47 protein-coding genes, 1 tRNA gene, 3 rRNA genes, 1 other RNA gene and 2 riboswitches are annotated in these 51865 nt (G+C 50.1%); of the genes, 16 read left to right on the top strand and 36 right to left on the bottom strand.

Annotation, left to right across the window (positions count from 1 at the left end; genetic code table 11):
• The 15 genes from K7397_RS17675 to rpoE form a co-directional block, all read right to left on the bottom strand.
• Nucleotides 1-348, bottom strand: a 16S ribosomal RNA gene (locus K7397_RS17675); the annotation flags it as partial.
• Nucleotides 349-702: 354 nt separating this feature from the next.
• A complete protein-coding gene (locus tag K7397_RS17670; RefSeq protein WP_223069381.1) occupies nucleotides 703-966 on the bottom strand; it encodes a pro-sigmaK processing inhibitor BofA family protein in 264 nt (87 codons plus the stop codon).
• Nucleotides 963-1250: a DUF2508 family protein gene (locus tag K7397_RS17665; RefSeq protein ID WP_223069379.1), complete on the bottom strand. Its 288-nt coding sequence runs from the start codon at nucleotides 1248-1250 to the stop codon at nucleotides 963-965. Before K7397_RS17665 ends, K7397_RS17670 begins: the two co-directional genes overlap by 4 nt.
• 234 nt (nucleotides 1251-1484) lie before the next feature.
• Entirely contained in the window at nucleotides 1485-2084 is a 600-nt protein-coding gene (gene recR / locus K7397_RS17660; protein WP_223069377.1) for a recombination mediator RecR, read from the bottom strand.
• Between the two features lie 127 nt (nucleotides 2085-2211).
• Nucleotides 2212-2523 (bottom strand): YbaB/EbfC family nucleoid-associated protein, encoded by a 312-nt coding sequence (locus tag K7397_RS17655; protein WP_223069375.1) that lies wholly within the window; start codon nucleotides 2521-2523, stop codon nucleotides 2212-2214.
• A 67-nt stretch (nucleotides 2524-2590) separates the two neighbouring features.
• Nucleotides 2591-4360 carry a DNA polymerase III subunit gamma/tau gene (dnaX, locus tag K7397_RS17650; RefSeq protein ID WP_223069372.1) on the bottom strand — a complete coding sequence of 590 codons (1770 nt, stop codon included), beginning with the start codon at nucleotides 4358-4360 and terminating at the stop codon, nucleotides 2591-2593.
• A gap of 224 nt (nucleotides 4361-4584) precedes the next feature.
• Nucleotides 4585-4854: signal recognition particle sRNA large type (gene ffs, locus K7397_RS17645), an RNA gene on the bottom strand.
• A gap of 195 nt (nucleotides 4855-5049) precedes the next feature.
• Nucleotides 5050-5247 carry a 50S ribosomal protein L31 gene (gene rpmE, locus K7397_RS17640; RefSeq protein ID WP_223069370.1) on the bottom strand — a complete coding sequence of 66 codons (198 nt, stop codon included), beginning with the start codon at nucleotides 5245-5247 and terminating at the stop codon, nucleotides 5050-5052.
• Nucleotides 5248-5350: 103 nt separating this feature from the next.
• Nucleotides 5351-6631, bottom strand: coding sequence for a radical SAM family protein (locus K7397_RS17635; RefSeq protein WP_223069368.1), 1281 nt, complete (start codon nucleotides 6629-6631; stop codon nucleotides 5351-5353).
• A 58-nt stretch (nucleotides 6632-6689) separates the two neighbouring features.
• The gene (gene rho, locus K7397_RS17630) at nucleotides 6690-8012 is read right to left on the bottom strand and encodes a transcription termination factor Rho (RefSeq protein ID WP_223069366.1); all 1323 of its coding nucleotides are present in this window, start codon (nucleotides 8010-8012) and stop codon (nucleotides 6690-6692) included.
• Nucleotides 8013-8282: 270 nt separating this feature from the next.
• Nucleotides 8283-9536 (bottom strand): UDP-N-acetylglucosamine 1-carboxyvinyltransferase, encoded by a 1254-nt coding sequence (locus K7397_RS17625; RefSeq protein ID WP_223069364.1) that lies wholly within the window; start codon nucleotides 9534-9536, stop codon nucleotides 8283-8285.
• A 189-nt stretch (nucleotides 9537-9725) separates the two neighbouring features.
• Nucleotides 9726-10580, bottom strand: a complete 855-nt coding sequence (fba, locus tag K7397_RS17620; protein ID WP_223069362.1) for a class II fructose-1,6-bisphosphate aldolase — start codon at nucleotides 10578-10580, stop codon at nucleotides 9726-9728.
• 169 nt (nucleotides 10581-10749) lie between these two features.
• Nucleotides 10750-11127 carry a response regulator gene (locus tag K7397_RS17615; RefSeq protein ID WP_223069360.1) on the bottom strand — a complete coding sequence of 126 codons (378 nt, stop codon included), beginning with the start codon at nucleotides 11125-11127 and terminating at the stop codon, nucleotides 10750-10752.
• 249 nt (nucleotides 11128-11376) lie between these two features.
• Entirely contained in the window at nucleotides 11377-12990 is a 1614-nt protein-coding gene (locus tag K7397_RS17610; RefSeq protein ID WP_223069358.1) for a CTP synthase, read from the bottom strand.
• 347 nt (nucleotides 12991-13337) lie between these two features.
• Complete coding sequence (gene rpoE, locus K7397_RS17605) at nucleotides 13338-13907, bottom strand: DNA-directed RNA polymerase subunit delta (protein ID WP_223069354.1); 570 nt, start codon at nucleotides 13905-13907, stop codon at nucleotides 13338-13340.
• Nucleotides 13908-14460: 553 nt separating this feature from the next.
• Between rpoE and K7397_RS17600 the strand changes: the two genes are divergently transcribed.
• Nucleotides 14461-15600 (top strand): S8 family peptidase, encoded by a 1140-nt coding sequence (locus K7397_RS17600; protein ID WP_223069351.1) that lies wholly within the window; start codon nucleotides 14461-14463, stop codon nucleotides 15598-15600.
• A gap of 101 nt (nucleotides 15601-15701) precedes the next feature.
• Here K7397_RS17600 and argS read toward each other — a convergent pair whose 3' ends face one another.
• Entirely contained in the window at nucleotides 15702-17390 is a 1689-nt protein-coding gene (gene argS, locus K7397_RS17595) for an arginine--tRNA ligase (RefSeq protein ID WP_223069348.1), read from the bottom strand.
• Nucleotides 17384-17818, bottom strand: coding sequence for a YwiB family protein (locus tag K7397_RS17590; RefSeq protein ID WP_223069346.1), 435 nt, complete (start codon nucleotides 17816-17818; stop codon nucleotides 17384-17386). Before K7397_RS17590 ends, argS begins: the two co-directional genes overlap by 7 nt.
• Before the next feature lie 253 nt (nucleotides 17819-18071).
• Here K7397_RS17590 and K7397_RS17585 point away from each other — a divergent pair, with 253 nt between their 5' ends.
• Both K7397_RS17585 and K7397_RS17580 read left to right on the top strand, forming a co-directional pair.
• Nucleotides 18072-18443 carry a hypothetical protein gene (locus K7397_RS17585; RefSeq protein ID WP_223069344.1) on the top strand — a complete coding sequence of 124 codons (372 nt, stop codon included), beginning with the start codon at nucleotides 18072-18074 and terminating at the stop codon, nucleotides 18441-18443.
• Between the two features lie 9 nt (nucleotides 18444-18452).
• Complete coding sequence (locus tag K7397_RS17580) at nucleotides 18453-19454, top strand: ketoacyl-ACP synthase III (RefSeq protein ID WP_223069341.1); 1002 nt, start codon at nucleotides 18453-18455, stop codon at nucleotides 19452-19454.
• 88 nt (nucleotides 19455-19542) lie between these two features.
• Here the strand turns inward: K7397_RS17580 and speE are convergent, their stop codons facing one another.
• Nucleotides 19543-20370, bottom strand: a complete 828-nt coding sequence (speE, locus tag K7397_RS17575) for a polyamine aminopropyltransferase (RefSeq protein WP_223069339.1) — start codon at nucleotides 20368-20370, stop codon at nucleotides 19543-19545.
• Nucleotides 20371-20567: 197 nt separating this feature from the next.
• On the opposite strand from speE, the gene K7397_RS17570 reads away from it, so the two are divergent.
• From K7397_RS17570 to K7397_RS17550, 5 genes are all read left to right on the top strand, one after another.
• Nucleotides 20568-22628: a transglycosylase domain-containing protein gene (locus K7397_RS17570; protein ID WP_223069337.1), complete on the top strand. Its 2061-nt coding sequence runs from the start codon at nucleotides 20568-20570 to the stop codon at nucleotides 22626-22628.
• A gap of 116 nt (nucleotides 22629-22744) precedes the next feature.
• The gene (locus K7397_RS17565; RefSeq protein WP_223069335.1) at nucleotides 22745-23431 is read left to right on the top strand and encodes a DNA-3-methyladenine glycosylase; all 687 of its coding nucleotides are present in this window, start codon (nucleotides 22745-22747) and stop codon (nucleotides 23429-23431) included.
• A 236-nt stretch (nucleotides 23432-23667) separates the two neighbouring features.
• Nucleotides 23668-24054 carry an ArsR/SmtB family transcription factor gene (locus tag K7397_RS17560; RefSeq protein ID WP_223069333.1) on the top strand — a complete coding sequence of 129 codons (387 nt, stop codon included), beginning with the start codon at nucleotides 23668-23670 and terminating at the stop codon, nucleotides 24052-24054.
• Entirely contained in the window at nucleotides 24044-26395 is a 2352-nt protein-coding gene (locus tag K7397_RS17555) for a heavy metal translocating P-type ATPase (protein WP_223069331.1), read from the top strand. The genes K7397_RS17560 and K7397_RS17555 overlap by 11 nt, the downstream gene beginning before the upstream one ends.
• A 58-nt stretch (nucleotides 26396-26453) precedes the next feature.
• A complete protein-coding gene (locus tag K7397_RS17550) occupies nucleotides 26454-27623 on the top strand; it encodes a copper amine oxidase N-terminal domain-containing protein (protein WP_223069328.1) in 1170 nt (389 codons plus the stop codon).
• Nucleotides 27624-27763: 140 nt separating this feature from the next.
• Here K7397_RS17550 and K7397_RS17545 read toward each other — a convergent pair whose 3' ends face one another.
• Nucleotides 27764-28273: a YwhD family protein gene (locus K7397_RS17545; RefSeq protein ID WP_223069325.1), complete on the bottom strand. Its 510-nt coding sequence runs from the start codon at nucleotides 28271-28273 to the stop codon at nucleotides 27764-27766.
• 126 nt (nucleotides 28274-28399) lie between these two features.
• Between K7397_RS17545 and K7397_RS17540 the strand changes: the two genes are divergently transcribed.
• From K7397_RS17540 to K7397_RS17520, 5 genes are all read left to right on the top strand, one after another.
• Complete coding sequence (locus K7397_RS17540) at nucleotides 28400-30382, top strand: M1 family metallopeptidase (RefSeq protein ID WP_223069323.1); 1983 nt, start codon at nucleotides 28400-28402, stop codon at nucleotides 30380-30382.
• Nucleotides 30363-31220, top strand: coding sequence for a hypothetical protein (locus tag K7397_RS17535; protein WP_237691017.1), 858 nt, complete (start codon nucleotides 30363-30365; stop codon nucleotides 31218-31220). Before K7397_RS17540 ends, K7397_RS17535 begins: the two co-directional genes overlap by 20 nt.
• Nucleotides 31221-31448: 228 nt before the next feature.
• Nucleotides 31449-31587: riboswitch (cyclic di-AMP (ydaO/yuaA leader) on the top strand.
• Nucleotides 31588-31591: 4 nt separating this feature from the next.
• Nucleotides 31592-32086: a C40 family peptidase gene (locus K7397_RS17530; RefSeq protein WP_223069321.1), complete on the top strand. Its 495-nt coding sequence runs from the start codon at nucleotides 31592-31594 to the stop codon at nucleotides 32084-32086.
• A 390-nt stretch (nucleotides 32087-32476) separates the two neighbouring features.
• Nucleotides 32477-32615: riboswitch (cyclic di-AMP (ydaO/yuaA leader) on the top strand.
• A 4-nt stretch (nucleotides 32616-32619) separates the two neighbouring features.
• Nucleotides 32620-33090, top strand: a complete 471-nt coding sequence (locus tag K7397_RS17525) for a C40 family peptidase (RefSeq protein ID WP_223069318.1) — start codon at nucleotides 32620-32622, stop codon at nucleotides 33088-33090.
• Nucleotides 33091-33435: 345 nt separating this feature from the next.
• The gene (locus K7397_RS17520) at nucleotides 33436-33945 is read left to right on the top strand and encodes a GNAT family N-acetyltransferase (RefSeq protein ID WP_223069317.1); all 510 of its coding nucleotides are present in this window, start codon (nucleotides 33436-33438) and stop codon (nucleotides 33943-33945) included.
• 298 nt (nucleotides 33946-34243) lie between these two features.
• On the opposite strand, the gene K7397_RS17515 is transcribed toward K7397_RS17520, so the two are convergent.
• Nucleotides 34244-34543, bottom strand: a complete 300-nt coding sequence (locus K7397_RS17515; RefSeq protein ID WP_223069316.1) for a 4a-hydroxytetrahydrobiopterin dehydratase — start codon at nucleotides 34541-34543, stop codon at nucleotides 34244-34246.
• Between the two features lie 152 nt (nucleotides 34544-34695).
• Nucleotides 34696-34989, bottom strand: a complete 294-nt coding sequence (locus K7397_RS17510) for a hypothetical protein (protein WP_223069315.1) — start codon at nucleotides 34987-34989, stop codon at nucleotides 34696-34698.
• A 195-nt stretch (nucleotides 34990-35184) separates the two neighbouring features.
• Between K7397_RS17510 and motA the strand changes: the two genes are divergently transcribed.
• Both motA and motB read left to right on the top strand, forming a co-directional pair.
• Nucleotides 35185-35988, top strand: coding sequence for a flagellar motor stator protein MotA (motA, locus tag K7397_RS17505; RefSeq protein WP_223069314.1), 804 nt, complete (start codon nucleotides 35185-35187; stop codon nucleotides 35986-35988).
• Nucleotides 35972-36778, top strand: a complete 807-nt coding sequence (gene motB / locus K7397_RS17500) for a flagellar motor protein MotB (protein ID WP_223069313.1) — start codon at nucleotides 35972-35974, stop codon at nucleotides 36776-36778. Before motA ends, motB begins: the two co-directional genes overlap by 17 nt.
• 115 nt (nucleotides 36779-36893) lie before the next feature.
• On the opposite strand, the gene K7397_RS17495 is transcribed toward motB, so the two are convergent.
• Complete coding sequence (locus K7397_RS17495; protein ID WP_223069312.1) at nucleotides 36894-37595, bottom strand: pseudouridine synthase; 702 nt, start codon at nucleotides 37593-37595, stop codon at nucleotides 36894-36896.
• Nucleotides 37596-37598: 3 nt separating this feature from the next.
• Nucleotides 37599-39881, bottom strand: coding sequence for a PAS domain S-box protein (locus K7397_RS17490; RefSeq protein WP_223069310.1), 2283 nt, complete (start codon nucleotides 39879-39881; stop codon nucleotides 37599-37601).
• A gap of 332 nt (nucleotides 39882-40213) precedes the next feature.
• On the opposite strand from K7397_RS17490, the gene tadA reads away from it, so the two are divergent.
• Nucleotides 40214-40702, top strand: coding sequence for a tRNA adenosine(34) deaminase TadA (tadA, locus tag K7397_RS17485; RefSeq protein ID WP_223069309.1), 489 nt, complete (start codon nucleotides 40214-40216; stop codon nucleotides 40700-40702).
• A gap of 78 nt (nucleotides 40703-40780) precedes the next feature.
• Here the strand turns inward: tadA and K7397_RS17480 are convergent, their stop codons facing one another.
• The 13 genes from K7397_RS17480 to K7397_RS17420 all read right to left on the bottom strand — a co-directional run.
• Entirely contained in the window at nucleotides 40781-41854 is a 1074-nt protein-coding gene (locus K7397_RS17480) for a DUF6612 family protein (protein ID WP_223069308.1), read from the bottom strand.
• Nucleotides 41855-41943: 89 nt separating this feature from the next.
• On the bottom strand, nucleotides 41944-42858 hold the full coding sequence (locus K7397_RS17475) for a YitT family protein (protein ID WP_223069307.1): 915 nt from the start codon (nucleotides 42856-42858) through the stop codon (nucleotides 41944-41946).
• A gap of 210 nt (nucleotides 42859-43068) precedes the next feature.
• Entirely contained in the window at nucleotides 43069-43212 is a 144-nt protein-coding gene (locus K7397_RS17470; protein WP_223069306.1) for a small acid-soluble spore protein P, read from the bottom strand.
• Between the two features lie 211 nt (nucleotides 43213-43423).
• A tRNA-Ser gene (locus K7397_RS17465) sits at nucleotides 43424-43512 on the bottom strand.
• Between the two features lie 81 nt (nucleotides 43513-43593).
• Nucleotides 43594-44877: a serine--tRNA ligase gene (gene serS / locus K7397_RS17460; RefSeq protein WP_223069304.1), complete on the bottom strand. Its 1284-nt coding sequence runs from the start codon at nucleotides 44875-44877 to the stop codon at nucleotides 43594-43596.
• Between the two features lie 122 nt (nucleotides 44878-44999).
• Entirely contained in the window at nucleotides 45000-45569 is a 570-nt protein-coding gene (gene pdxT, locus K7397_RS17455) for a pyridoxal 5'-phosphate synthase glutaminase subunit PdxT (protein WP_223069302.1), read from the bottom strand.
• A 49-nt stretch (nucleotides 45570-45618) separates the two neighbouring features.
• Complete coding sequence (pdxS, locus tag K7397_RS17450; RefSeq protein ID WP_223069383.1) at nucleotides 45619-46503, bottom strand: pyridoxal 5'-phosphate synthase lyase subunit PdxS; 885 nt, start codon at nucleotides 46501-46503, stop codon at nucleotides 45619-45621.
• A 153-nt stretch (nucleotides 46504-46656) separates the two neighbouring features.
• Nucleotides 46657-48054 (bottom strand): D-alanyl-D-alanine carboxypeptidase family protein, encoded by a 1398-nt coding sequence (locus K7397_RS17445; protein WP_223069382.1) that lies wholly within the window; start codon nucleotides 48052-48054, stop codon nucleotides 46657-46659.
• Between the two features lie 144 nt (nucleotides 48055-48198).
• Nucleotides 48199-49656, bottom strand: coding sequence for an IMP dehydrogenase (gene guaB, locus K7397_RS17440; protein ID WP_223069300.1), 1458 nt, complete (start codon nucleotides 49654-49656; stop codon nucleotides 48199-48201).
• A 297-nt stretch (nucleotides 49657-49953) separates the two neighbouring features.
• Nucleotides 49954-50541, bottom strand: a complete 588-nt coding sequence (gene clpP / locus K7397_RS17435; protein WP_223069298.1) for an ATP-dependent Clp endopeptidase proteolytic subunit ClpP — start codon at nucleotides 50539-50541, stop codon at nucleotides 49954-49956.
• Nucleotides 50542-50591: 50 nt separating this feature from the next.
• Nucleotides 50592-51365 carry an RNA polymerase sigma factor gene (locus K7397_RS17430; protein WP_223069295.1) on the bottom strand — a complete coding sequence of 258 codons (774 nt, stop codon included), beginning with the start codon at nucleotides 51363-51365 and terminating at the stop codon, nucleotides 50592-50594.
• Nucleotides 51366-51517: 152 nt separating this feature from the next.
• Nucleotides 51518-51634: ribosomal RNA gene (gene rrf, locus K7397_RS17425) — 5S ribosomal RNA — on the bottom strand.
• Between the two features lie 106 nt (nucleotides 51635-51740).
• A 23S ribosomal RNA gene (locus K7397_RS17420) occupies nucleotides 51741-51865 on the bottom strand; the annotation flags it as partial.

The raw sequence follows: 51865 nt of genomic DNA, 5'->3' as shown, positions 1-51865 counted from the left end.
TCTGGGCCGTGTCTCAGTCCCAGTGTGGCCGTTCACCCTCTCAGGTCGGCTACGCATCGTCGCCTAGGTAGGCCGTTACCCTACCTACTAGCTAATGCGCCGCAGGCCCATCCGTAAGTGACAGATTACTCCGCCTTTCCCAAGTCCCTCATGCGAGGAACTTGCGTATCCGGTATTAGCTACCGTTTCCGGTAGTTATCCCAGTCTTACGGGCAGGTTGCCTACGTGTTACTCACCCGTCCGCCGCTAAGCATCAGGAGTGCAAGCACTCCGTCAACTCCGCTCGACTTGCATGTATTAGGCACGCCGCCAGCGTTCGTCCTGAGCCAGGATCAAACTCTCCAATAAAGATGGAAGGATCCGCTCACCCGAGGGGAGTGGTATTCCATCTAATAAAGAGCGATTAGCTCATTTTGAATCTGACGAGATTGGATGAAACTCGAATGAACATTCAAGCCATCCTCATTCTCTTAAATCCGGATTTTACATCCGTAAAATCCTCTCACTCGTTGTTCAGTTTTCAAAGATCAAGCTGTCTTTCGTGCATCACCGCATCTCAGCGGCGACTTTTATAATATATCATATCTCCTATTTAGCAGTCAAGCATTTTTTTAAAAAAAGATTTTATCAACTTGTTGCTCATGCTTGTACCTCCAAGGGACGAACTATAATGTAACACAGAATTCAAAGCGGCGTCAACTGTTAAATCCAGGTTAATTTTAACCCGATCAACAGCCCTACCCCCGGCAGTCCAAGAATAAGCACCGTACTAATTGTAGCAGGATTAAGCGGGATATAAACATGCGGCAGGATACCCATAAAGTTCACTGCATAAATACCGAGCGCTGCCAGAACAACATGAAGACTGAGCCGTGTAATCCAGGCAAAGCCCAGTCTCCTCGAAATCCAAATATACAAAATGAGCAGAATGGATAAAACCAGTATTCCCGTTGCAATGAGTTTCATGATTCCAGCCTCCCAAAAGATCTGTATCTCCCCAGCTCCCCTAAATGAAGGTTGGATTTCTTTGCTTCCTTCAAATGGATTTGATACCGTCTTTCTGCCGCTTCAAGAGTGTAAATGGCGAAGTCAACTTCATCCTTGCCCACCGCCTCCTGAAAAGCCTGATGCGCCCTTAGCCATTCTTTATGAGCTTTTATAATTTCTCCATAAATAAATTCCTTCTCCCGATATTCCAGCTCCTCCTGTCTTCGCTTGCTGTTCCTTGAGAACCAGGCGTTCCACTTCATTGTATCCTTCCTTTCGCCAGGCAGACCTTAACCCTTAACTTGAAGCCTTGGGCTGATCCTAGAGTAAAAATACTGCCCTTTTTTATTTCATACATATCGCGAAAAGGACAAACTTAGAACCGCTTCCTTGTTCCCAAATCACTTTTGGAAAATGGATAAAAGAGCTGACCGCAAAAAAAGAAGCCCGCAGGCTTCCACTTTTCAGGCTATTTAAAACATCCTTAAAAACATCCGTCAGTTCAATTCCCGCCGCCCTTCAAGGGCTTTGGAAAGAGTCACCTCATCGGCATATTCCAAGTCTCCGCCTACCGGCAAACCGTGGGCAATTCGGGTGACCTTGATGTCGAACGGCCGCACCAGCCTGGAAATATACATCGCCGTAGCTTCCCCCTCAATATTCGGGTTGGTAGCCAATATCAGCTCCTGAACGCGTTCATCGCTCAGCCGAGTCAACAGTTCCTTTAACTTGATATCATCGGGACCAATTCCCTCCATAGGGGAAATAGCCCCCTGAAGCACATGGTAGTACCCGTTGTATTCCTTGGTTCGTTCCATGGCCACAAGATCCTTTGTTTCCTGTACGACGCAGATGACAGAAGAATCCCGGGTCTTGTCCTGGCAAATCTGGCACGGATCGGTATCGGTTATATTGCCGCAGACCGAGCAGTAATGGAGGTTCCGTTTAACGCTGACTAACGCCTTCGCAAAATCAATGACGTCATCCTCCTTCATACGCAGCACATGGAAAGCAAGCCGGGCGGCTGTCTTTGGACCAATTCCCGGCAAACGGGTAAACGCATCGATGAGCTTGGCAATCGGTTCGGGATAATACAAGGGTTTGTTCTCCTTCTATACTTAAGTTATCTGCGATTCATGGATCATTATGAATAAACTTCGGAAGCCAGCCGCCTCCGAAGTTTATCCTCACATTTCATCAGTCCTATTGCCGTTTTAGAACAAGTTAGAACAACCCAGGGATTTTCATGCCGCCCGTAAATTTGCCCATATCCTTGTTGGCAATTTCCTCCGCTTTGGCCAAAGCGTCATTGACAGCCGTAAGAATAAGATCCTGCAGCATTTCAACATCATCCGGATCAACAGCCTCGGGCTTGATTTCGATGGACAGCACTTTTTTATGACCGTTGGCTTTAACCGTAACAACCCCGCCGCCGGAGGTTCCTTCTACCTGTTTGTCAGCCAGCTCCTCCTGGGCTTTAAGCATTTGCTCCTGCATCTTCTTCACTTGTTTCATCATTTGATTCATATTATTCATTTCCAATCATCTCCTTAGTAAGGTTTAAGTTTCGTATTCCGCGAACGGCGGTGCTAGTCTTTCGGTGCTAGTCTTTTATGACTACAAGCTGTTCTCCAAATAACTGAACTGCCTCGTCCACCCATGGTTCCTTGCTGCCCTCCTGGCCATCCAGTTCCGGATGCTGAAGCTCGAAGGGTTCCGCCGCCGGGACAGAAGCTCCCTCGGCAGCCTCGTTCCAGTCTTTTTGCATCATCGTGACAAGCCTGTATGGCTTTCCGAGCTGCTGCTCCAGCACACGTTCGATGACTTGTTTATTGGCAGGCTTCTCCGTCGTTTCCCGGTGGATGTCATTCTTGAAGGCTACCAGCACCGCATCCTCCCAGACGGAGACAGGATCCCCGTTCATGAACCAGGCATGAATCGTAACCTTCTCTTCCTTCACGCGCTGCAGAACCTGGTTCCACTTTTGCTGGATACCCGAAAATTCCTCGCTTGAACGGTTGGCCAGGTACCGGTCAAGATGAGCAGGAATCTTTGCGGTCGAAGAAATGCGCGGCGCGGGAGTACGCGGTCTTGCAGACCGGTCGGCTTCTGCCTTGCTTCCTGATCCGACACTTCCGGATTTCAGCGCCTGATCCAATTTCTTCTCAAGCTCCTGCAGCTGTCTGCGAAGCTGCTCGACCTGAGCCGAGTCAGCTCCTTGAGCTGCCGAGGGAGCAACCGAGGCGCTCGCTAAAGACGCCGGATCGCGATCAGCCGCGGCCCCGCCTTCAGCTATGCTGCATAATTTCAGCAGGGCGACTTCAAAAAGCATCTGGGGCTGCATCGCATATTTCATCTCAGTCTGATAATGATTGAGCGTATCGATGATCTTAAAGAGCTGTGCCTTGGAGAACGCAGCCGCCATTTCGCTGAAAGCATCCGGTTCAAGCACACGTTCGGTCAATTTATCAGCCTTTGGCACCATCTTGATCATGAGCAGATCCCTGAAATAATACAGCAAGTTCTCCATGCATTTATCAGCGCTTTTGCCTTCCTGCATCAAACGTTCAATCATCTGAAGAACGCCGCCGATGTCTCCTTTGAGCAGCGTACCGGCAAGCTCCGCAAATTGGCGCGAAGGAATTCCCCCGGTCATTTCGAGCACTTGCTGATAAGAAACTTGTCCTTCCGTGAACGAAGCAAGCTGATCCAGTATGCTTAGCGCATCCCGCATGCCACCGTCAGAAAGACGGGCGATATATTGAATCGCCTCATCATCTGCCGCAATTCCTTCTTTCTGGCAGATCTGTTTTAGCCGATCACACTGCTCATCCAGCGATACACGGCGAAAATCAAAGCGCTGACAGCGGGAAATGACCGTTGCAGGGAGGCGATGCGGTTCCGTAGTCGCCAAAATAAACATCACATGCGGCGGCGGCTCTTCCAGCGTTTTCAGCAGCGCATTAAACGCTTCCGTTGTCAGCATGTGGACTTCGTCGATTATATAAACCTTCTGCCGAACTTCAGTCGGAGCATATTTTACCTTATCTCTAAGGTCCCTGATTTCCTCTACGCCCCGGTTGGACGCGGCGTCAATCTCCAGCACATCCATCACGGCTCCTGCCGTGATACGGCGGCACGCCTCGCATTCATTGCAAGGTTCGGGACCGGGACCCTGCTCGCAGTTGACCGCTTTGGCCAAAATTTTGGCCGCGCTGGTCTTTCCGGTGCCGCGCGGTCCGGAAAACAGGTAAGCATGGGCAAGACGGTCTTCGCGAATCGCATTTTGCAAAGTTCGAATAATATGCTGTTGTCCCACCATGTCCTGAAACGACTGTGGCCGCCAAGCACGGTACAGAGCAACATGTTCCACTTCCTGCGGCACCTTCTTTCAAAGCTTGCTTTATTTTATATTCCAGAATCATGTGTAGAATCATGCGGAATAAGAGCCATTATGCCAGACCAGACTTCATCTGCAAAATAATCGGCTCAAGACAAACCGCTTCCTTATTATACTATACTCAATGCAGTGAGAAAAACACAAAAAAACACCTCTGCCTGGAAAAAGCAGGGGTGTTGTTTGATTACATGTTAGAGCCGTGCACCTGTTATTGATCATTGTGATCCAAGCGGCACCCTGCCGGAACAACTCGGGTTAGGCTGCCCTCCGGCACAAAAGTGGGACTGCTTATGGCTGCTTCCTTCCGGACCTGACCAGGTTCACAGTTACTCATTGCGGAGGACCCAACCGTCAACATTGACCGAGCAGGACCAAACCTTACATCGACAAGACCTCTAAACAGGAATTCAACCTCGCTACAGCGGATTGCGAGTTACAGGGCACCGCTACCTCCCCGTCTAGCACGGTGAGAATAAGTATATCTTATGCTAGTACAAAATGCAACAGGCGGCAGCATCCTATTTATGGATGTGTGCCCAGATCCATTTCAATCTTCGCTCGTCTGGAACCCAATCGGGAACTAATCCGGCTTTCTGAAAAATATGAAATAACCCCTACTCCTTCCGGAGTCAGGGGACTTTTGATCATGTCAGGATATTCTATTAAATACCGTACTTCTTCTTGAATCTATCTACACGACCGCCTGCATCCATAAATTTCTGTTTACCCGTGAAGAACGGATGGCAAGCAGAACAAATTTCAACCCGCAGTTCCTGTTTGACAGAACCGCTTTCAAACTGGTTCCCGCAAGCACAGGTCACCACTGTCATGTTATATTTCGGCTGAATGGCTGTTTTCATGACTTTCACCTCTTTCCGCCCTGAGCCTCATGCGGACCCAGAGTTATATTGGACAATCAAGCGAAATTATAGCATACAGCCCCGGGAAAGGGCAATCATCAAATCAAAGCATTTGGGACGGCTTCCGCTTCGCTCTTGCCAGTTCAGCAGGAGGAACATGCGTATAAGATCCGATGACCACATCAGGCAGCTCTTCCTGAAAAATTTCAATCGCCTGCTTCATGCCCAGGATATCCCCTTTGGCTTTAGGAATAAGCTCCAAATAGCTCTCAGGGTCGATATTCAGATTCCGCAACTGAATTAGCTTCAGCTTCGTGCGGCGCGCAAACTCGATCATGGCTTCCACCTCTTCCTCCCGGTCTGTTACCCCAGGAAAAATAAGGTAGTTAATCGAAGTGTATACTCCCTGCGATTCTGCATACTTTAGCGATTTTTCGACATTGGCAAGCGTATAGCCGCGCGGACGATAATAAGCATTGTAATGGTCATCCAGCGCGCTGATCGTACTGACCCGCATCAAATCAAGGCCGGCATCAACAATGCCGCGAATGTGGTCGCTTAGCCCCGCATTCGTATTGATATTAATATATCCCATGTCCGTGCGCTCACGAACCTGCCTAATCGCATCAATGATAAGCTTCGCCTGGGTCGAAGGCTCTCCTTCGCATCCTTGCCCGAAACTGATAATCGATTCGGGGGTTTTCAGGTGCTCCAGCATAACCTCGACCAATTCCTCCACTCTGGGCCGGAAGTTCATTCGGGTCTGGGGCGAGACAAAGCCGCTATCGTCCGGCTGCTCCGAAATGCAGCCATAACAGCCGGCATTGCAGGAATAGGATACCGGAACAGCGCCTTCCCACCTGTTTAGAAACGTATTTGAAGCCGTCAGGCATTCGTAACCCAAAGCACAGTTGGACAAGTGCTCATAAAGACGATTGTCCGGATACTCGGCTCTCAGCCGCTTCACTCCGCTCTTCAGCTCAAGCGGATCACAGTTCAGCGGGTCCCACTTCTTTGGGTCATCGCTTAAGCGGGCTGTCACATAGAACTGCCCGTCTTTCCAGACAACGGCGGAGTATCCGAACAAAGGCAGCTTATAATCCTTGTCCGTCTTCATATAGCCGGGCAGGCAAAGCCGCGTAAAGCCTTGAGGCAGAAGAGCGCCAACCGCCTGCACAGCACCCGGCAGCGGCTTCATCTCACCTGTCTTAGGTTCCATGCCGATCGGGCGCGTATTCGGCAGCCCTACCAGAGTTGCGCCGTTCGGCAATGGAATGAGTTCGTCTTCCAAGATTTCAACAATCATATCTCCGCTTCTGGCAAGGCCATACAGCGAAGGATGATCGAATACGTTGCCTTGTTCATCTGCATATACCAAAAACATACTGTTCTCCTTATTGGTTTCTCGGCCAGGCGCCTCAAGCAGCCGGGATGAGAATGATTTAAACCCCTGTAGGCGATGATGAAGATGCTGTGGCACGGGTGTTCCGCCTAGGGGCTGGCGCCTGTGCCGTCTGCGCTCCCGCTGTATCAAACGAAGCGATGAATTCTGTATTGGTCTTGGAGTTCCGCAGTTTCTTCAGGAATCCTTCCACGAAGTCGTAGGAATCATTCATATTTTTGCGTACGCTCCACAACGTATCCACCTCTTCCTTGGTGAGCAGCGCCTCTTCCCGGCGCGTACCCGAGCGGCGGATGTCGATAGCCGGGAATATGCGGCGTTCCGCCAGCTTCCGGTCCAGATGCAGCTCCATGTTCCCGGTTCCTTTAAACTCTTCATAAATGATATCGTCCATCCGGGATCCGGTATCAACGAGCGCTGTCGCCAAAATGGTCAGGCTGCCGCCTTCCTCGACATTCCGCGCCGAACCGAAAAACCGTTTCGGACGGTGGAACGAAGCCGGGTCAATCCCCCCGCTGAGCGTTCTTCCCGAAGGCGGAACAACCAGATTGTAAGCGCGGGCAAGACGGGTGATACTGTCCAGCAAAATAACGACATCTTTCTTGTGCTCGACAAGGCGCAGAGCGCGCTGAAGCACAAGCTCAGCCACCTTGATATGGTTTTCCGGGAGCTCGTCGAATGTCGATGCGACCACTTCGCCATGGACAGAACGCTGCATGTCCGTAACCTCTTCGGGACGTTCGTCGATGAGCAGCACAAACAGGGAAATATCCGGACGGTTCGTAGAGATGCTGTTGGCAATTTCCTTAAGCAGTATCGTTTTGCCGGCCTTCGGAGGCGCTACAATCAAACCGCGCTGTCCAAGGCCAACAGGCGCAAGCAGGTCCATAATCCGGGTGGACAAATGATTCGGTGAAGTTTCAAGCACCAGCTTTTCCTGAGGATACAGCGGGGTAAGAGCAGGGAAATGCAAACGTTCCGAAGCGAGCTCGGGATTCTCCCCATTTACCGCATTAACCTGGAGCAGGCCAAAATAACGTTCGTTTTCCTTTGGAGCCCGGCATTTTCCGGACACAAGATCCCCTGTGCGAAGATCAAATCTGCGGATTTGCGAAGCGGAAATATAAATATCCTCTGGGCTTGGCAAATAATTAATCGGTCTCAAAAATCCGTATCCCTCAGGGAGTATTTCCAGCACGCCTTCCATGAACATCAAACCGCTTTGTTCGGCCTGCGCTCTCAAAATCGCAAAAATCAGCTCTTTCTTCTTCAACTGTCCATAGTATGGAATCTGATACTGTTTGGCCAGCTTGTATAGATCTGTCAGCTTTTTTTCTTCCAGATCGGCAATTTGAAGATCCATCGTTTAATAACCACCTATTCAATTTTATTAATATGTTTAGATATTCCGTCTATTGTATGAGTTGGGAATCTAGCAGAGGATAATATAGTTATACCCGCCAGAGAGAGGAGTTATGCCGCCTATGAAAAATAAGGTTGAGGACGCCAAGGGCAGCAGCTTGCGACTTGGTAAACGCTTGACGTCCCATCAATACCCCGGGAGAGAAGAGTAGAAAAGATTATGCCATATGATCAGTAGGATGATGTCCTTGAAAAGCAAACCAGCGCCCGTTTACTCGGACTGGCGCCATACATCGGCGCCTAAAGCGCGAAGATTGGAAACCAGATGATCGTATCCGCGGTCAATATATTCAACGCCACTCACTTCGGTTATGCCTTCGGGAACAGTCAATCCGGCAATCACAAGCGCCGCGCCTGCACGCAAATCGGATGCCGAAACCTTTGCGGCGTTCAACTGGCCGCCTTCAATAACCGCAGATCTACCTTCTACCCGGATTTTGGCTCCCATTCGGGCAAGTTCCGGGACATGCTTGAATCTGTTGCTGTAAACAAAGTCGCTGAGCACGCTTACGCCTTTGGTTTGGGTAAGCAGACTCGTCATCGGAGACTGCAGATCCGTGGGAAAGCCCGGATAGACAAGCGCCTTGACATCCGCCTGACCGTAAATATCCGAGCCGATCACCCTAATCGACTCATCCAGCTCCTCTACATGGACGCCCATTTCGATCAACTTGGCCGTGAGTGCCTCCAAATGCTTCGGTATGACATTGTCGATCACCACATCGCCCCGGGTAGCCGCAGCCGCAATCATATACGTTCCTGCCTGAATCCGGTCAGGAATAATGGAGTGCCTGCATCCGTACATCTCTTTGACGCCTTCGATGCGAATCGTTTCCGTTCCAGCTCCTTTAATGCTGGCCCCCATCGCATTAAGCAGTGTGGCTACATCTATAATCTCAGGCTCTTTAGCCGCATTTTCAATGATGGTGGAACCGCTCGCCCTTGCTGCCGCGAGCATAATATTGATCGTTGCGCCGACGCTGCTGACATCAAGATAAATTCTCGCGCCGCGCAATTGTTTCGCATAGAGGTGAATCGCTCCGTGCTCATTCGTTACGGTAGCGCCCAATGCTTCAAACCCTTTGATGTGCTGGTCGATCGGCCGGGGCTCGAAGTTGCAGCCTCCCGGTAAACCGATGACCGCCTCGCCGAACCGGCCAAGCAGCGCACCCATCATGTAATAGGAAGCCCTAAGCTTCTTGACGGGGCCATTCGGCATCGGAATGGACTTAATTTGGCTTGGATCAATGATGATCTGATTTTCAGACCAGGATACCGTGGCCCCCAGTTCCTCAAGTATATGCGTGTATACCGCAACATCGCTTAGCTGCGGCAAATTATCCAAAATCACTTTCGATTCTGCCAAAATAGCGGCAGGAAGAAGGGCAATTGCACTATTCTTGGCTCCGCTAATTTGAACAGTTCCGCGCAGTGGACGACCACCGGCTATCATCAACTTTTCCATAATTGCTAAGGATCCCCCTGAATGCGTAAAAGGTTCTGATGGTACTCCACCATAATACCACTTAAACACAGAAAAGGGAAAGACACCGCCGAAATAGCGGTGTTTTCCCCAGAAAAGTTAGCTCTTATCGTCCAAAGCAAAGCGTCAGTACGGCGCCTGTTTGGAAATCATACTTCGATAAAATCTAGCTTAGGCTTTGTTGCTAGTGCCGAATTCGCGGATTTTGCCAACAACGGTTTCCTTGATGGCGTCACGGCCTGGAACGATGTATTTACGCGGATCGTAAACGTCCGGTTTAGCGGCAAGCACTTCGCGAACGGTTTTCGTAAAGTTGATTTGGTTCTCTGTGTTTACGTTGATTTTGGAAGTACCCAGGGAGATGGCTTTCTTGATGTCGTGCTCAGGAATGCCTGTACCGCCATGAAGCACGAGCGGGATTTGGGTAGCATTGCTAATTTCTTCCATTTCTTTAAATCCGAGATTCGGTTCGCCTTTGTAAGGTCCATGAACAGAGCCAAGCGCCGGAGCCAGTGTGTCGATGCCGGTTTCTTTCACAACGCGTACACAGTCTTCCAGCTTCGCATACATAACGTCAGCCACAACGTCGTCTTCTTGTCCGCCTACGAGGCCAACTTCGGCTTCAACGGAAACGCCTTTGGAGTGCGCGTATTCAACGACTTTCTTCGTGGTTTCAATGTTTTCGTCGATTGGATGATGGGAAGCGTCGATCATAACGGAAGTGAAACCGGCGTCGATAGCTTCTTTACATTTCTCAAAGCTGGAACCATGGTCAAGGTGAATAGCCACAGGAACGGTAATTTTCATATCTTCCAAAAGACCTTCAACCATTTTAACAACCGTTTTGAAGCCGCTCATGTGACGGGCAGCACCTTCGGATACACCAAGAATTACAGGCGATTTTTCTTGTTCTGCCGCAGCCAGAATCCCTTGCGTCCACTCAAGGTTGTTGATGTTGTATTGACCAACCGCATATTTCCCTTCAAGTGCTTTCTTTAACATCTCTGTCATGGATACTAATGGCATGTCAAATCCTCCTAAAAAAAGGTAAGTTTTTGTATAATTTTTAGCCGACATTCATACTCGGTTATTATAACACAATCCACGGAAAATACTAAAGCAGCTTTTACATGCTTTGTGATACTTTCATGGTCGTTTTCGCAAATTGTCATAAAAAGAACTCCTTTTCAGGAGTCTAAAGAACAGCTCGTCCTTTCAGCTGCATATTTACCGCCAATCGCATCTCGTCTATATCGAAAGGCTTTGTAAAATGCATTAGAGCGCCCAGTTCAGTGGCCTGCTTGATCATATCCAGTTCGCCGTAAGCTGTCATCATGATGACTTTGATATCCGGATTGACCGCTTTGATATGTCTAAGGATTTCGAGTCCATCCATACCCGGAATCTTCATATCGAGAAGCACCAAATCCGGAGAGTCGTTCCGCACAATCTCAAGAGCAAGCTTTCCGTTGGCCGCCTGATAGGTTTTGTACCCTTCACTGCTGAATACTTCCATCAACAAAATTCGGATTCCGTTCTGATCATCAACGATCAACACTTTCTTCTCTTCCATGAGAAACCTCCCAAGAATCGGCATGTGCCGCTTTCAAACGAGCCATGCCTTTAAAAATCCCCAGAAATGCAGTGCCCGATTGCTAACCGGAACCATATAAAACCGCCCTTATAAGGAATATTCGTCTTTATTTTGTCAATTCCTTCTGGAATATGAAAAAGACGCTAAGGAAGTTTTCGGAAAACTCATAAAAAGTCAAGTGAGCGGGATGACCAGCCGTTTCCTATTTCATTCTCACTTCATTCCTGCCTAATTACAGGAGTTCTCCCCGTATTGTAGGGAAGCCTTCACAAACTCCCGGAACAAAGGCTGCGGACGATTCGGCCGGGATGTAAATTCCGGATGGAATTGCACAGCCAGGAACCAAGGATGGTCCGGAAGCTCGATCATTTCCACCAGACGTCCATCCGGGGAAGTTCCCGAGATGCGAAGTCCGGCGCGTTCAATCTCCTCACGGTAGCTGTTGTTGAATTCGTACCGGTGACGGTGTCTTTCATATACCAGCTCATCGTTATAGCAATCCATGGCGAGCGAACCGGGAACCAGCTTGCACGGATACAGCCCCAGGCGCATCGTGCCGCCCAAGTCCTCGATATCTTTCTGCTCCGGCAGAAGATCAATAACCGGATATTCCGTTCCCGGATTGATCTCCGAGCTGTTGGCTCCTTCCATCCCCGCAAGGGAACGTGCATATTCGATAACGGCAACCTGCATGCCGAGGCAAATGCCGAAGAACGGAATTTTGTTCTCGCGGGCATAACGGATTGTTGTAATTTTCCCTTCAATCCCCCGGTCTCCAAAACCGCCAGGCACCAGAATGCCGCTAACGCCTGCGAGACGCTCGGCCACATTCTCGTCCGTGACCTCTTCCGCATTCACCCAGCGGATTTTCACATCCGCGTTCGCATCGAATCCGGCGTGGGACAACGATTCCACCACGCTAAGATAGGCATCGTGAAGCGCAACATATTTGCCCACGATCGCAATTTCAACCGTTTTCTCCAGACGGCTGATTCGCTCGACAAGATTCTCCCACTCGCTCATATTCGGAGCCGGAGTGGTTAGCTTCAGGTGGTTGACGACGATTTCGTCAAGCCCTTCATCCCGCAGATTCAAAGGCACCTCATAAAGCGTATCCGCATCCCGGCATTCCACAACGGCACTCGGATCGATATCGCAGAACAAGGCGATCTTCGCCTTCATGTCCGCGGACAGCTCATGCTCCGTACGACATACAATCACATTAGGCTGGATGCCGATGCTCCGCAGTTCTTTTACACTGTGCTGAGTCGGCTTGGTTTTCACTTCACCTGCAGCCTTGATGTAAGGAATAAGCGTCACATGGATATACATGACGTTCTCGCGGCCAATATCGCTCTTGATCTGACGAATGGCTTCAAGAAAAGGAAGGCTTTCAATATCGCCAACCGTGCCGCCAATTTCCGTAATGACTACATCGGATCCGGCTTCGCGGCCTGCACGGAATACGCGTTCCTTGATTTCATTGGTAATATGCGGAATGACTTGTACGGTGCCGCCCAAGTATTCCCCGCGGCGTTCCTTGCCGATAACCGATGAGTAAATTTTGCCTGTTGTCACGTTGCTGTTCTTGGACAGATTAATATCGATAAAACGTTCATAATGTCCAAGGTCCAGGTCGGTCTCAGCGCCGTCATCGGTGACAAACACTTCACCATGCTGATAAGGACTCATCGTTCCAGGGTCTACGTTAATGTAGGGGTCGAATTTCTGGATCGTTACTTTCAAGCCTCTATTCTTCAGCAATCTGCCGAGGGAAGCGGCTGTAATCCCTTTGCCGAGAGATGATACAACGCCGCCTGTTACGAAAATATACTTTGCCACTGTTGAAAAACCTCCTAATTAAACATAGTGCCGGGCAGCGGCACTGTGAATGATTGACATAAACTCCAGAAATCCATCCGACTAAGCTATAGCGTAACCCATTTCACAGGGAATCACCCGTAAAAAAATACGCCCTAAAAAACAAAAAAAGTGACACCCGAAGAGGCCGGGGCACTTTGGAAAAATACCTATTTTTTAAATTCGAATCATAAGCCCATGCAATAGTTTAACCGTTACTATCCCGGCTGTCAAGCAACCTTAATTCATTGTTTAATCGTTCCATCAAGGTCCCTTAATTCAAAGAAAAAGGCGGTATCCCGGCAACCCGGGTCCGCCTCCTTCCGGAGTTATTTATCGTTCTCTTCCTCGTCCTGATCGAGATCATCTTCGTCGTTATTCTCGTCGTCGCCCTCGAGATCCTCATCATCCAGATCGTCATCGTCCAGCATCGAATCATCTTCGACATCGGAATCGTCGTCATCCGAGAAGATCTCGTCTTCATCTTCGCTCTCGGCATCATAATCGACATCGTCTTCATCATCCACGGAATAGGAGTCATCATCCTCTTCCACATAATCCTCATCGTCAAGATCATCATCATCATCATTAATAATGCGCGGACGCTTGGAGCTTGCGATAGGATCTTCCGATTTATCGAGAGGATACCAGCGTTTCAGACCCCACAAATTGGTGCCTACACATGCAAAACGGCCGTCAATATTAATTTCTGTATATAACTGTGCGATCGCTTCTTGAATTTCCTCATCGGTCATCCCGCGAAGCTTGGCTACTTCGTTCATCAGATCGCGGTAATAATAAGGCGTATTCGCTGCTTTCAGAATCATAAATGCCAGATCCACCATCGGGGTTTCCTGAACCTTCTCCGGATCGAGCTTTAAATCGAGTGGGGTACTCACTTACGGACACTTCCTCTCACGCAATGTTAACGGTCACAATCCATCGGAAGACGGCGGATGCCGCTTCAATAGATATCACTTAACTTTAACTTATCCATATCACACAATAGTAAAACCTATTTGAATGGAAAAATCAAGTTTTAAAATCACGCAATATCGGAAGAGCAAGCCAGTATCTCCCCCCTGCCAAAGCAAAGACGGAGCCGCGAGAGCGCTCCGTCTCTGCCGACTGTATCCTCTTCGGATGAAGCGGGCGGCATCCGCTTTCTCCTGGTATATAGGGAAGCTGATCCCTTTCAGCTTCCTTCTTCCATCGTATGTCTGTTATCGCAGATTGACACGGATAGCAGGTGGTCAACTTGCAAATTTATCGGAATCTTAGCTCCTTTTACACCGCTGCCCGTCTCCGTTTGAATCGCAACAATGCTATGTTGTCCCGGATCGAGCATTAGCCCAAGCCTAATTCAGAGTACCCGGGCCAGTTCCCCATTCAGCGGTCCTGACCTCTTCATAGTATACTGCAACACGCTTTGGTCAGGAGGGGCTGCTTCCCATGAACGTTTCCCAATTGCTCCGCTTTCTGAGCGAACAAATGGATCCTGCCGGCAAAGAAGGACAGCGCCATATTATATCCTTTCGGAGTCCGGATCATTACCTTGAATTCCTTGCTGAACTGCAGCTCGCAAGACCTGGAGTCGATCCTCTGCACCAAATGGTTCCAGCTTCGCTTATTCAGGGATTGGTATGCCCTTTGCGCTGCGGCGATTTGCCGCTTCGCTTCCGGTCCATGCTCCGGATTGAAGAGGATTTGCCGGTGAAAGTCCACGGGCTTCCCGCTGAAGAAAAACAGGCCAATCCGGGTATTCCATGGAGCGTTAGACGCGTGCGCGCTCCGGAAGCCTGGTCTATCTCCACCGGTGTCCAGGTCCGGATTGGGGTCGTCGATACCGGGGTGGACTTCAATCACCCTGATCTAAAATACAGTTTGGCACGAGGCATCAACCTGCTGAGTCCGGGCAAATGGCCGTATGATGACAACGGCCACGGTACCCACATTGCCGGGACGATTGCTGCGGCGGGAGGACCGGAAGGAATTACAGGCGTAGCCCCGCGCGCCATCCTGTATCCGGTCAAAGCCTTCGACAATAACGGAGCGGCTTATGTCTCCGACATCATTCGCGGAATTGACTGGTGTGTGCAAAACAGCATGCAGATCATCAATATGAGCTTTGGCATGAAGAAGAAAAGCGCCGCGATGGAGGAGGTCGTTAGCAAGGCAACCCGGGCCGGCGTCGTCATCGTCGCTTCCGCCGGCAATGACAAGCGAAAACGCAATATTGACTATCCTGCCAGACTTCCGCAGACCATTTCGGTAGGCGCCACGAACCGGGAACGGCAGATTGCCAAATTCAGCAATCTGGGGCCGCTTATTGATATTTATGCGCCTGGAGATCAGATCCGTTCCTCCTGGCTCGGCGGCAAACACCGAAGAATGAACGGCACTTCTATGGCTACCTCTCACGTCAGCGGGGCCATTGCCCTTTTGCTCGCCAAACGTCCCGGCCTCAGTCCCGCGAAAATCAAATCGCTGCTCCGCCGAACGAGCCGCCCCTTTAGCGGTACCGCCCTGAAAAGCAAAATGGGGGCTGGGGAGCTTGACGCCTACCGTCTAGTTCGCAAGCGCATCAAATAGAAACGGCAAAAAAACCGCCCTTCCCTTGCCTGCCGGCTCAGGCCAGCTGCACAGGATAGGCGGTTTGTTTCATGTGCGTTTGGATGCTTAACGTGAGGGGATTACATCCGCTCCGGAGCTTCCACGCCGATCAGCTTCAGCACATTGGCAATCGTAGTCCGTACCGCGCCAAGCAATCCAAGCCGTGCCGCGGTCTGCTCCGCATCTTCCGTAATCACCCGCTCCGCTTTGTAATAGCTGTGCAGCAGCGCCGCCAGCTCGTACACATAGCGGACAATCCGGTGTGGAGCAAAGCCGGCCGCAGCGGTGGCAATTTCCTCCGGCAGTTCGCCGATTTTGCGCAGCAAATCATACTCATGTTCGGCTGTCAGCTTATGAAGCGGAATAGAGTCTGCGGCAGGAACGGCAATTCCCTGTTCTTCGGCCTGCCGAAAAATGCTGCAAATCCGCGCATGCGCATACTGCACGTAATAAACCGGATTTTCATTGGAAGTCGAAATGGCCAGATCCATGTCGAAATCAAGATGAGAATCCATGCTGCGCATCGTGAAGAAATAGCGGATCGCGTCGACTCCGACTTCATCCATCAAATCGACCATCGTCACCGCCTTGCCGGTACGTTTGGACATCTTCACCTTCTCGCCGTCCTGGAACAGGCTGACCATCTGCGCGATCAATACGGTCAGCTTCTCCGGATCGTTGCCAAGCGCCTCCATAGCAGCTTTCAGGCGCGGAATGTAGCCATGGTGATCGGCGCCGAAAATGTTGATCATGCGGCCAAAGCCACGGTTGAATTTATTGCGGTGGTACGCGACGTCCGGCGTCATATAGGTATAGGTGCCGTCATTCTTCACCAGGACACGGTCTTTGTCGTCTCCGTATTCGGTCGTTCTCAGCCAGGTTGCCCCGTCCTGCTCATAGGTTTGGCCCTTGGCCCGGAGCTCCTCAAGCGAAGCTTCGACCTGCCCGTTATCATATAGGGAGGTTTCACTGAACCAGACGTCGAAATGAACGCGGAAACGGGTAAGGTCGCGTTTGATCTTGTCCAGTTCTTTTTCCAGTCCGTATTTGCGGAAGAAAGCCGCACGCTCACCCGGATTGCGGGACAGCAGGGTATCTCCCTGCTCGGCCACCAGTTCTTTGGCAAAGCCTTTGATATCCTCGCCGAAGTAGCCGTCCTCCGGCATCTCCGCATCCTGCCCCAGCTCCTGCAGGTAACGGGCTTCAATGGACTTGCTCAAGTTCGCGATCTGGTTGCCGGCATCATTAATATAATATTCCCGGGTCACTTCATATCCCGCAAAATCGAGCACGTTGCACAAGGCGTCTCCCACGGCAGCTCCTCTGGCATGTCCCAGATGCAGACTGCCCGTCGGGTTGGCGCTCACAAATTCGACCTGGACCTTCTGGCCACCGCCAATTTGCACGCGTCCATAATTTTCGCCTTCCGCATAAACCTTTGCGATGACCGGGTACAGATAGCTTTTGCCCAGCGTAAAGTTAATAAAGCCCGGTCCGGCAATCTCCGCCTTTTCAATAGAGGCTTTGCCGTAATCCAGATGGTTCAAAATGGCTTCGGCAATCTGGCGGGGATTCTTCTTCGCAATCCGGGTAAGCTGCATGGCGGCATTGGTGGCCAGATCGCCGTGCGCTTTATCTTTGGGTACTTCCAGCGCAATCGTAATGGCCGATAGTTCTTCGGATGACGCGAGACCCGCCGCCGTAATCGCCTCCGCAAGAGCCTCCTTTACCGCTTGATTGACTTGCTCCAATGGATTCTGAGTTAACATGTCCTGATTTCCTCCTGTATTTGCAAACTGATCGTGAACTGTCCTGACAATTCTTCATATACGTATAGGTCGTAGGCCCATTTCAAACTCCAGCTCCCGCCGTTCACGTTCGTATCGATCTCCAGCGACTTTGTATCCGTAGACAACTGAAATGTCGTAAGAGGAGAGCGATAAAAACCGGGCAGCCGTTCTCCGGGCCGGAAAGTCTGCTGCGACTGGATTTCGCCATGACGCAAAATCTTCAGTTCATTTTTATTTATGATGACGGTTGTTCGTGTAGTTCCGCCCGTCGGCCCCTGTTCCGGCTCCTCATACCGGATGTAAGTGCCCGTTCCGGCATGAATGACTTCGCCGCGCATGTGCTGCACCGACGTCTCCGTTCCATCGGAGCTCTGCAGGGTAATGGCTGCTGCTCGGCTATCGGGCATATGGCTTCAAACCCCATTTCATCTCATTATATTACTCTATCATACATCATGATCCAAAGTCTTAAATCTTATGACGTTCGGGCAGATTCAAATACATTTATTATAGCGGAGAAAGAAGTTTTCAGATAGTGGGTTCAGGCACGCACGGCATCCGATTTCTGAATATCCAATCTATCCCTGTCTGACTGGTAAATTATAGTGTATAATGAACGCGTTATTTATTCGTCAATTTTCGAGGAGAGGGTGGCGCATTATGGCCAGAGCAAAAATTGAAATCGACAAAGCTAGAAAGGTTCTCCACGCCGAGCTGGACGGGTTCCCCGATCCGGAAGCAGCTCCGGAAACGCTGAAAAACTACAACAATATTGTCGCAGGCATACCCCCTAAAGAATATTCCATGTTGATTGACTGCGCCAAGATGGGCGTATTCCAGGCCGAATCCGTTCCGTCGCTTGAAAAGCTGTTCAAACTGTACATGGAGACAGGCTTTAAACATATTGTATTTGTAAAACCGCAGCATGCGATTGCAAATATGCAGCTAAACCGGATTGCACGAAATGTTCCCGGCTTCCCCGGTGTATTTGTCCCAACCGCTGAAGAAGCCTGGAATATTTGCGCTGAGTAAGGAGGAGCTATGACCAGCAACGTCTTTATCAGCCATACGGCCGTTTATCATCCAGAGAATCAGGTGAATAACTCGTATTACATAGATTATTTTGATAAGCAGGATAAAGATATAAGGCGAATGCTGGAGGCCTTCGGACGCGAAAACCGCTATGTTTCCGACAGGGAGGAAGAAAACTCGCTGACCATGGCCATTGAGGCGGCAAAGCTTGTGCTTCGGCAGGCTGGGCTTACCGGAGCGGATTTGGATATCCTTGTATTCTCATCAGGAACGCCTGAATATTTGGCGCCTTCCAACGCCATTCACCTTCACCGGGCTTTGGGCGGCAAGGAAAATGCCCTTGTCTACGATATGAACGCCAATTGTGTCGGCATGGTCATCGCGGTGGATCAGGTATCCAAGTATATGCAGTCCGACTCCCGAATGCAAAGAGCGCTGATCGTAGGGGCCGAGCAAATGAACCGCTTCTCGTCACGCTCGAACGAAGTCACCTTGCCCAATTTCGGAGACGCAGCCTGTGCCATCATCGTAGAGAGGGCAGAGAACGGATTGTCCGGCTTTATCGATTCGTATATGCTAACTAACTCGGCACGATCACAGGTTATGGCTTTTCCCGCAAAAGGCTTATCGCGCATTTATGATGCCTCCTTGTCCGAGGATGAGAAGCGAATTTTCTGGGATACGCAGGACGAAGGGGAAGCCAGCTTCCTGCTAGCCGCCAGATCAATCGAAACGCTTCTGCAGCGGAATCATATTGAGAAGCAGCAGATCAGGAAGTATTTTCTTTCCCAGCTCTCACAGAAAAATATAGAACGGGTACGCGCCGAGCTGGACGAGCCGCACGAAAAGTTTATTTTTGTTGGCGACAGGTTCGGTTACACCGGAACCAGCTCGCCGTTCATCGCGCTGAACGAGGCGGAGCGGCAGGACATGCTGTCACGGGGCGATCTGGTCGTGTTCTGGTCGGTCGGAGCCGGAAGCATCTCCTCGTGTGTGCTGCTGAAATACTGACAGGGCAGATGAATTGCAAAAAAGGCAGAGCCTTTTCCCGCGGGAATCTGGCTCTGCCTTTGTTCTAATAATTAAGTCTACTCTGCAGTTATTTGACCAAATCTTCCACAAACTTAGGCAGCACAAACGCTGCCTTATGCAGGCGAGGCGTATAGTATTTCGTTTCGATTTCCGGAATCTTCGTTTCATCAACCTCAAGCGGATCGTATGTTTTGCTGCCAAGCGTAAACGTCCAGAGGCCAGAAGGATAAGTTGGGATATTGGCGCCGTAAACCCGGACAATCGGGAAAATTTCTTTGACATCACGGTTTACCTTTTGAATGAGGTCTGCTTTGAACCAAGGATTATCGGTTTGAGCTACGAAGATGCCGTCTTCCTTCAGCGCCTCGTAAATGCCCTGATAGAAGCCGCGCTCGAACAGCGGAGCTGCCGGGCCGACGGGCTCGGTGGAGTCGACCATGATTACGTCGTATTTGTTTTTGCTCTCGAGAATGTGCATGTAACCGTCATTGACCAGCACTTCAACCCGGGGATTGTCCAATTCGCCGGCAATTTCAGGCAAATATTGCTTCGAGTATTCAATAACTTTGCCGTCAATTTCAACAAGGACGGCTTTCTCTACCCCTGGGTGCTTCAAAATTTCACGAATGACACCGCCGTCTCCGCCGCCAACGACCAGCACATGCTTCGGATTGGGATGGGTAAACAGCGCCGGATGAGCAACCATCTCATGATAGACGAACTCATCTTTAATGGTAGTCATGACCATACCGTCAAGCACCAGCATCCGTCCAAATTCCTCCGTATCGATCATCGCCAAGTCCTGAAACTCGGTCTTCTCCGTAACAAACGTTTGTTTGATTTTTGCGGTAATGCCGAATGAGGGTGTTTGTTTCTCCGTAAACCACAATTCCACCTGTATCAACCTTCTTTCCGTCAGAATAATGTTCAGCCGCCATGTAAAGCCCCTGCATATTTAGAAACGGGCGTCCAGATTCACTCCAATGTATTATATTAAATCAAGCCTAAAATGCAACCATGAATATCGTTCCTAAACTTTCCCAATACTAAACATATCAGTTACCCGAGTCACACAGGAGGTATCACCTTTTTATGCAGCGACTTTCGAGGAAGGAACGGGAACGGAAACCGAAAAGAAGCCGGTTCAAGCTTCTGCTGAAGCTCACGCTTTTCGGCTCGTTGCTTGCAACGGCGGCTTGCGGCATTTTACTTCTTTATTTATACGAATCTCCTCTTCCTCCTATCGATTCGAACCAGAATTCCCGGATGTTCGATGCTGGGGGAGAAGCGGTCGCTGTCTTCTCTCCAGCCGAGAAGAACCAGAAGAAGGTTGCGCTGGGTCAGATTTCGCCTTTTCTGGTGAAAGCGACCCTGTCCGTGGAGGACCGCCATTTCTACGATCACATCGGGTTTGACTTCAAAGGGATGGCCCGAGCCATCCTGGTCAATCTGGAGCATCTGGACAAAGTACAGGGGGCCAGCACCCTGACGCAGCAGCTTGCCCGGAACTTATACCTATCCCATGAGCGGACGTGGACCCGGAAGACCAAGGAGGCCTTGTATACAACCCAGCTCGAAATGAAGTACAGCAAGCAGGAAATTCTGCAAATGTATCTGAATGAAATTTATTACGGACACGGAGCTTACGGGATCGAAGCCGCGGCGCAGACGTATTTCGGCAAATCGGCCAAAGACTTGACGCTGGCGGAGAGCGCCATACTGGCCGGAATTCCGAAGGGCCCCACCTATTATTCGCCGTTCAACCATATGAAAAATGCAAAGGACCGGCAGAAGACCGTACTGGGGACGATGGTGGAAACGGGAGCCATTACCCGGCAGCAGGCGGATCAGGCCTATGCCCAAATGCTGGACTTCCAGTCTCCGTCCTTGCGGACAACTGGCGACAAGGCTCCTTACTTCCGCGATTATGTCCGAAGCGTCATCGTGGACGATCTCGGCATTGACGAGAATCTGCTGGAACACGGCGGATTAAACGTTTATACGACGCTGGATATGGACGCGCAAGCGGCAGCCGAATCGGCGGTCTCGAAAGAACTCGGAAATGACGCGGAGCTGGAGGCCGCTTTGGTCTCCATCGACCCCCGCAGCGGTTCTGTCAAAGCCCTCGTAGGCGGATCCAACTACGTGAAAAGCCAGTACAATCACGTGTTTGCCACGACACGCCAACCGGGATCATCCTTTAAGCCGATCATGTACTTAGCGGCGCTCGCTTCGAAAAAACTGACTGCGGCCAGCCAGTTCAACAGCCAGCCGACGCTGTTTCATTATGATGGCAACCGGAAGACATACAGCCCCAAAAATTTCGGGGAAAAATATTTGGGCGAAATCAATATGAAGCGAGCGATTGCCGCCTCCGACAACATCTATGCGGTAAACACCATTCTGACCGTCGGGGCGGATAACGTCATTGAAATGGCCAGGAAAATGGGCATTTCAAGCAAGCTGAAAGCCGTCCCCTCGCTCGCGCTCGGCACTTCCCCCGTAAGCCCTTTTGAAATGGCTTCAGCCTTTGCCGTAATCGGCAACCAGGGGCAAAGCGTGAAGCCGGTGGCCGTGCTTAAAATTACGGATCCGGCCGGACACGTGCTCTATGAGGCGCCGAAGCCGAAAAAAGAACAGATTGTTGATCCGGCAGCCGCTTATGTGCTTACGCATTTAATGGAAGGCGTCTTCGATACAGGCGGAACCGGCAACCGGGTATCTTCTCTAATAAAGCGTCCGGTTGCTGGCAAAACAGGCACAACCAGCACGGATGCCTGGCTTGTCGGGTTTACGCCAGAGCTTTCCACCGCCGTATGGGTCGGCTATGACAAGGGCAAGACACTGGGAACCGAAGCCTCGCGCAAAGCGGCTCCGATCTTTGCCCAGTTTACCGAGCAAGCGCTGGACCAGGTGCCGCCGAAAATGTTCAAGGTGCCAGGGGGTATCGTCAGCGCCTACGTGGACCCGAAAAGCGGAAAACTGGCTACGGCAAGCTGCGGGGAGAAGGAGCTGGAAGTATTTATTTCCGGTACGGAACCGACCGAAACCTGCGGGGGCGAAAGCAAACCTGAACCTCCGTCCGCGCCGGAAGCGCAGAAAGAAGAGCGCCGTTCGTGGTGGAAAGATCTGAAACGGTGGTGGATGGAATGACGCCGGGCGCCCAATCGTAAAGATGGCGGTTTCCATGGTGAGGCCTTGCCGTCATGCAAAGAGTTATATACCGTATAGATATATCACTCGTCAGGCGACGGGAAGGAGATCTCGTTATGGGCAAAATACCTCGCCAAGCCGGGACAGGGACGCACCCGCTGCTAGATCATCTTGAGAGTTACACGGCGCTTGAAGCGGCGCCTCTCCTGCTGGGCCATACGCTCGTCAGAACAACCGAAGACGGGGAAATCCGCTGCCGCATCATTGAGACCGAAGCCTATGGAGGCATCCACGACAAAGGAAGCCACGCATTCGGCGGCAGAAATACCGAAAGGACAAGGGTGATGTTCGGCAGGGGCGGCATGGCCTACATTTATCTGATCTACGGCATGTATCACTGCCTGAATATCGTGACAGGCAGCGAAGGCGACCCGCAGGCGGTGCTGATCCGCGCGGTGGAGCCTCTAAGCGAACGGGACGAGCGGATCATGGCCCTATACCGGGGAACGAAGTCCCGCAAAGCCGCCGATGTAAGCAATGGCCCCGGCAAGCTGTGCCGGGCGCTGCGGATTGACAAATCGCTGAACGGGGAGCCCCTGACAAACCGCAGCGGACCGCTGTTCCTTGCGCCCGGGCAGGTTCAGCCGGATGCCGAGATTATGATGGGGGCGCGCATCAACATTCCTTATGCCGGGGAATTCGCCAGCCGGCCCTGGAGATTCTTTTACAAGGATCACCCTTATGTTTCAGTCAAAGATAAACTGGCTATTCCTTTCGATCCGATCAAGGCGCAGGAGATTTGAGGCGGGCATTGGATACGGCGGACTTAAAACGAAGCGAACGAACCGTCAAAACAGGCTTAAAACCGGTTTTGGCGGTTTTTTGGTTTGACTTTTTGCCCATTAACATTCAAATAATAGTTTGAATATATTGAAGTAAGGGTGTATACTATCCTCAAACATTCAAACGAACGTTTGAATAAATGTAATGATTACGATAAACGACTACCAAATGACGCCAAATGAAAGGAGCCGTTCCTATGGATACCAGTGTCAAGACAAATGAAGAGCTGTGCGACGTCTACTGCGTGCACGATGAGATCGTAGCCCCTTTGAAGCAGTCGGTTCACGAAGAGGATATTGCCGGCATGGCCCTCATGTTCAAGGCTTTATCGGATCCGACCCGTGTTAAAATCGCTTTCCTCCTGTCCCAAGGACAGGAGCTTTGCGTCTGCGATATTGCCGAGCTGCTGGACAGCTCGATCGCTACGACCTCGCATCATCTGCGCCAGCTGAAGTCGGCCCATATCGCCAAATCGCGGAAAGAAGGCAAGAACGTGTTTTATTCGCTGCAGGACCATCACATTCATACCCTCATGACGATGACGCTGGAGCACCAAAAGGAGAAGAGCGGCCATGATCGATAGAACATCCTCATCCTTAACCCGTCCTGATGAATCCGGTCAAGTTGAATACAAAGTTGAAGGGTTGTCGTGCCCGAACTGCGCAAGACAGCTGCAGGAGGAACTTCGCAGGCTGCCGGGCGGGCAGAATGCTGCGCTACATTATAATAGCGGCCGGCTGCTCATCAGCCCGCATGCGGATTTTGGCCACATTCAGCGCATTCTGAAGAGCGACGGGGCGGTCGCGTTTCCACTCGAAGGCACTCACCCGGGAGAGGCTGCGGCTCTCCCCTCCGGGGCCGCCGGTATGGCCGGCTCGGCAGGCCATGCTGCAAGCCATAAACATGGCCATGGCCACGCCCATGAGCCTGCGCATCCTATGCATCCTATGCAGCCTATGCAGCACCATGCGGAAGATCTGCATCCGGGTCATGAACATACTCACGATCATAGGCACAGTGATGGGCACGGAGCGGACGTAGGAAGGCTCGGCAAATATGTATTATCCGTTTCCGCCCTCCTTTATGCGGCTGCTCTGCTTGCAGGTTCGGCCCTCCCGCCGTTTGCCCTAGTCGCCCTGTTTCTAACCGCTATTATCTTAAGCGGATATTCCACTTTCAGTCGGGGTCTCCGCAATCTGTTAAAACTGCGCTTTAACATGGATACGCTGATGACGGTCGCCCTTGTCGGTGCCGTATGCATCGGTGAATGGAAAGAGGCGACGCTCGTAGCCATTTTGTTCGGACTGAACGAGCTGCTGGAGGGCTACGGCATGGAGAAGGCCCGCAAGTCCATGGAGTCTTTGCTGGAAGCGGCCCCGCAGCAGGCGCTGCTCCTGCGGGGGGAGGAGACGGTGACCGTACCTGCGGCCGAGCTCAGAGCCGGCGACCTCGTGCTGGTCCGGCCCGGAGAGAAAATCCCGTCGGACGGGATGATCCGGGAAGGCCGGAGCTCGGTCAACGAAGCCGCCATTACCGGCGAATCGGTGCCGGCCGCCAAGCAGCCCGGCGACGCCGTGTTCGGCGGCAGTGTCAACAGCGACGGTGTGCTTCGGATCGAAATCACCAAAGCCTATGAAGATTCGTCGCTCTCCAAAATCATGAAGCTGGTGCGGGAAGCCCAGGATACGAAGACGCCTACGGAGCTTTTTATCGACAAGTTCGCCAAATATTACACCCCGGCTATTATGGCGATCGCCCTGCTGGTCTTCCTGATCCCTCCGCTGCTGTTTGGACAGCCGTGGATGAAGTGGCTTTATGAAGGGCTGGCCATCCTGATCGTCGGCTGCCCATGCTCCCTCGTGCTGTCCTCCCCAATCGCGCTGGTCAGCGGTATGGCCCGTAGCGCCAGAATCGGCGTCCTCGTCAAGGGAGGCGTGCATCTGGAGCAGCTCGCGAAAGTGGACGCTATTGCGTTCGACAAGACAGGAACGCTGACGGAAGGGCAGCCCGCCGTCATAGAGGAAATCATCTACGACGATGGCCGGTTCTACAAGGTTGCTGCCGCCATAGAGCAGTCGTCCCTCCATCCGCTTGCCTTGGCTATCGTGGGTCACATCAAGGCCAAGGCCGGGCAGGAAATGGGGGCGAGAGCGGAGGAGGTGACAACACTGCCCGGACTCGGCATTCGGGCCCGCGTCGACGGCACGCTGTACTGGCTGGGCAGTGAAGAGGTTCTGCGGCATGCCTTCCCAGGCGGAGAAATGGACGGGAAAGACCGCAAAGCTCTTGAGCGGATGAAACAGGACGGGCTGACTGTCGTCCTGGTCGCAGACAGCCAGCGCGTGCTGGGGCTGTTCGGGCTGGCCGACCGCATCCGGCCGGAAACCCGCGGCGCCTTGCAGCAGCTGCATGCTGCCGGCATCGCGCATACCGTCATGCTGACAGGTGACCATGAAGGCACCGCCCGTGCCATAGCCGGGCAGGCCGGTGTCACCGACTGGTATGCGGGGCTGCTGCCGGAGCAGAAAGTGCTGCGCGTTCGCGAGCTGGCGCAGCGGTGGAACGCCGCCATGGTCGGCGACGGCATTAACGATGCCCCGGCGCTGGCCGCAGCAGGCCTTGGCATCGCAATGGGCAAAGGCACGGACAGCGCCATTGAAACGGCCGATGTCGTGCTGATGCAGGATCATCTGGGCAAGCTCCCTGCGGCAATCCGGATTGCGAGACGCGCGTCAGCGGTCATCCGGTGGAACATCGGCATCTCGATTGGCCTGAAGCTGATCGCCTTGCTGCTCACGATTCCGGGACTGCTTACCCTGTGGATCGCGGTGCTGTCCGATATGGGCGCTACCATTATCGTAACCGTTCTGGGGTTGACCGTATTACTGGGCAAAAACAAAGAAATGGGTAAAATTTCAAACTAAAGAAACTTTTTCACGCCTCCTTCGTCATTATGTATGAAGACGAAGGAGGTTTTTGATCATGAATCTTTTCCGGAAAATAACGCTTCAAACCGCTGCGGCGCTTATGCTTTTAAGCCCTTCTACAGGCACTCTTCTTACAGGTCCTGCTCCAGCCTACGCCGCCTCATCCGCAGTGCAGACTCCATCCATTCAATACTTTCTTGAAAATGCTCCTATCAAACGGCAAGGCATCCTGTATTATCCGCTTAAGGATATCGCCCCCTTGCTCGATCTTCATGTGCAGTGGAACAAACAGACCCGCAGCATCGAGGTTACAGGGATTACCCAGACGGCCAAGCTTACTTTGGGTAGCATCAAAGCTTCGGTTAAAGGCGGAAAGACCGTATCTTTAGGCGCGGCGGTTTTTGTGAACAAGGGAGTCGCCTATGCTCCCGCCAGTCTGTTCTCCAAAGCATTCTCAATACCTGTGACCCTTTATAACCTCAAAAAGAAGGTTATATCTGCCGCCTACCAATCCCATTACGTCCTTGCCTCTGCTGGTAACTCGCTGTTCTGGCTCAGCCGGCCTGACGGAGTTCTTTATGCCGGGACTAGCGGCCAGGTTCCGGTACGGATCGGAGCCATTGGCGGCACCGAATTCGATTGGGTAGCGCTAAGCGTTCAGCCTACAGCCAAGAACACCTATCTGATCCATATTGACAACGCCCATGGCGAGCCTCACATCAATCAAGACTTGTACACTATCATTCTCCACGAGGGCAAAATCGTAAGACAGGCCGTAATGAGGTATAGCATTATGTTTTCAGACGGTTACATGTACGACAATGTCAAAACCTTTTCCGGGCAAATCGTCTTGAATGACGGCCATCATCTGGATCTGACTACCGGGGCGGGAGACCTCGTGCAAAGCTATAATTTGGACAAGATCGCTGGGACAACCAAAGAAATCTACAGCGTTGAAGCCATCGGACCGGAGTTTTTTATCATGCGCCAGTTCTCTACCGGGAACCCGATGATTGTGAACCGCAAGACGCTTGAAGCGGTATCGCTGTACGATCTATTATTCGATCCGGAGACCGCAGGTAAAATCAAGAACAGAGACGCCGACTATTATAATTACCGTCTCAAGTACACCGGCTGTTCCGGGGCTGTCCTGCATTTCACATGGGCCGAGAACTCCAGCAGCGATTCAAAGATTACCGAGCTTGAATATAAACTGTCATTTTAGACTAGCAGAATCGTCAAAAGCCGCCTTTAATAGACGGCATTCCATTCTGCGAGTTCAACAAAGAGGGGCAGTCCTCAAATCGCCTGATGGCGAGAGGATTGCCCCTGCTTATTTTGCATATAAAGTTTTCCGCCTTAACCTCAGCTTAAAGCCGATTTGAGCTCATCCGACGAACGGTTCCACCATTCCTCGTTGTGACTGACGAGCAGCTGCTTCAGAGCAGCCTTCTCTGCGGTTCCAAGCTCATCCAGCATGAATCTCCGCTTCAGGGCGTAATCCAGCTTGTTGACGTGGTCGGCGAGAATCTTCCACCCGCGCTTCGCTTCCGAATCGATCCACATTTCGCAAGCCGTCGCTCCGCCATACGATTGTCCTTCCGGATCACGGTCCACCGCTACCCAAACCAGCCATACCTGGCGGCCGTTTGGAACATCCTCGCGGTTCGGCGTAAACTTGATGCCCCGCTCCACCTTGCTCTTGGCATGCATCGCTCCAATATCAATTTTGGCTTCGCCCCCGTCAATAATGACCGGCGACACGTTGTTCAAATCGATCGAACCCGCGCCAAATCCTTTGTGCTTGCTCTTCTCATTGCTGCTTACAATATTCAAACTGAGCGGTTTCTTTCCCGCTTGCGGTTTATTCTCCATAGGTCCCTCCAGGAATCTAAAGGCGCCAAAAAGACCGCCTTGTACATTTATTTTATTTTAGCTAATAATCTCCTTTTTGCAAACATATACATGCTGTAGATGCTTGTCAACGGGAGGTATCAATCCATGATTGCACCACAAAAACGGACTAAAATCATTACGCTTTTCGCAGCTGCTCTACTGGTTCTGGGCGGCTCACTTTGGGGGCTGCCGAAGCTATCCGATTCTCTTGCTCCCGAAAAGGGCAAGCCTTCCATTTCGGAGCCCATCCCTCCGCTCGTTAAAGAGAGCGTCCAGAAGCCGAGCGCCCAAATTTTAAGCCAGCGGGTTACGGAATACCATATGGACGTCAAGCTGGACGAAAATACGAACACTTTGATCGGCACCGAAACGATGAGCTGGACCCATCCCGGCCAAAAGACCGTTAATGAGATCTATCTGCATCTGTATGCAAACGCCTTTGAGTCCCCCGATTCCACTTTTATGAAAGAATCCGGCGGCAAGCTTCGAGGCGACACTATGCCCAAGGACGGCTGGGGCTCCATAGCGCTGACCGAGCTGAGAACCACAGACGGAATCTCCCTGCTCCACCGGATTCAATATGTCCAGCCCGATGACGGCAACGTTCAGGACAAGACCCTCGCCAAGATCCGTCTTCCGCATCCGGTACAGGGAGGGGACACTCTTACGCTTAGAATTCGTTTTGAATTAAAGCTGCCCAAGGTTTTCGCCCGGATGGGAACTGCCGGGGACTTCGTGATGGCCGGACAGTGGTTCCCGAAAATGAGCGTATACGAGCCGGCTGGCACGCGCGGCAGGAACGAGGAAGGCTGGAATCTTCACCAATACCACGGGAGTTCCGAGTTTTATTCGGACTTTGGCATCTATAGCGTTCGGATTAATGTGCCGGACAATTATATTGTAGCCGCTACCGGGTTCCCTACCCGATCGGCCGCTGTGAAGGACGGGCGGAAAACCTATCAGTTTTACGCGGACGATGTGCATGATTTCGCCTGGTCGGCCTCCCCGAACTTCATCTATGCCGAGGAGCCTTTTGCTTCGAACGATGTGCCCGGGGTTCGGATCAAGCTGTATCTCGATCCCAAGCATAAAGATCTGAAAGACCGTTACTTCTATGCGGCCAAGGTGGCGCTGGCCGATTACAGCAAATCCTACGGCCCCTATCCGTATTCTACGCTTTCCATTGTTGTGCCGCCTGCCGACGGCAACGGAGCAGGAGGCATGGAGTATCCAACGCTGATTACGGCATTCGGTGCCGCGAACCCATCACCGGGCTACGATCTCGAAAGAACCGTCATCCACGAAATCGGCCATCAATATTTCTATGGCATGATTGCGAGCAACGAGTTTGAAGAGCCCTGGCTCGATGAAGCCTTCACTTCCTATGCCGAAGACAAGCTGATGGGAAAAGAGTACGGGATCGCCTCCAATCTCACCATCCAGGCATCCATGATCACAAAGCCGCAGCCGCTGAACCAGGACGCCTGGAAGTACGGCTCCTCACGGGTCTATGCCCTGAATGCCTATACCCGCGGCAAACTGGTGCTCCTGGATATGGAGCGGCAAATCGGAAGCAAGCAGATGAACAAGGTCATGAAGACCTATGCGCTGAAATTCCGTTTTAAGCATCCGGCTACAACCGATTTTCAGCAGGTCGTCGAACAGGTGACCGGACAATCATGGTCAGACTATTTTGACCAGTATGTGTATGGCGGCAAAATGTCCGATTATTCCGTAGACCGCATTTCCGTCAGCAAATTCACACATAACGGCGAGACGCTGTATGAATCTATGGTCGACATTAGCCGCAAGGGCGCCGACACAACGCCGGTTCCCATTCTCTTTACTTTCAGCGACGGGCACAGCGTTCGTAAAGATTGGGACGGGAAGACGCGGTCAACCCGGTTCAAGCTGCAGTACAAGGAGCCGTTATCATGGGCAATGGCCGACCCGGCCTACAGCCTTCTGCTTGAGAATAAACATATCAACAATTATTTGAAGACCGAAGTGGAGCCTGAAATTGGCTTCCGATGGAATTTGAGCATCACCAAGCTGCTGGAGACAGTGCTTGGATCGCTGTCATGGTGAGGTGACGATCGATATGATCTTTATACGTAATGGATGGACCAGCGCCAAAAAGCAGTTTCCCATTGCTATTCTTCTGTTTCTGTACGAGCTTCTGTGGGGTGTCTTCCTTTATAAAATCATTCAATCCGCCATTACCCCGGTTCTTCAGCGGTATCCCGATCCCGGACCAGGCGAGCTTAGCCGCTTTCTGTTTCTGATCGAAGGCCAGCTCGGGCTAAGCGAAAACCCCAGTCTGCGTCTCTATGCCGCTTTGCTGGCAGGCATGGTCTTCCTGCGGCTCGTCTTAACCCCCCTGATTCGGGCCGGCATTTATCACGGATTGCTGGAGGAACGTGAGCGTGACGGAGCAGGCTGGTTGTTCTTTGAAGGAATCCGAACAAAATGGAAACCGGTCAGCATTTTCTACGCGGGTGAGCTTTTGCTCTCGCTGGCTCCAGCCTACTGGATCCTCCCTCAGCTGTTCAAACGTCTTTCTCTGCTGCTGAATGGAGATCAAAAGGCTCTGATGTATACCGCAGGGCTCCTGCTGGCCTGGGTTCTCTGGGCCTATGCAATCAAAAAGTGTCTGGAATACATGCTGCTGGGCTGGCTTTCCCATACGGGAATGCTTTCTTCTCTTCTCTGGTGCATCCGCCGGATCCTGCGGGTGATCTCCATTTCCGTCATACTGGGGGCTGCCTCCCTGATTGTCTTCCTCCTGTTTACTTCGGCCTCCTGGTTTTGGACAGGTCTGCTCGGCCTGATTCTGCACCAAATCTATCCCTTTTTCAGGAGCTTTCTGGGCATATGGCAAACAGCCTCCCAATTTCATCTCTGGAAGACAGGAACGCAAAAATAAAATCCGCAGGGCTGTCCAATCGCCCGAAGCCTTGCCTGATCAGGCCTGAGCAGAATATGCTCAGGTCTTTTTTTGCCGGATAGCTGTTATTTCTCAAAAATATGCATTGCCAAAAAGTACCTCATTTGCTACAATAACACCAACCAAACAAGTAACAACTTTGTAATTCTTTTTTAAACATTTAGCAGGAATCTTGAATAAGATGTCGAATAACTTTTCAGATGCGTATTAAAGAGCAAGCCTAGTTCCTGGCATCTGGGAAACGGGGGAACCACTTTGGGTGAATTGATCTCGTAACAGAGGGATCATAGGGGAGACCTTCTACCGAATCCTTAAGCTAACCTCGTAGGCATGGAAGGGGTACACAGAGGTTGAAGAAGAAGTTGGCAGCAGCAGCGGTAAGTTTTGCAATTATGTTCACATTAGGAACTGGCAGCGTATTTGCAGATTCCAAATTGGACAAAGTGGTTGACGGTACTTTGGGCACGGATTATAAAGCCGGCGGAACCACAACAAACGGGTTCGACTGCTCCGGCTTTACCAGATACGTGTTCGCCAAACTCGGCATCACACTTCCTCACCAATCGGGATCCCAGTTCAAAATGGGGACGTCGGTAGAGAAAAGCGAGCTCATTCCGGGCGATCTGGTGTTCTTTAACACCTCAGGCAAAGGCGTTTCCCACGTTGGCGTATATGTAGGAGACGGAAAATTTGCTCATGCATCCTCTTCCAAAGGAGTTACCATCAGCAAATTAAGTGAAAGCTATTATGTCAACCGCTATGTTGGAGCCAAACGCATTATGAGCAATGACGTTTATGAAGCGGCAACAGACGACGTAACCGCAGACGACGACAACGTTGAATAAGAAACGTTACTTGCTTACACCCGTTAAACAATTCTTGCCGGAATTTGTTTAACGGGTCTTTTTTTGGGGGACGAACCCCTTCTTTAATAAGGACAGTATCCTCATATTTCGTTCCATTCCCGCTTTTTGCCTGTTTATTACCCAGGAAATTCATCAACAATCATCAATTTAGGCAATTTCCCAAATAAAGTTTGAGCAAAACTTGCCAAATTGTATGGATTTTGTTACAATTAAGGCGTCAGAAGTAACAAAATTGTAATTATTATCGCACTTAGGAAAAATGATCCACTATCATGTATCGCGTTTCGTCCCAGTCATCCCGTGAATAACGGGTCGGCAAGCAAGCCTTTGCCCTTTGCAAACGGCCCTTGCCATTCAGGTGCAAATCACATCATCTTACAGCCGAATTCCCCGCACCTGGGAAACGGGGGAACCAATTATGGGTGAATTGACCTCGTATGATGCAAGGTCATAGGGAACCTTCAACCGAATCCTTAAGCTAACCTCGCAGGCCTTGGAAGGAGTTAGACATCTTGAGAAAGACATTGACAGCAGCCGTAACGAGCTTAGCCCTTCTATTTTCGGTTGGAACAGGCAGCGCTTCTGCAGCCTCCACTTTGAACACAGTGGTTAAATCGGTATACGGCACACCTTACAAAATGGGCGGTAACGGCAACGGAAGCTTTGACTGCTCCGGATTTACCAAATATGTGTTCAAGAAAATGGGCGTCCAATTGGCGCGTCAATCGAAAGCGCAGTTCAAACAAGGAACCAGCGTTGCCAAGAGCCAACTGAAGAAAGGCGACCTCGTCTTCTTCAACACTTCGGGTAGCGGTGTCTCCCATGTTGGCATTTATTTGGGCAGCGGATCGTTTGCGCATGCCTCTTCGTCAAAAGGCATACGCATCGACAAATTAAGCAACAGCTATTTCGCAAATCGTTATATTGGATCCAAACGCATTTTGAGCAAGTACACTTATAATTTGTACGCTGCCGATATCTAAATCTAAATCGTTCGCCCCGCCAGGCGAAACGATTGACCTGCATACAGACCGCACGATTCTTGCCGGAATCGGACGCGGTCTTTTTTCTGTCTATGTTAACTATATAACGTAACCGTACGTTAAAAAGTTCCCGATTATTCGGGTGCAATCAAAAAATATTTTTCAGGCTTGTTTCTGAAATATTTTCTTACAACTCTTATTACCCATTTTCCTGAAAAATCACACCTTTTGTCTCTTCTTTTTCTTGTTTTGCAAAAAGGTTTAATCTCGGGTACAGTGGTCTTAAAGAAAGATTCGAGGGGCTAAATGATGTTTTGGCCCAAGCAGGTTAGGGGGGATCGTTCGATGCAGGACCGTACCTTTGCATTTTACGTGAAGCAGATGGAAGAAGGTCATGCCGCCGAGATTTGCACCTGGCAGTATGAAGCTCCCTACAATATATACGGATGGCTTCCGTGGGAACAGATGAAGGCGCTTGAGGTGGAATTCGGGGACCCGCTTATACGAAAGCAGCAATATGTATCGATTATGGATGATCAGAACAGGCTAAGTGGATTCGCTCAATATTTTCCCATGGAAGGTGTAACGCGCATCGGCATCGGCATGAAGCCCGAATTGTGCGGCCATGGCAGAGGACGCGATTTCGTGACCGCCATCGTTCAGGAGGGACTCAGGAGAGCGCCCGGCAAAGAGCTTGACCTGGAGGTCCTCACCTGGAACAACCGCGCGATCAAGGCTTACCAGAAGGCCGGCTTTACGATCACCGATCTGTATGAACGCCGAACTCCTTCGGGCATGAAGCCTTTCTACTGCATGGTTTACAAGGGAAATTCGTCCGGAACGGGAGCCATATAGCATGTTTAGGTTTAGCTCGGTACGTTGCCGAAAGTAAACGGGCTCCAAACCCATTCGGGCGGCTGCCCCCGCTCACCCGCTCACTAAGGAATATGTTACGAGCGCGCCGCACGCAGGCTGCCTGGTTGGCCCTGTTCCCTATTCCCGCCCAGGGCCATCTCGCCCGCCTAAGGGACATTTCGGGCTCTATGACCCCATGGGACCTATGCATCATTCAGGCTGCTCTACTAGACTTTGGGACGCCGGTCTTTGACGTAACCTGCTGCATGTTTGCCTGTCTTAAAGCTGCAGAATGGCTTTAATCCACACTCCGCATTTTATCAAAAGCTTCGTTATATTGCTGCGCTTCTTTAATATCTACGGCGGTAATGCCGCCTTCTTCCCAAGATGTCAGCCGGAGCGTAACAACTTTATAGTCTATCGTTATAAAAGGATGATGATCGAACGCTTCCGATATAGCCGCCACCTCTGCGACAAAGGCGATGCCTTTCATATAACTGGAGAAACTGAACTTGCGGACGATCCAGCGTCCTTCTTCCAATTCCCATCCTTCCAACTTTTCCAAATGCGCTTCAATTTCCTGAGGTGTATATGGCATTTATGATTCCTCCCTACTTGAAAGGCTTTGTATATTGACGTGAACAAACCGCCTATCTAGTGAAATATGCATTAACAAAGCCGCCTGCATCCCACTATTTTATCATTTGAAAACATCAAAATCCAGAAGGATTTGACATTCCATGATATGGATTATACCAACAATACGGAGGTAAGTTCTTCTTCACCGACCAGTACATTAATCCGGTGCGTTTCCTTGTCATAAATGACTACAGCGCTTCCAACCGGAATAACCGGTTCCGTGCCGAGCGCATAAAAAAGATCTTCGGCCAGTGCTTCCCGAACTTCACGCTGCTCTTCCGGGGACAACCTCTCCCAATCCGCAGATTCCATTTCAAAAAAGAGATAACAATCGGGTATAGCGCCCATGGCTTCCGTTAAATCCGCCAGGATGAAGGCATAATCTCTGCCGTGCTTTACACCCATGTGAAAAGCCTCCTTCAGAATTTGTTCTTAACAAGCAACTGCCTGACAAAAGGATATCCTTTATTATACCTGAAAATATGCCTTAAAAAAAAAGAGAAATCTGTCGATAAAAGAGATAAACCGTTTCGTGCTTCTCTTTCCGGAAGGATGCCGGGAAGAAGGAAAGGATTCAATTCTCATGGATGAGGTGTATGAATGGAAATTTCAACTCTAATTGGCATTATTCTAGGTGTGGTTGCCCTGATCGTGGGGATGTTCCTGAAAGGCGCTCCCATCACCTCCTTGGTCAATAACCCGGCTGCCTATGTTATTATTCTTGGCGGAACGCTAGCTTCCTTGTTTGTGGCATTTCCAATGTCAGAAGTGAAAAGAATACCGAAACTGTTCAAGGCGCTTGTCTTTCCGAACAAAATGATCAGCAAGTCCGAAATTATTACGATGTTTACCGAATGGGCTTCCATCACCCGCCGCGAAGGGCTGCTGGCTCTTGAATCCAAGGTGGATGAAATTGACGACGATTTTCTGCGCAGCGGAATGCGCATGATCATTGACGGCAACGACCAGGAATTTGTCAGCGACGTTCTTGCTGAAGATATAGCAGCCACCGAGGAAAGACACCGTTCCGGTGCGCTGATCTTTTCCCAGGCCGGTATGTACGCTCCAACGCTCGGGGTACTTGGTGCCGTTATCGGATTGATCGCGGCTCTGTCGGATATGAGCGATATGGGCAAATTGTCCCACGCCATTGCGGCCGCCTTCGTCGCGACCGTGCTTGGTATTTTTACAGGTTATGTGCTTTGGCATCCGATCTCCAACAAGCTGAAACGGATGTCCAAGAAAGAGATTGAAATCCGCCTGATGATGGTCGAAGGCCTGCTCTCCATTCAGTCCGGAGTTTCAACGATTGCCATACAGCAAAAATTGTCCGTCTTCCTGACACCGGCCGAACGTGCGAAACTCCAGGATAAGGAGGCTGGCAGCGGTGAGCAAAAAGACTAAACGCGAGCACCACGAAGAACATAATGACGAGAGCTGGCTGCTTCCCTACTCCGATTTGATGACCCTGCTGCTGGCCCTGTTTATCGTCTTATACGGAATGAGTACGGTAGATGCCCGGAAATTCGAGCAGCTCAGCCAGGCCTTCAATGCGGCGCTGAACGGGGGCGTTGGCGTGCTGGACCAAAGCTCTATGAGCGGCAACGCCAAAAACACGCCGAATAATGACTCCAAATCGCAGCAGACCAGCAAGCAGAACATGTCTCAGCTCCAAAAGCGAAACGAACTGATGAAGCAAGAGCAGGAAGACTTGGAGAAGCTCAAGAAGCAGCTTGATCAATATATCAGGCAAAGCGGTCTCACGACACAGCTCAGCACAAAGCTCAATCAATCTCAATTAGTCATTACGATCAGCGACAACGCTCTGTTTCCTTCCGGGAAAGCGGATGTAAAGCCAGATGCCCGCGTCCTGGCCAAAGCTCTTTCCGGAATGCTGGAGAAGTTCCCTGCTTATGAAATTCTGGTCTCGGGCCATACTGATAACGTGCCAATCGATAACGATGAATTTGCATCCAACTGGGACCTGAGCTTTGCACGGGCAAGAAACTTTATGGAAATTTTGCTGCTCAACAACAAGCTTGATCCTAAAATGTTCAGCCCCATCGGTTACGGAGAGTACCACCCGGTCGCGGACAACTCGACCGAAGACGGAAGAGCCAAGAACCGCAGGGTTGAAATATCGATTATTCGAAAATATCAGGATCCAAACCAGCAGATCACCATTACGCCCTGATCGTCTATCCTCCCGCTTAGGAATCGGTTGCCCTTTTTTATAGACGGCTATCGGGTTTCGTCGACTAATCATAACGCCTCTGTATCAAGCATTCTGCTTTACAGAGGCGTTATTGTTAGTGCAGCCGGTAGTTTAACTGTGTGCCGAGCTCCTGTTTCTCCTGCTCCGTCAGCTCTCTCCATTGACCGCTTTTCAGACTGCCCAGATGAATATTCATGATCCGAATCCGCTGCAGCTTTCGGACACTAAACCCGAGTGCAGAGCACATCCGGCGAATTTGCCGGTTTTTGCCCTCCGTCAGTATAATCCGGAACACGCGCTCCGATATTCGCGTCACCTTGCAGGGCAGCGTCATTTCGCCAAGAATCCGAACACCTTCGGACATCGCCTGCAGAAATTTCGGGGTCAGCGGCTTATCTACCGTGACGATATACTCCTTCTCGTGCTTGCCTTCGGCTCTCAGTATTTTGTTTACGATATCGCCATCATTCGTCATCAGAATCAAGCCTTCGGAATCTTTATCCAAGCGTCCAATCGGAAAAATACGCTCCGAATGACCGACAAAATCGACAATATTCCCCTCTACATGCTGCTCTGTTGTACTGGTAATGCCTACCGGCTTGTGAAGCGCGATGTAAACCCCTTTTGACTTGCCAACAAGCGGGCGCCCGTTAATGCGCACATCATCGCCTTCCTCCGCCTGGCTGCCCAGCACGGCGATTTCCCCGTTAATGGTCACTTTTCCGGCCTCAATCAGCTTGTCCGCTTCCCTTCTGGAGCAGTAGCCGGTTTCACTAATCCACTTATTAATACGCAAAGATTAATCCTCCTGATTGTCGCTGTTTTGCTCTTCTTCTTGTAGTGCCATCGGCAGTGTAATGGTAACCATCGTCCCCCAGCCCATCATGCTGTTGATACTTATCGTTCCTTTATGGGCCTCTATAATTCGCTGGCTTACCATCAGCCCGAGTCCTGTTCCGGTTTCCTTGCTTGTAAAGAAGGGTTCGCCTAATTTAGGAAGCGTTTCATCGGGAATGCCTTCTCCTTCATCAATGATGCCAATGAGTGCCTGATTGTCTTCCTTCATGATTTTCAGTCCGATGCCCCCGCCTTTAGGCATGGCTTCCATTGCATTTTTGAGAACGTTGATAAAAACCTGCTTCAGCTGGTTCTCTTCACAGTGTACAATAATTGGTTCCTTGGCAAAGTCCATCACAAACTGAATTCCATAAAGATGGGCCTGGGAATCAAGCAGCGATACGACATCCCCGAGAATATAACGTATATCCTTGTTCTGAAAAAAATTAGCCTGCGGTTTGGCAAGAATCAGGAATTCGCTGACAATCAGATTAATCCGGTCCAATTCCGCCATCATAATATCCACGTGCTGCGGGTTCAACGTTTCTGTCTGCTGTTGAAGCTGCAAGAAACCGCGAAGCGTGGTCAGCGGGTTCCGGATTTCATGGGCAACGCCCGCAGCCAACTGGCCTACGGTTGTTAATTTCTCGGAGCGACGCAGCAGCTCCTCTATTTTGTTGCGTTCTGTCATATCTCTGGAGATCGTAACAAAGGCGATGATTTTCCCTTTTTTATTGAAGATCGGAGATTGGCTGATGCTTACCACAACCTCGCTGCCGTCTTTTCGAAGACGAACCGTTTCCCCCCAATGCAGCGGCTCCCCTTGCTTCAGACTGATCTCCCATTGCTTCCATTCTTCCCGGGAGGAAGGAGGAACAAACGGCACAGATTTTCCTAATATTTCTTGTTTGGTCCAACCGTACAGCTTTTCGAATGCATGATTGATCCTTAGGATATTCCCCTTCTGATCGGTGATATGGATAGCATCGGCCGTCTGATTGATAATGGATTCCAGATATTCACGCATAGAGCGGTTCTCTTCGTTCATCTTCTCCAGTTCTGCTGTGTATTCTCCCAGATTCCCGGCCATCATGTTTATATGATTGGCAAGGACGCCTAGCTCATCCCGGCTTACTAAACTCAGCCTAGTTTCGAACCGGCCGCCGGCCATTTCCTTGACTTTTAACAGGATATCCTGAATCGGACGCATGAACATCCCCGAGACCAGATAATTGATCAGCAGGACTAAAAGAAGCAGCGCGCCCGAAACTATCGTATGCGTAACAATTTGATTTTTCAGGACCGTAGAGATAGGTTCATCACTGTATACAACGCGTAGAACATATGAATCTTTGCCCGTCGCGACAACTGGGACATAGCTCTGAATGTAATGCTCACCGTCCACATATAAATCCCCGACCAACCCTTGTCCACTCCGGTTTACCGTCTGTACGAGATCTTCGGCATTGTAATCCGCGTAATGGTAAGTTCCGAACAGAAAAGGCCCTTGCTCCTGTCCGTCATCGGCAAGCGAAAATCCTTCAATCCTTGCAGGGAGGATTCCAGTGATCTCCAGGATACCCGGATTCGCGTCCATCATTTTGGTCAGCAGACCGTCCTGGCCAGTGAGCCCGATTGCTGGACCCATGTCTTCAGGAAGGAGAAAGACGTTTATGATATAATTTCTTGTTCCGTCGTAGTAGTAGCCGGTTATACCCCTAGTTTCAGAACTAGTGGGGACAGAATCCGCTGCAACAGTCCAAAACGGATTGAAAGCCCCTTGGTGTTGGCTCTGATTCTGCTGTGAGCGGTTCAGTAAATCCATTAAGGAGGAAGAAGCCACCTCCTTATTCAAGGGAATTCCTGTCCGCTCAGGGTCCGAGGACGGTCCTGTGACCATTTTGACATTCATTTTATATACAAGAGAGATGCCGCTTACACCTGTTTTTTGGCTCAAGTCCGTTAATTGCTCTGCATGAATTTCCTTCATATCGGGACTGAGTTCTTCCGCTGCCACCATTGCAGCCATTTTTAATTGCCGTTCTAACCTGGCTCTTTCATCAGCAGTATTTTGCCGGCTTTGCTCCAGCGAAACAGCGATTTGTCTGGTCGTGAGCAGAAGCTGGGATTCATTCGATTTCTGAAGATTACTCTTTGCATGAGAATAATTCAAAACCATATTCAGGAGCAGAATGATAGAGACCGATAAGGACATGATCATTGTCATTTTCCTTTTTATCGACAAATGTCCACACCTCCTGGTCTTTGGATAATAGTGGTTCCACCTTAACCATCATACAATTTTCGACCGGATTTGCATATACATTGATATGATCATTAGCGATGGGTACAATGAAAAAGAACTGGTTAACCTGCTTATGGATAAAAAACAAAGTCATCAACAGTTTATCAACAGATTGTGCACAATTCCACAACACACTTTCTGAATTGTGCATAAACCTGTGGATAATAAGCTATTTATGCACATTTTTATTCACATCATGTTAACAAACGAATGAGTGTTCGTTGTATAATATCCACAGTCATAGATTAATATTAAGGAGCTGGCTCATCAGAATGACGGATTTCTATTCACCCGGCTTCACGGCCACAGAAGAACAACATGAATACTGGATGAAACAAGCGATTGAGGAAGCTCGCAAAGCAGAAGCCATCGGGGAAGTTCCGATCGGCGCTGTTGTTGTGCATGGCCATGAAATTATTGGCCGAGGCCATAATCTGCGGGAAACTACACACGACTCGACGGCCCATGCCGAAATTCTGGCCATCCGCGAAGCCAGCGATAAGCTCGGCGCCTGGAGGCTGCTGGACTGCAGGCTGTATGTTACCCTGGAGCCTTGTCCGATGTGCGCAGGAGCGATTGTACAGTGCCGCCTGCCAGCGGTTATTTACGGAACTGCCGATCCGAAGGCCGGCTGTGCGGGAACGCTTATGAATCTGCTGCAGGAGCCGAGATTCAATCACCGTACGGAAGTGATATCCGGTGTGCTGCAGGAAGAATGCAGCACGATGCTCAGCCAATTCTTCCGGCGTCTCCGCGGGTAAATAACAGAAAGCCCGCGCTTGAAAGATAGCGCGGGCTTTCTGTTATATTTGTTAGGGTGTCGCTCTTATGCTTAATGCTTAATATCCAAGCGCTCCCACTTCCTGCTCGAACTGATCCATGGTAATGGTGTTCGTAGGGATTCCGATTTTGAATTCGGGTTTTTCATTAATTTTGCTGAATGCGCTGCTGACTTCAAAGGCAACTTTGACGTTCTCTTTGGTGTCCGGATCATTGAAATCCAGACTGGCGTCTAGCTTCTGATAAACCGGATAGTCATTCTTGTCAATCGCAGTATTGATAGTAAAGGTATTAATGCTCAAATATTTCTGCATATCGGCCAGGGCCTTGTTAAACTCGGTGTCATCTCCGGCTGCAAGCTCCTTCTTGGCGTCGGCCAAATCTTCAGGCTTGATCTGCAGCATTTGCCGGTACTCATCTTTATTCAGAATATCGAGAATTTTAGGAAGCGCCTGTTTCACAAAAATGGTAACCGCATCTTTCACATTGTCATTCGTTACATTGAACTGAACGACCTGCTTTGCTTTCGTACCCTCTGGAAGCGCGGCGTCTTTAGGATCGATATCTTTAAAGTATGTCTTACCATCATATTCGGCGAATACGGCGTTTGTGATTTCAGCTGCCAGCTTTTGCGATTTTTCCGGATTCAGCATATCCGGGTTGAAATCCTCGCCCCCTTGCTTAGCCATTTCCTTCAGATCAATCACCAGAAACTTGCCTACAACGGTATCGGGAAGCGGCAGGAATGGTACTTGAGGAATCTTAACAAACCACTTGTCTTTTGTCATGACAAAAGGAATCGTAATGGTTGTAGCTACATCCCCTTGCAGCTTAATCTCCATGGTCGCTTCGGTCTGCATCGGATCTTTCTGATAAACCTGCGATACGTTGATTTCGGCATTTTTCAGCATAGTAGCCATAGCATTTACTGACGGGTCGTCAGCATTGGGGAAATTGATCGACAGATCCTTGATTTTGATTTGATTGTTCAGAACATAAGAGTCCAATTTGAACGTGTTCGCTGCCGCGTTTTGCAGCGCTTCCTTCGGTTCCTTTTTGCTGCTGCAACCGGATAGTACCAATGCAACCGACATAATCAGTACGAATACGACTGCAAAAAACTTTCTGCTCATGATTTTCTCCTCTCGTTACCCTCATTTTTTTACAAAGTGCTATCTTATAATAAACTATTTTTTTCACTGTTGAAACCCTTATTATGAAATTAATGGATTGCCTTTTTCTTGAATCGCCCGCCTTTTACATCGTGGATATTCCCGACCGCGAGAAATGCATTTTCGTCAAAATGGTTAACGATTTCCTTTAGCTTGGCTTCTTCAAGACGGGTAATGACACAGAAAATCACTTTCTTGGGATCCCCGGAGAATCCCCCTTCACCCGATAAATAGGTTACGCCGCGGCCGAGGCGGCTTAAAATGGCGTCCCCGATATCTTCGATACAATCGCTTATAATCCACACCGATTTCGATTCATTTAAACCGTCCACCGTAATGTCAATCGCTCTGGATGCAATATAATAGGCCAGAATGGAGAACAAAGCCGAGTTCCAGTTAAAAATAAAACCGGTGCTGCCCAAAATGAAAATATTGAAAAACATAATAATTTCGCCGACCGAAAAAGGGAGCTTCCTGGAAAGAAGGATCGCTATAATTTCGGTGCCATCGAGCGAACCGCCGAAACGAATGGCAATCCCCGAGCCAAGCCCGAGCAATATGCCGCCAAATACAAAGGCTAACAGCGTATCCTCCACGACTCCGTCCACATGATGCAAGAGCACTGTAACACTGGACATTACAGCGATGCCGAGCAAAGTGGACAATGCGAAGGTCTTCCCGATTTGCCGGTAACCGATCAGAAGAAAGGGGAGATTGATGATAAAAAGGAATAATCCGAGGGACCACTGACTGAGGTGCGCGGCAATAACCGCTATGCCGGTAATGCCTCCGTCCGTAATTTGGTTGGGGACCAGGAACAACTCCAGCGCAACCGCATAAATAACAGCTCCAATAATAATGAACATGCACCTGAGTAAAATATTTCCGGCTGTCCTTCTGTTATGTTGTTTGGGAGGCAGCGGCGCAACATTAATAACCGGTTCGCCATTCGAAAGATGGAACATGATATAACACCCTTTCTATCTATATTTTCAGCTCCTGTTCACGCCTATGCGTTCTTAATGGGTAGAGAGAAGTTCCCTTACATCATCTCTAATATAACTATTATTACATTAATTGACCCGTCTGTCATTCGATGAGCTTATTTTACACAAGTAAAAACGGATACTCCTCAAAGGGTATCCGTTTTTACTTACAAGTTATATTAGGCTTGCTTAGCCTTCGGGGTTGAAATGCCCGACATGGTTGCGGTTCTTTACTTTCTTGGAGCCGGACAGCGGCTCCGGTCCTCCATGGCCCTCATGGCGCTCCTGCTTGGGCTGCACGCCCCGGACCGGCACACTTTTCGGTTTGCTCATCAAGGTGCTCCTCCTCTTCGGTCTACTCTGTTCAAGCGAATGACAAAGATGAAGCTATAGCTTCCTTTTTTAAAATGCGAAGGAACACCGAAATGTATGCGGGCTGTCGGCCTAGAACAATCTGGGCGCTGCAGAAGGCGAAATGCAATACAACAAAAATTAAAAGCCGCAATTCCTAAAGCCAGGATCTGCGGCTAAATCGTAATATGTATGGCGGAGAGAGTGGGATTCGAACCCACGTGGGCTTGCACCCTAACGGTTTTCAAGACCGCCCCGTTATGACCGCTTCGGTATCTCTCCAAACAAAATCCAATTCGTACATTTCATCAAAATAACAACGTAACGAATTAGATTTTATCATATTGCCTATGTGTTAGCAAGTTATTTCTTGCTTGTAATATGTGTAATATTCCCCATGTAAGGACGAAGAACCTCAGGGATTTCCACACTGCCGTCTTCCTGTTGATAATTTTCCAAAATGGCGGCTACCGTACGTCCCACAGCCAGACCAGACCCGTTTAAGGTGTGAACGAATTCCGGTTTCGCTTTAGGCTCCGGCCGGAAGCGAATATTTGCCCGCCGTGCCTGGAAATCCTCCACGTTGGAGCAAGAAGAAATTTCGCGGTAATTGCCGCTTTCCGGCAGCCAAACCTCCAGATCGTAGGTTTTGGCGGAAGTAAAGCCCATATCTCCGGTACACAAGGCGAGCACGCGGTATGGAAGCTTGAGCAGCTGCAGCACACGCTCTGCGTTGGCGGTCATCTTCTCCAGCTCCTCGTACGAATCCTGCGGATGTACAATCTTGATCAGTTCAACCTTGTTGAATTGGTGCTGGCGGATCAAACCGCGGGTATCCCGCCCCGCTGCACCCGCCTCCGAGCGGAAGCAGGAACTGTAAGCTACATAGTAGCGCGGCAAATCGGCGCCGTTCAGAATTTCATCGCGATGATAATTCGTTACAGGCACTTCTGCCGTCGGAATCAGGTAGTAGTCGCTGTCCTTCAGCTTGAACAGATCCTCCTCGAACTTCGGCAGCTGCCCGGTTCCATAAAGGCTGTCACGGTTCACGATATAAGGAGGAAGCACTTCCTCATATCCATGCTCATTGCTGTGAAGATCCATCATAAAGTTGATCAGTGCACGCTCCAGACGTGCCCCCAGCCCTTTGTAAAAGGTAAACCGCGATCCGGTCACCTTCGCGCCGGCTTCAAAATCCAGAATACCCAGATCGACTGCAATATCCCAATGCGCTTTTGGCGTAAAAGAGAAATCCCGCGGCTCGCTCCAGCGGCGGATCTCCACGTTATCTGCTTCGGATGCCCCAACCGGCACACTTTCATGAGGGATGTTGGGGATACTCATGGTTAACTGCTCGATTTGGGTTTCCAGCACCCGGACCTCCTCATCAAGCTCCTTGATCCGGTCGCCAACCTGACGCATCTCCGCGATGAGCTCATCCGCATTCTCTTTGGCTTTTTTGAGCTTCGCTACTTCAGAAGATACAATGTTCCGCCGGTTCTTCAGCTGCTCGCTTTCCTGCAGCAGCTCACGGCGTTTTTCATCAAGCCTTGGGAAATCAGCGATCAGATCCAGCGATTTGCCTCTGGCCTTAATCGCTTCTTCCACTCGGCTGTAATCATTACGCAAAATCTTGACATCCAACATGGGTAGTCCCTCCTAAATCAAAACCTTAGCCCCTAATTCAAAAGAGGCGGATTAAGACCCCCGCCCCTTAAACTTGCTTCACAAAGCAGGCAGCCCCTTGCACACTGTATCTAAGCAAGAGATTACCCGCCGTTAATCATATCTACGAAATACTTATGCAAAGAGAAATCATCCGTAAGCTCCGGATGGAAGGAGGTCGCCAGCACACGGCCTTGACGTGCCGCCACAATCTCGTCGTTATAAGTCGACAAAACTTCAACCCCATCCCGGGCTTCCGTAATCAAAGGCGCGCGAATAAAGACAGCCCGAACCGGATTTTCAATGCCTTTAATAACCAGATCCGTTTCAAAGCTTTCCCGCTGCCGGCCAAATGCATTGCGCGATACTTGAATATCCATTAAGTTCAAATGCGATTCTTCTCCGCCATCAATAGATTTAGCCAGAACAATCAGGCCCGCGCATGTGCCAAACAAAGCTTTGCCTTCGTTCGAAAAATCGCGGATCGCTTCAATAAATCCGTATTTGCGCATCAGCTTGCCAATCGTTGTACTTTCGCCCCCCGGGATGATAAGTCCCTGAAGCTCATTCAACTGCTCGGCCCGCTTTACAGCCACGCCTTCCGCGCCGGCAAGCTCAATGCTTCTAATATGTTCCGAAACAGCGCCTTGAAGCGCCAGCACTCCTATCTTCATTCTCCAGTCCTTCTTTCTCTTAGGAAACAGCAGAAACAGCTTATCCGGCTTACCAGCCGCGATCCGACATGCGTTCACTTGCTGCCAGCTTGGAAATTTCAATCCCTTTCATCGGTGTGCCCAGGTTCTTGGACACTTCCGCAATCAGTTTATAATCGGTGTAGTGCGTTGTCGCCTCAACAATAGCTCGCGCAAATTTCTCCGGATTATCCGATTTGAAAATACCGGAACCTACGAATACACCGTCAGCCCCCAGATGCATCATCAAAGCCGCGTCTGCAGGAGTTGCAACGCCGCCTGCAGCAAAGTTAACTACCGGAAGCTTGCCATTCTCGTGAACTTCGAGCAGCAGGTCGTAAGGAACTCCGAGGTTTTTCGCCTCCGCATACAGCTCATCCTTGGACATATTCTGCACTTTACGGATTTGGCTGTTGATCAAACGCATGTGGCGCACCGCTTCCACGATGTTGCCCGTTCCCGGTTCGCCCTTGGTGCGGATCATGGAAGCTCCTTCCCCAATGCGGCGGAGCGCTTCGCCGAGATCCTTGGCGCCGCACACGAATGGCACCGTAAAATCACGCTTGTCAATATGGAAAACCTCATCCGCAGGAGTCAATACTTCACTTTCGTCAAGATAGTCAACACCCAGGGATTCCAGAACTTTTGCTTCGACATAATGGCCGATCCGGGCTTTTGCCATAACCGGTATGGAAACGACCTTCATGACTTCTTCAACGATGGTCGGATCCGCCATGCGGGCAACACCGCCAGCCGCACGAATATCGGAAGGTACCCGTTCCAGTGCCATAACCGCGGTGGCTCCAGCCGCTTCCGCAATTTTGGCCTGTTCGGCGTTCATAACGTCCATAATGACGCCGCCTTTTTGCATTTCTGCCATTCCTCTTTTAACTCGAGATGTTCCTGTTTCCATAATTAGCCTCCCGTTATATAACTCAGTTACTCCGCAAAACCGTTACCAGATGGCGGAAAATAACAAAATCCCATCCTTTAATCTAACTTAAAATTTTACAATAAACCGATCAAATTCACAACCATAGAGCTCCGATTTTGGCAATTGACCTGTTATTTAAAACAGATTTTTAATACTGTTGAACAGATCGCGGAAGAAATCTCCAATCGCCCGCATGAGCAGTTTAAACCATCCTGCCTTCTCCACTTCCTGGGCTGTAACGAGATTGACTGTTTTCTCTATCGGCTGGGACGAACCTTGAACTTTATAAGAATAAGTAGCTGTTCCAACTTTAGCCCCGCTCTTCACCGGAGCTGTAAGCTCTTCATTCGTCAGGTTCACTTTAATGCTTACATTGTTCGCGTCAGCACCCTTCAGAAGAACGAAGTTAACGTCCTGATCGGTCACAATCGAGACCGAGGTTTGCTTGCCTTTCTTCACCTTGATGGTTTCCGCCTGCGTTAACTTGGATTTGGCCTGTCCAACCTTTTTAAGTTCAAAGTTGTTAAATCCGTAATCAAGCAGCTTCGCCGTCTCCGTAAAGCGGTGTGCCTCGGTATCCGCACCCATGACAACACTGATCAAACGAACGCCGTTGCGAACCGCCGTACCCGTAAAGCATTGTCCGGCCGCGCTCGTATGCCCGGTCTTCATCCCGTCCAAGCCAGGGTAAGCAAACTTCTTAAAGTTCGTGATGGAGGCGTTTGCCGGCAGCATCCAGTTGTAGTTGACAATCGGATCTTTATCGCGTTGACGGAATTTATAGGACTGGATTGTAGTAAATTGGGAGAAATCCGGGTGATCCTCTACAATATATTTTGCCAATATTGCCGCGTCCATGGCAGACATTACGGTTTCCTTATTGCTCTCAGGCAGGTATCCTTGGGGCATGTCCGCAATGCTGAGTCCTGTGGAGTTTGCAAAATAAGCGGTCGGAAGCCCCATACGCTTCGCTTCATCATTCATCATCTTCACAAAGTTTTGTTCCGAACCTGCGACAAATTCGGCAAGGGCTACGGTTGCGTCATTGGCCGATCCAACCGCCATGGCGATATACAGCTCTTTAACTGTATATTGTTCTCCCTCAGCCAAAAATACTCGCGACCCGATCTGTTTCTCCGCATTTTCTTTGACGGTTACTTTCGTGTCCCAGCCGAGCTTGCCCTTTTTCACCATGTCGGCAACAATATATTCGGTCATCATCTTGGTCATGCTCGCAGGGGGGAGAGCCTCATCACTGTTCATGGAATACAAGATTTGGCCCGTTGTCGGTTCGAGCAGAATCGCCGAATTCACCGCAAGCTCAGGCGCGGCAGGCATAACCGCCTGCGCTACACCGGACGCCGCCGGAGCTGCCGCAGTGTTTGCCGTAGTAGTTGTAGTTGCAGACTTATTGGTAGTTGCTCCTGCGCCCATAACCGCAGCAGGAGCAACGGATAAACATAACATTTGAAGTAGCATCAATGACGCAATCGCTTTTTTTAATTTGCGCCTTTTGGATAATTTACGCTTCATTCCCGCTGATTTCAAAACATTAAACTCCCCTCGTCATCTCTTTCAGTTGCTTTTCTATTCTATCATAGGCTATATCATAAAAAAAAGACAGACAAGGCCGTTTAAGCCCAGTCTGCCCTTAGCAGATCATTCCAATTCTGAAGATTATAGAGAGTAGTTAGGCGCTTCTTTCGTAATATGCACATCATGCGGATGGCTCTCACGGAGACCTGCGCCCGTAATCCGCACAAACTCCGTATCGTTGCGGAGCTCTTCGAGATTCCGTGTCCCGCAATATCCCATACCGGAACGAAGTCCGCCGATCAGCTGATGAATCGTGTCGGACAGCGGCCCTTTATAAGCAACCCGTCCTTCGATGCCTTCAGGTACCAATTTTTTGTCATCGTCCTGGAAGTACCGGTCTTTACTGCCCTGTTTCATAGCGCCGAGGGAGCCCATCCCGCGGTACACTTTGTATTTCCGTCCTTGGAAGATTTCCGATTCGCCCGGGCTTTCATCCGTACCGGCAAGCAAGCTGCCCAACATGACTGCATGCGCTCCAGCGGCAAGAGCCTTTGTAATTTCTCCAGAATATTTAATTCCCCCGTCGGCGATGATCGGAACGCCGTATTCCCGGGCTACCGTTGCACAATCGTATACCGCTGTAACTTGCGGTACGCCGATGCCGGCAATGACACGGGTAGTACAAATGGAACCTGGTCCTATTCCTACCTTGACGACCGAAGCGCCTGCTTCGATCAGTTCTCTCGTTGCATCTCCTGTAGCTACGTTTCCTGCAATAATCGTCAGGTCCGGATAGCGTTCACGAAGATTTCTTACAGCTTCAATAATATTGATATGGTGGCCGTGAGCCGAGTCGACCGTAATCAGGTCAACCCCAGCTTTCACAAGTGCATCCGTGCGTTCAAAAGCGTCCTTGGAAATACCAATAGCAGCACCGACAAGTAGACGGCCCTGTGCATCTTTTGCAGCATTCGGGAACTGAATCGCTTTCTCGATATCCTTAATGGTAATAAGACCTTTCAGCACGTTGTTGCTGTCTACAAGCGGAAGCTTCTCGATCTTGTGCTTTTGCAAAATAATTTCCGCTTCCTGAAGCGTCGTTCCGACCGGAGCGGTAACCAGGTTCTCCTTGGTCATCACTTCGTCAATCTTGATATTATAATCGTGAATAAAGCGAAGGTCACGGTTTGTAATAATTCCGACCAGCTTTTGCTGCTCGTCCACAATCGGCACGCCTGAGATCCGGAATTTGCCCATTACCCGTTCAGCATCCGATACAAGGTGATTTCTGGTTAATGAAAAAGGATTGGTAATAACGCCGCTCTCCGAACGTTTAACTCGGTCCACTTCTTCCGCCTGCTGTTCAATCGGCATATTTTTATGAATAATACCAATGCCGCCTTCGCGGGCGATCGCAATCGCCAGGGCCGCTTCAGTTACGGTATCCATACCAGCGCTAATCAGCGGTATATTCAGTTTCACATTGTCGCTTAGCCGCGTGGACACATCGACTTCTTTCGGTAAATTTTCCGATCTACGGGGAATCAACAGTACATCATCAAATGTTAATCCTTCTTTAGCAAACTTGTTTTCCCACACCTCGTTTATCCTCCTTAAAATTAGCGTTTCTGTTCTAAGTCTTGAGCCGATTTTCCTTATATACTAAGACCGTACGGCACCTTTGCAAAAATATATTATTGCCATCTTAGCAAAGGCAACATAGGCTGTCAAGAATATCGAAACACCAAAAATGAAAGCACGCTGCGGACATACGCCTGTCTTTTTTGGGAGGACAAAGTTACATAAAATACAAAAAAAGAGGCCATTATCCATTCGGAATTCGGCCCCATCTTGATTCAGTCCCCTTTTTAATCCGGATTACTCCGGACACATAAACTATCGTACCGTGTTGATGACCTTGTCAATCACGCCATACTGCAGCGCTTCTTCCGCGCTCATAAAATAGTCCCGGTCCATATCTTTGGCAACACGTTCCAGGGGCTGACCCGTACGCGCCGAAGCAATCTCGTTTAAACGTTCTCTTGTTCGAATGATGCGCTTCGCGCTTATTTCGATATCGCTGGCCTGACCTTGCGCCCCGCCATGCGGCTGATGAATCATCACTTCGCTGTTGGGAAGCGCAAAGCGTTTGCCTTTTTCGCCCGACAGCAGCAGGATCGCTGCAAAAGAAGCTGCAATCCCCAGGCAAATCGTCTGCACCTTCGGTTTCACATGCTGCATCGCATCATAGATGGCAAAACCTGCGGTCGTAGACCCTCCGGGACTGTTGATATAGAAATGGATGTCCTTCTCCGGATCTTCCGCCTCCAGAAACAGCATTTGCGCTACGATGCTGTTCGCCACCTGATCATCTATGGCCGAACCCAGAAAAATGATCCGGTCCTTAAGCAGCCTGGAGTAAATATCGTAAGATCTCTCTCCTCGGCTGGTCTGCTCGATAACATAAGGCATGAATGTGCTCATTTATGAACCTCCCTGAACTCTTTTTCTTTACATGGATTTTGTCCTCAGCTTTATGCTGCCATGGACAGGATAGACCGGATGTATCGGCCGTTGGCGGCCTTTGAGGAGTCATCACGGCTGCAGCGTACCGCCCTGCTTTGATTTTGCAAAACAGGAACAACATCACGTGAACTGCCTTCATTCAAAAGCATCACCAGCGCCAAAATATTATGGTGCTTGAACGCCTCCAAATAAGCATAAACTGTAGATTCATCCACTCCTGTGCCCGTCTGAAAATCAGCGTCTTCCACAGCTGTTCTATCCGGCTTGTGATATTCCTTTAACTTTTGCCTTGCCCGGTGCAGACTAGCCTTTACGGCGCCCTCCGTCATTTTTAATAATGCAGCTGCTTCCACTGCGGTATAACGATAAACGTCCATCAACAGCAAGGCGCCTCTTTGGTTAACGGTAAGATCCTTGACGATCTTTTCAAATGCCGACCATAGACTGAAAAGATCAGAAGCGGCAGGCTGCTCCAATTTATAAACGTCTTCCGGACTCGCTTCGGCATTCTTCTTCCGGCATCGGTCAATCCAGGCATGATAAGCAATCCGGCGTAAGTAGGAACGATTTATTTGCAATGGGCCTTTTTTATCCTTAGAGGCCGACCATACCTTTAACCATGTTTCCTGAAGCAGATCCTCGCCTTCCCAATCAGAACCGGTAAGAAAGCGGCAGTATCCGCTGAGGGCCTGCACATGAGCTTGAATCATGTCAGCAAAACCATCTTGATCCTTATCGCCATCTCTCCCATGGCTTCCCCGGCTGATTGACGTTTTCTGCACCTTTGCCCACCTCCTGTAACTGGATATCCTTACTCATTATCATAAACGAAAAATTTCCGAAAAAAGATACGCCCTTCCTTAACTCATATTATCTCGAATTGCACAAAAAAAGACACCGTTTTAATCCTACGATTAAAACAGTGTCTTTCGCTGCTTGGCGGCGTCCTACTCTCCCAGGACCCTTCGGTCCAAGTACCATTGGCGCTGGAGGGCTTAACGGTCGTGTTCGGGATGGGTACGTGTGGAACCCCTCCGCCATCGCCACCAAACGGGCATTTGCTTCACAAATGCTTGTTTCAAGCTTGATCGCTTGAAAACTGGATACGAAACTTCATTTGCGTCTTATCCCCCACTCTTCACTTAGTGGGGTTTGTTTTGGATAAGCCCTCGACCGATTAGTACTGGTCAGCTCCATGCATTGCTGCACTTCCACCCCCAGCCTATCTACCTCGTCGTCTTCAAGGGGTCTTACGATTTGGGAAATCTCATCTTGAGGGGGG

The sequence above is a fragment of the Paenibacillus caui genome, from assembly GCF_019904135.1.
GTDB lineage: Bacteria > Bacillota > Bacilli > Paenibacillales > Paenibacillaceae > Fontibacillus > Fontibacillus caui.
The sequence above is the reverse complement of the archived record's forward strand: the minus strand, read 5'-3'. Positions and strand labels throughout refer to the sequence as shown.

What these genes read in the sequence shown, in the direction of transcription:
- K7397_RS17665 (WP_223069379.1), bottom strand. Translation starts at nt 1,250, where the DNA reads ATGAAGTGGAACGCCTGGTTCTCAAGGAACAGCAAGCGAAGACAGGAG.
- K7397_RS17670 (WP_223069381.1), bottom strand. Translation starts at nt 966, where the DNA reads ATGAAACTCATTGCAACGGGAATACTGGTTTTATCCATTCTGCTCATT.
- K7397_RS17615 (WP_223069360.1), bottom strand. Translation starts at nt 11,127, where the DNA reads ATGGAAGAGAAGAAAGTGTTGATCGTTGATGATCAGAACGGAATCCGA.
- argS (WP_223069348.1), bottom strand. Translation starts at nt 17,390, where the DNA reads ATGTTAACTCAGAATCCATTGGAGCAAGTCAATCAAGCGGTAAAGGAG.
- K7397_RS17475 (WP_223069307.1), bottom strand. Translation starts at nt 42,858, where the DNA reads ATGTTCCATCTTTCGAATGGCGAACCGGTTATTAATGTTGCGCCGCTG.
- K7397_RS17625 (WP_223069364.1), bottom strand. Translation starts at nt 9,536, where the DNA reads ATGGAAAAGTTGATGATAGCCGGTGGTCGTCCACTGCGCGGAACTGTT.
- serS (WP_223069304.1), bottom strand. Translation starts at nt 44,877, where the DNA reads ATGTTGGATGTCAAGATTTTGCGTAATGATTACAGCCGAGTGGAAGAA.
- K7397_RS17570 (WP_223069337.1), top strand. Translation starts at nt 20,568, where the DNA reads ATGCAGCGACTTTCGAGGAAGGAACGGGAACGGAAACCGAAAAGAAGC.
- rho (WP_223069366.1), bottom strand. Translation starts at nt 8,012, where the DNA reads ATGGATCTTCAAATTGCCGATCTGGAAGAAAAAAAGCTGACAGATCTA.
- K7397_RS17445 (WP_223069382.1), bottom strand. Translation starts at nt 48,054, where the DNA reads ATGAAGCGTAAATTATCCAAAAGGCGCAAATTAAAAAAAGCGATTGCG.
- rpmE (WP_223069370.1), bottom strand. Translation starts at nt 5,247, where the DNA reads ATGAAAACAGCCATTCAGCCGAAATATAACATGACAGTGGTGACCTGT.
- K7397_RS17545 (WP_223069325.1), bottom strand. Translation starts at nt 28,273, where the DNA reads ATGGAGAATAAACCGCAAGCGGGAAAGAAACCGCTCAGTTTGAATATT.
- K7397_RS17560 (WP_223069333.1), top strand. Translation starts at nt 23,668, where the DNA reads ATGGATACCAGTGTCAAGACAAATGAAGAGCTGTGCGACGTCTACTGC.
- K7397_RS17510 (WP_223069315.1), bottom strand. Translation starts at nt 34,989, where the DNA reads ATGGGTGTAAAGCACGGCAGAGATTATGCCTTCATCCTGGCGGATTTA.
- K7397_RS17565 (WP_223069335.1), top strand. Translation starts at nt 22,745, where the DNA reads ATGGGCAAAATACCTCGCCAAGCCGGGACAGGGACGCACCCGCTGCTA.
- clpP (WP_223069298.1), bottom strand. Translation starts at nt 50,541, where the DNA reads ATGAGCACATTCATGCCTTATGTTATCGAGCAGACCAGCCGAGGAGAG.
- K7397_RS17600 (WP_223069351.1), top strand. Translation starts at nt 14,461, where the DNA reads ATGAACGTTTCCCAATTGCTCCGCTTTCTGAGCGAACAAATGGATCCT.
- K7397_RS17590 (WP_223069346.1), bottom strand. Translation starts at nt 17,818, where the DNA reads ATGCCCGATAGCCGAGCAGCAGCCATTACCCTGCAGAGCTCCGATGGA.
- K7397_RS17470 (WP_223069306.1), bottom strand. Translation starts at nt 43,212, where the DNA reads ATGAGCAAACCGAAAAGTGTGCCGGTCCGGGGCGTGCAGCCCAAGCAG.
- K7397_RS17550 (WP_223069328.1), top strand. Translation starts at nt 26,454, where the DNA reads ATGAATCTTTTCCGGAAAATAACGCTTCAAACCGCTGCGGCGCTTATG.
- K7397_RS17515 (WP_223069316.1), bottom strand. Translation starts at nt 34,543, where the DNA reads ATGCCATATACACCTCAGGAAATTGAAGCGCATTTGGAAAAGTTGGAA.
- K7397_RS17655 (WP_223069375.1), bottom strand. Translation starts at nt 2,523, where the DNA reads ATGAATAATATGAATCAAATGATGAAACAAGTGAAGAAGATGCAGGAG.
- K7397_RS17635 (WP_223069368.1), bottom strand. Translation starts at nt 6,631, where the DNA reads ATGTTTTTGGTATATGCAGATGAACAAGGCAACGTATTCGATCATCCT.
- K7397_RS17555 (WP_223069331.1), top strand. Translation starts at nt 24,044, where the DNA reads ATGATCGATAGAACATCCTCATCCTTAACCCGTCCTGATGAATCCGGT.
- tadA (WP_223069309.1), top strand. Translation starts at nt 40,214, where the DNA reads ATGACGGATTTCTATTCACCCGGCTTCACGGCCACAGAAGAACAACAT.
- K7397_RS17480 (WP_223069308.1), bottom strand. Translation starts at nt 41,854, where the DNA reads ATGAGCAGAAAGTTTTTTGCAGTCGTATTCGTACTGATTATGTCGGTT.
- K7397_RS17540 (WP_223069323.1), top strand. Translation starts at nt 28,400, where the DNA reads ATGATTGCACCACAAAAACGGACTAAAATCATTACGCTTTTCGCAGCT.
- fba (WP_223069362.1), bottom strand. Translation starts at nt 10,580, where the DNA reads ATGCCATTAGTATCCATGACAGAGATGTTAAAGAAAGCACTTGAAGGG.
- pdxT (WP_223069302.1), bottom strand. Translation starts at nt 45,569, where the DNA reads ATGAAGATAGGAGTGCTGGCGCTTCAAGGCGCTGTTTCGGAACATATT.
- K7397_RS17520 (WP_223069317.1), top strand. Translation starts at nt 33,436, where the DNA reads ATGCAGGACCGTACCTTTGCATTTTACGTGAAGCAGATGGAAGAAGGT.
- K7397_RS17580 (WP_223069341.1), top strand. Translation starts at nt 18,453, where the DNA reads ATGACCAGCAACGTCTTTATCAGCCATACGGCCGTTTATCATCCAGAG.
- K7397_RS17585 (WP_223069344.1), top strand. Translation starts at nt 18,072, where the DNA reads ATGGCCAGAGCAAAAATTGAAATCGACAAAGCTAGAAAGGTTCTCCAC.
- motA (WP_223069314.1), top strand. Translation starts at nt 35,185, where the DNA reads ATGGAAATTTCAACTCTAATTGGCATTATTCTAGGTGTGGTTGCCCTG.